This is a genomic window from Streptomyces daliensis, from assembly GCF_054782395.1.
Map to the genome: position 1 here is coordinate 1 of NZ_BAAGSO010000040.1, position 57,671 is coordinate 57,671.

The following is a 57,671-nucleotide window of genomic DNA, read 5'->3' on the forward strand; positions in this document are numbered from 1 at the left end:
TCGCCGCACCATACGACGCGCCTGCCCATCCCCAGCATTGATCCACCCACCCCAGCAAGAGCCATCAGAAACGACCTAGGGGGTGTCTTCGACGTAGCGTCGTCCGGCCGTTAGGCCGGGGGCCGCCGGGGGTACCTCCCAGCGGTAGCTGGGGGAGTCTGGTGCGTGCGATCGCAAGGCGGAGGGAGGAGAGCGCCGGGGGTACCTCCCAGCCCGGAGGGCCTGGGGGAGGGTACCTCCCGCCCGGAGGGCCTGGGGGAGGGTACCTCCCGCCCGGAGGGCCTGGGGGAGGGCTGCGCTGACGACCGACAACGTCGCGAGCGTGCGTGCCAGGCGTCGCGGCCCAGACGGGACGTTGAAGACACCCCCTAGGTCTCAGGGCCTGGGTCGTCGCGTCTGCGACCATGGAGGAGTGATGGAGATTCCGCGCGGCAGCTTGCAGACGCAGACCTTTTACGAGCAGGTCGGCGGCGAGGAGACCTTCCGACGGCTCGTGCACCGGTTCTACCAGGGCGTGGCGGAAGATCCGCTGCTGCGTCCCATGTACCCGGAGGAGGACCTCGGCCCGGCCGAGGAGCGCCTGGCGCTCTTCCTGATGCAGTACTGGGGCGGCCCCCGCACGTACAGCGACAACCGCGGCCACCCGCGGCTGCGCATGCGGCACGCACCGTTCAAGGTCGATCAGGCGGCCCACGACGCCTGGCTCCGGCACATGCGCGACGCCGTCGAGAGCCTGGAACTGGCCCCCGAGCACGAGCGTCAGCTCTGGGACTACCTCGTGTACGCGGCCAGGTCCATGGTCAACTCCGCCGACTGACCCCCCTCCCGTGCCCCGGCCGGGGCACGGGGACACGGAGCGGGGGCAGGGGAAAACGGGCGGGGAAACGGGGAGGGCGGGCGCTCACACAGGGGTGGCGCTCACACAGGGCTGACGCCCACACAAGGGTGGCACTCACACAGGGGTGACGCTCAGCCCCGAGCCGCGTTCGCCGAGGCGGCGTACCACCACGGAGCCGTAGGGCGTACGCAGCCGCAGCCACGTGCCAGCGCGCAGCAGCGACACGGGCTCCTTGCCGCGCAGGAACCCCAGCGCGTGTGCCGCGTGCGCCGCGCGCAGCGGAAGTTCCGTCCTGCCCAGGGGCCGCGACCAGATCTCCTCCGCGAGCGCGTCCAGCTCCTCGCGGGTGGGATTGCGCTGCCCCACCCCCAGCTTCTCGGCGCGCTCGCGGAACTCGCCGACCGCCGCGGCGGCGACAGCGCGCACCGCGTCCGGCGGGACGTCGGCGAACGCCTGCCAGCCGCCCTTCGGCGGCAGCACCCCGGCCCAGGGCGGGCCCGTGACGGCGCTGGGAACGGTCACCGTCTCGGTCTTCTCCTCGACGCCTTCCAGGAGTTCACCCGCGGAGACCGTGACGTCCAGCTCCACCGGCTCCAGCAGGCGCCCGGTCAGGACGGCCAGCACCTCGAACCGCGCGGGCTTGGCGAAGACCGCCGCGACGCCGCCGCCCGCCTGGATACGGACGGCCGCGTTCTTCTCCCAGCGCAGCAGCCGCCCCAGGAACGCGACGAGCCCCGCCGCCTCTCCAGGGTCAGCGAATACCAGCCGCCGCTGCCGCACTGTCATCGAAATAGCCCTCCAGGAACCCCTTCTCGGCGGCCGTGAGCCGCCGGGGGCGTTCCTTCTCCAGGTTGTACGGCACGACGATCGTCTGCGCCCGTACGTACACCGTGTCCGCGTCCTTGACCTCGTACGCCACCGTCGTGGACGCCGCACTGATCTTGGTCACCCATGTCTCGATGGTGACCGGCGTGTGCCGGTGCACCAGCGGACGCAGGTAGTCGATCTCGTGCCGCGCCACGACGGTGCCGCCCGTGAACGGTGCGACCTCACCGGCCTGGTCCCCCTCGCCCTCGCCCGCGTCCGTTTCCGCCGACGACGCCGCCTCCCGCGCCAGCCGGAACATGAAGTCGATGCGGGCCTCCTCCAGATAGCGGAGGAAGACCACGTTGTTGACGTGCCCGAAGGCATCCATGTCCGACCAGCGCAGGGGGCACTGGTATGTGTGTCGCACGCTCAGCTCGCCTGCCCCGTCCTCAGCCGCGCGTGAGCTTCTTGTAGGTCGCGCGGTGCGGACGGGCCGCGTCCGGGCCCAGCCGCTCGATCTTGTTCTTCTCGTACGACTCGAAGTTGCCCTCGAACCAGAACCACTTGGACTCCCCCTCGTAGGCGAGAATGTGGGTGGCCACGCGGTCCAGGAACCAGCGGTCGTGGGAGACGACCACGGCGCAGCCGGGGAAGTCCAGCAGCGCGTTCTCCAGGGAGGAGAGCGTCTCCACGTCGAGGTCGTTCGTCGGCTCGTCGAGGAGGAGCAGGTTGCCGCCCTGCTTGAGCGTCAGCGCCAGGTTCAGGCGGTTGCGCTCACCGCCGGAGAGGACGCCCGCGGGCTTCTGCTGGTCCGGGCCCTTGAAACCGAACGCCGACACGTACGCGCGCGAGGGCATCTCGACCTGGCCGACGTTGATGTAGTCCAGCTCGTCCGAGACGACCGCCCACAGCGTCTTCTTGGGGTCGATGTTCTCGCGGCTCTGGTCGACGTAGGAGATCTTGACCGTGTCACCGACCTTGATGGCGCCCGCGTCCGGCTCCTCCAGGCCCTGGATCATCTTGAACAGCGTCGTCTTGCCCGCGCCGTTCGGGCCGATGACGCCGACGATGCCGTTGCGCGGGAGGGTGAAGGAGAGGTCGTCGATGAGGACCTTGTCGCCGAACGCCTTGTGGAGGTGCTCGACCTCGACGACGACGTTGCCCAGTCGCGGGCCCGGCGGGATCTGGATCTCCTCGAAGTCCAGCTTCCTGGTCTTCTCGGCCTCGGCGGCCATCTCCTCGTAACGGGTCAGACGGGCCCTCGACTTGGCCTGCCGCCCCTTGGCGTTGGAGCGCACCCAGTCCAGCTCGTCCTTGAGACGCTTCTGGCGCTTGGCGTCCTTCTGGCCCTCGACCTTGAGACGGGCCTGCTTCTTCTCCAGGTAGGTGGAGTAGTTGCCCTCGTAGCCCACGGCACGGCCGCGGTCCAGCTCCATGATCCACTCGGCGACGTTGTCCAGGAAGTACCTGTCGTGCGTGATCGCGATGACGGTGCCGGGGTACTTCGCGAGGTGCTGCTCCAGCCACTGGACGGACTCGGCGTCCAGGTGGTTGGTGGGCTCGTCGAGGAGGAGCAGGTCGGGCTGCTCCAGCAGGAGCTTGCAGAGCGCGACGCGGCGCTTCTCACCACCGGAGAGGTTGACCACGGGCCAGTCGCCAGGCGGGCAGCCCAGGGCGTCCATGGCCTGCTCGAGCTGGGCGTCGAGGTCCCAGGCGTTGGCGTGGTCGAGCTTCTCCTGGAGCTGGCCCATCTCCTCCATCAGCGCGTCGGAGTAGTCGGTGGCCATCTCTTCGGCGATCTCGTTGAAGCGGTCGAGCTTCGCCTTGATCTCCGCGACGCCGTCCTGCACGTTCTCCAGCACGGTCTTCGTCTCGTCCAGCGGCGGCTCCTGGAGCAGGATGCCGACGCTGTAACCGGGAGAGAGGAACGCGTCACCGTTGGACGGCTGCTCCAGCCCGGCCATGATCTTCAGCACCGTGGACTTACCGGCGCCGTTCGGGCCCACGACACCGATCTTCGCGCCGGGCAGAAAGCTCAGGGTGACGTCGTCGAGGATCACCTTGTCGCCGTGCGCCTTGCGCGCCTTGCGCATGGTGTAGATGTACTCAGCCAAGAGGAACCGTCCGGCAATCTGTAGGTGTCGAAGCGGCGGGAGCCGCCGCGCAGGTCATCACGCGACGGGGTGCCGCGTGGTCGGGCGCGACATCGCCGCGTAGGCATATAGAACCCATCTTGCCGCACACCCCCGCCAGGCCCGAAACGGGGCGGTCACCGCCCCGGCCCGGCACCGGCCCCCGGACCGCCCTTCCGGGACGGCTCCAGGGCCCGGCCACGTCACGCGCCGGCCCGTCTCCGCGCGCGGTACGTGTAGGTGTGCGTAGGTGTGCGTAGCCGTGCGGCTACTCCTTGCCGTCGGCCTTCTCGGCGCTCCCGGTGCTCGCGTCGCCCTCGGTGCTCGGGGTGCCCTCGGCCGTCTCGGGGCCACGCCTGCGTACGGCGAGGACCGCCACACCGCCGACGACCACCAGGCCGATGGCGATGCCGATGATCCACGGGGTGCTGCTGCTGGCACCGGTCTCGGCGAGGTCGGCGGAGCCGTCCGCGGTGGCGCCCTCCCCGCCGCCGACCGTGGCCGGCTGGGTCTGCGGCGCCATGTCCGCCTCGTCCTGTGTGCTCACGGCGCTCGCCGTGGCGCAGTCCAGCACTCCGGAGAAGGTCTTCTCGAAACCGTGGGGCCCGGAGATCGCTATCCGGTAGGGCTGGTCCTCCTCGACGGGCACCGTGATCGTGTCCTTGCCGCCCACGGGTATCTCGTGCTTCTCGCCGGAGAGGCGGAAGGCGAAGGGCTCGTCACCGCCGTTGGTCACGGTGACGTCCACACCGCCCTTGGCGCAGTTCTTCTGGGCGGTGGCGGCGGGTATCGCTCCGCCGTCGGCCCAGTTCGCCGTCGCGGTCGCGGAGACCGTGGAGGAGCTGGACCCGGCGAGTATCTGCGTCTGGCTCTTGGCGTGCTCGCCGACGCCCGCGAAGGTGCGGCCCACGGGGACCTTGGCCGAGGTCTGCACGGTGAGTGAGGTACTGCCGGGATCCGTGTCCTCCGGCACGTCGAAATACAGCTCGGTGCCGTTACGGGCCGTGTCCACGGGCTTGCCGTCCTTGCCGACGAGGTGGACGCCGCTGGTCGCGGCGTCGGCAGCGGGTGCCACGGCCACGCTCGGCTCGCTCGTGCGCACCGTGACGGGACCGATCCTGCCGCCCGCCTTGCCCGAGACCTCGGCGGGTTCGAGGCTCAGCGAGGCACGGGGCTCGGAGACGTTCCGGGCGGCCTTCTCCAGGTGGTCGGCGAGCTTCTCGGCGTCCGGATCGAGGGCCTCCACCTCGGCGTCGTCGGAATACCGCCATATCGCGACCTGTGTACCCGCCGCCGCCGTGTCCGGCGTGAGCCTCTTGGCACCGGACGACTTCGCGAGCGACTGGAGGTCATTGACCTGCGGATACGAGTGCCGCAGGATCCAGCGGATCTTCCCCGCGTCCTTGTTCGCGTGCAGCGAGGAAGCGCTGGAGGGCACCTCCTGATAACGCGCCTGCTCCTGGGTGGGGTTGTCGACGTCCACGCAGTAGGACTGGAGGGTGCCTCCGCCCTGGACCCCCATCTCGAAGAGCCCGGCCCCGGTCTTTCTGCTCTCGCCGTCCTTGCGGACCACCGCCTGGTCGTAGATCTCCAGGCCGTGCAGTGTCGCCGTCGCACCGCCGTGCGGCGACGGCGCGCCCGCGGCGGCGGCCGGACCCGCGCCGACCAGTGCCCCGGCAGCGAGCAGCCCTGCTGAGGCCACTGCCGCGACAGCCCGGCGAACGATGGCCCGCCTGCGTACAAACGTCATGGTCTTCCCCTCTGGGCGAGACGGGCGGCGATGGCAGTCGCCCCCGTGGTGGTGTCTCGCCCATGAACGCTCAACCCCCGTCAGCTACGCGACGGATCGTAGAGAGCAGGCGTAACACGTTCCCCATCAATCCCGGCGCACAAGCGTTCTGACTCGCAATCGTTATCAGCGAATCCGAACGGACCGGGACGTTCACGACCCGGCCCGCTGACCTGGAACAACCGCGCCGGGAACCGCAGTTGCCCACATCACACTCCCGTCCGGCTCGTTTTCCGGCTTCCCTCCGGACCCCTTATCCGGCCCCTCTTCCAGTGCCAGGGGCACGCGTTCCTCCCCGCCCGAAGGGGGCGCCTCCAGCGCCGCCGGTTCCGGCACCGCATCGCCCGGCGGCACGCCGCCGCCTCCCCGCTCACCTTCGTCCGGCACGCCCGGGAAGGGCGCCGAGAAGGAAGGAGAAGGGGAAAGAGAAAGGGAAGGGGAGGGCGTCAGGCCCGGCTTCGCCTGGACCACGCGGACGAAGGCCGAGGTGCCGCGCGAGAGGTCGTGCCCGACCGTCGACGCGGTCAGATCCGCGGCCACGAAGCGCCGCCCCTCCTTCTCGCCCTCCCGGATCCGCAACTGCCCCTGCACGATGACCGGCTCGCCGACGGCCACCGATGACGCGACGTTCGCGGCGAGACCGCGCCAGGCCCATACCGTGAAAAAGCTGGTGTACGCGTCCGACCAGCAGCCCCGTTGCTGGTCGAAGCGCCGGACCGTGCTCGCGAGCCGGAACCGGGCGACGGGGGCCCCGGACGCCGACGTCTTGAACTCGACCCGCGTCGCCGCGTTCCCCACCACCGTCACATGTGCCTCATGCACAGCAAACCGCCTCCCCCTGGGCGACCGCCGCTCTCACGACGGCCGCCGCGTCTCGTGCTCTCCGGGCCGTCCCTTGCTCCGGCCCCGCGGAGATTCCAGGATGCACGTCTCCGGCGATGCCGGGCGGATCCATCCCAAAGCTGGGTATGACGCGCCAGTTGTGGATAACTCCCTCACCCGACCGAGTGAGACGGAGAGGTGAGGGTGCCAGTCAGGTCGTCCCGGGACCCGGCGGGCCCTAGATCCCGACGCGGTCCCCCGCGGCGATCACGTACTGCTCCCGCACCTCCCTGTACCGCAGCAGTTCCGCGGCCACCGGCTCCAGCACCCGCGTACGGCCGCACCCCGCCGCCAGGCGCCGCAGACGGCGCTCCTCCTCCAGCCCGTACGCGCGTGCCGGGCCCCTCGCCGCGGTACGGCACCCCCAGGCCAGCAGCGGTCCGCCGAGCGAGCCGCCCGCCATCAGCAGCACCGGAAGCCATCCCGCGCCGTCGCTCAGCCCGGCCATCGCGGCGAGCAGCCACAGCACGCCCAGCAACTGGAGCGCCGTCAGCAGCCCCTGGGCCGTGGTCGCCGCCGTCCACCACGGCGGGCGCGGCCTCGGGCCCCCGGCGGCCGGCGCGAAGTCCGCGCCGGAGCAACCGGAGTCCTCCGCCCCCACCCGCTCCGGCGCTTCCTCCCGTACGGCCTCGTCCAGCGCCTCCGGCAGCGCCTCGGCGCCGCGCCAGGCCGCGTCGCGCACCGTCAGCGCCCATGCCTCGGGCAGCCCGGCCGAGGCGCGCTCCGACAGCTCCCGTACGGCCTGTGCCACCACAGGGCGCGCGACGCTCGGTCCCGGACGCGGGGGGTCCGCTTCCCCATCCGCTTCCTCGTCCGCGCCGTGCACGACGCCGCCGTCCGTCGAGCCCGACGGGACCGACGGGACCGCCACGTCACCGTTCCGCCGGGCCCCCGCCTCGGCACCCGCCCTGTACCGGCGCAGCAGCCGCGACCACGACGTACCGCACGAGCGCTCCGCGTGCCGCAGCCACGCACGCTCCGCCGCCTGGCCCGCCGCCGTGGCGCCCACGGCCGAGGCCAGGCGGTCCTCGAAGTCCTCCCGTACGCGCTCCGTCAGGCCCACGGGTTCCTGGGCGCACTCCACGCCTGCCGCCCCGGTGACGGGAGCGAGGCCAGAGCCCGGACCCGGGGCCGGGTCCGCGTAGACCGGACGCAGGCGTTCCACGGCGCCGTCCACGTCGGCACTCAGGCGCAGTACGGGCGCGTTCCTGGTGGCGACGAAATCGGCGAGTTCGGCGCGGAGTTCCGCGACGCCGTCACCGGTGAGCGCCGAGGTCGCCAGCACGCGCGCTCCGGGCTCGCCGTGCTCGCCCAGCGCCATGCCGTCCTCGTCCAGCAGCCGCCGCAGGTCGTCGAGGACCGTGCCCGTGGCCTCGCCCGGCAGCCGGTCGGTCTGGTTCAGTACGACGAAGGTGACCTCCGCGTATCCGGCGAGCGGGCGCAGATAGCGCTCGTGCAGCACCGCGTCGGCGTACTTCTCGGGGTCCACCACCCAGACCACCGCGTCGACCAGCCGCAGCAGCTTGTCGACCTGCTCCCTGTGGCCCTCGGCGACCGAGTCGTGGTCGGGCAGGTCGATCAGCACGAGCCCGTCCAGCGGGGTGGCCGGTGCGGTGTCCGTGCGCGCGGCGCCTCTGTTCGCGGCGTCCGTGCTCGCGGGATCCGTGCTCGCGAGGTCCGTGCTCGTGGAATCCGTCTCCCGTTCCGCCTGGGGGCCAGGGGCCGGGCGGCCGTGTTCCGGAACCGTCCGGTCCGTGGCGCGGTGACGCACGTCCGGCGCGATGCCGAGGCGGTCGAGGAGGCCGTCGGCGCCGCCCGCTTCCTCAGCCTCCCAGGTGCAGGCCACCGGCAGGGCCGTGGTGGGCCGACGCATTCCGGTCTCGGAGAAGCGTCCTTCGGCGAGCGCGTTGAAGAGCGACGACTTCCCGCTGCCGGTCGCCCCGGCGATCGCGACGGTCGTGTAAGCGCGGGGCAGCCGCCCCCGGGCGCCCGCCTCGTCGAGTACGCGCCCCGCCTCGGCCAGTTCCCGCCCCTCCACGCGCGCCCGCGACAGCCCGATCAGCTCGCGCAGCGCCCCGAGCCGCTGCCGCAGCGCGTCGTCGCCGGGATGGGAGCCGGGGCGAGGGCCGGAGCCGGGGCCGGGCCGCTGCGGCCCGCGCACGTACGCGTCGCGGCCGTACGCATCACGGTCGTACGGGTCGCGGCGCGAGTCAGCGGTTCGCCCTGTGACGGCCATGGGCGCCTCCCGCGACACCGGGTCCCCCGGGCCTCGCGCTTCCTGTTCTCGCTGACGGTTCCGTTCGCGCTCCAGCTCGCGCTCCCTCTCCCGTTCGTGGCGGGCCTCGGCCCTGCGCGCCGCCGTGGCCGGGCCGAGGGTCGCGCGGCGCGCGATCAGCCCGTCGTTCCAGGAGCGCCCGTGCACGCTCGCGTCCGCGCTCGCCTCGTCCGGCACGGTTACGGCGCCGCCCCCTGCTGACGGCTCCGAATCCGGCTCCGGCTCCCCGGCCGCCGACGTCCCCTGGACCCCTGCCTCGACGTCTCGCTCTTCGTCCCCCTCCCCGGGGAAACCACCCGTACGGGCGTTCTCGGACGACATCCCCGTCACCTCTCCCTCTGCCACTGCGCCACCTCCCGCTCCCGCACCCGCGCTCCGGGCCGTTCCGCCTGAGCGGCGTGCAGCACGGAGAACGCGGCGATCAGTTCCACCTGCGGATCCGCGGTGGCCTCCAGTTCCTCCAGTGGCGCCAGCCGACGGGCGCGTTCCCCATACAGCACCCGCTCCACATAGGTGGACAGGAGCCGCCGTCCGCTCCGACGGAGGCGCTTCGCGCCCTCGGCGCCCAGGAGTCCGTGGAGCGTCCGGTAGGCGTCCCGGGCCCGTTCGCCGCCCAGCAGCGCCGTCGCGAGGAGCCCCGCGGCCTCGTCCGCCTCGGCGACGGACGTCCGCTCGGCGGCCCTCGCCTCCTCCTCGGCCAGCTCTACGAGGCAGCGGCGCCAGCGCCGTACGAGCACGCCCATCCGCCCGCGCGCCTCCTCCCCGGCCTCCCCGGCTCCACCTGCCGTGTCGGGGACACCCACCGCGCTCCCCGCGCTCCCCGTGTCGACGGCACCCACGGCACCCCCCATGGCGACCGCCGGGGCACCCGGCTCGCCGCGCCAGGCGCCGTTCGCGCGCTCGTCCGCCGACGCGACGGCACCGGCGAGGAGCGCGGTGAGTCCGTCCTCGAAGGCGTCCAGGAGTTCGTCGCCGCCGCTGTCCACGGGGAAGCCGCGCCAGTGCGCGGCGGCGTCACCGGCCAGCAGTTCGCCGTCGTCGATCCGCTGCCGTACGCGCGCCGCGGCCTCCTCGTACGCCTCCTCGATGTGCCCCATCAGGCGCTGGGCGGCGGCGTGCTGCGCGGCGGCGGCGTTCGCGAGGGCGCCGACGCGGGGGCGCAGGGACGCGAGCGCGCCCGTCGCCGTACGTTCGGCCGCGACCGCGCGCGCGGCGGGATCCCGCGCCCGCTGGGTCAGCCACTCGCGCAGCCCCGCCACGGCGGTGACCGGCAGCAGTCCTGAGCCGCCGGCGGACTCGGGCAGTTCGGGGATGGTGAAGCGGGGTACGTCGGCGAGCCCGTCCCGGTCGAGGAGCAGCCCGTACTGCCGGGCCACGTCGGGCGCGATCTGGTGCGGCACCCGGTCCAGGACGGTGGCGAGCGTGACGTCGTACTCCTTCGCGGTGCGCAGCAGATGCCACGGCACCGCGTCCCCGTAGCGCGCTGCGGTCGTCACCAGGACCCAGATGTCGGCGGCGCAGAGCAGTTCGGCGGCGAGGTCGCGATTGCGGGCGACGAGAGAGTCGATGTCGGGGGCGTCGAGCAGGGCGAGGCCAGGGGGGAGCGCGGGGTCGGTCTCGATACGGAGCGCGCGGGCCTGGCCCGCGCCGTCGGAGCCGCGCTCGGCCTCCTCCTCAGCGGCGAGCAGTTCGTCGTCGGTGACGTCCACGACGCCACCCGCGCCGCCCGAGCCGCGCCCGCCACCCCCACAGCTCCCGTCATCGGTGCCCCCCGTGCCCCCGGAGCCCCCCGAGTCGCCGGAGCCCGACACGCCCGGCGGACGGCCGTCCTGCCGGGGCATCCAGACGCGCCCGAGACGGGGCAGCACCCGCTGCCCCGCGAACCAGTGGTGGTCGTCCGGATGGCACACCAGCACCGGAGTGCGCGTGGTGGGGCGCAGCACGCCCGCCTCGCTGACCCTGCGCCCGACGAGGGAGTTGACGAGTGTCGACTTGCCCGCACCCGTCGAACCGCCGATGACGGCGAGCAGGGGAGCCTCGGGCGCGCGCAGCCGTGGGAGCAGGTAGTCGTCGAGCTGGTCGAGCAGCTCGTCCCGCGAACGGCGCGCACGCTCGGCGCCCGCCAACGGCAGCGGAAAGCGTGCGGCGGCGACGCGGTCGCGCAGCGCGGTCAACGCGTCGAGAACTTCGGGCCGTACGTCCAAGATCGCCACACGGGCAGAATGCCCAATTTTGGCGGGTTTTTGAAGCGTATCCACGGCCCTGCGCATGGAAAACAACGGCATTCGCTCGGCAATTGCCCCATTCGCCCCATGTGGCCCAAAGAACGGCCCCGCCGCAGCGGGCGCAGCCATAACGACTGAGCAACACCCTCACGGCGCGCCGCAAAAACCGCTGCACAAATCGCACCCGCCTGCGATTATCGGGACCGCTTCACTGAACCTCCACATGGTGTCGCGGACGTGAAGCAAGCGGTGCGAGCTACCCGGACCCCTATCCTTGACCCCGCCATGGTCACCCGGAGGCGCGCACGCCCATCCGCGACCAGGACTGGCCCCCGTAGCTCAGTGGATAGAGCAGGCGCCTTCTAAGCGCTTGGCCGCAGGTTCGAGTCCTGCCGGGGGCGCCTCATCGGCACGGCGGACAGCCCTCCCTCCGGGAGGGCTTTTTCACTGATCTTTGCTGGTCAGAGGCACTCTAGTGCTGACCGCGTAGCGGCGGCGTAAATTCCCGTCGACTCGGCTCCACTCGCACGGCGGCGGCTGACCGGAACCCGTGCGCGACCGTGCGGCGAGAAGACCGCCTTGCGCGCCTTGCCCCAGACACGCCGGAAGACTGATCCGGTGCCCCGGCCCCTCGTCGTCACCGGGGCCGACAGCACTCCTGCGCCACGGAGACGAAGGCCGACTTCGCCCTCTTGAGTTCATCCGGCCTCTCATGGCGCCGCAGGCAGTCGACAAGGTGCTGCGCGGCGGCAGCAGCCTCGGGCGGGCCCTCCAGGGTCACCCCGCCCAAGGCGCGTTGCAGCAGAACGTCATCGTCGGCCTGGCCCCGCCCGCTCCGCTCGGTGAGAATCCTCGCCTCAGCGGCTCCGAGGAATTCCATGTAGGTCTGGCGGCGAAGCGCGAACTCGCGCTGCACGGACTCGGCGCGAAGCGTCGTGTGAACCGATTCGAGCAACGCGTCCGCCTGGCGGTCTCCCGCGTGACGTGCCGCGGCGGCCTGCCGGATACCGGCGCTGCGGGTGTACCAGCCGGTTACCGCACTGCCCGCGACCGCCGAGCCAGCGGCGATCACGGCGACAACCCAGTCACTCATGCCATCATCCTCCCGATCGGCCCCTGCTCGCCGCATCATCTCCGCCGAACGTGCGGCACGGATCACGCTCCGCCCCCTTCAAAGAGCGGCCGATAGGATGGGATCATGTCGCCCGACGACGCGAATGAACCTACCGTGACCTGCGGAAACAGTGGAACCCTTCCGCCGAGCCCCGGTAGAATGAAGGATTACGGGCGACGGGCGACGGGCGACGGGCGACGGGCGACGGGCGACGGGCGACGGGCGACGGGCGACGGGTCTTGTTCGCGGCCCGCTCGGCAGTTGCCCTGTACCGCCTGCTCGACGTTCTTCCCGTCTTCTCCGGAGACGTCAGGATCACCCGCCTGTTCACACTCATCCCCGGCTCCGACTTCGGAACCGACGCCTTCTCGGCGATCGACGCTCTCGGCGGTCGCACAGTGCCGTGGAGCGAGGCGTGCGACGACTCGTACGACCTGATCGTCGCCGCGAGCCCGAAGGGCGACCTCAGGCTGCTGCGCGGCCCACGCGTCCTCGTGCCGCACGGCGCGGGTTTCAACAAAACAATCCGCAGCGAAGGTTCGGCCCATGCGGCGTCCGGACTGGACCCGGCGTATCTGCGACGCGCCCACGACCACGCTCCGGCAGCCCTGCATGCCCTGGCCCACCCGGAGCAGGTCACCAGGCTGGCCACCGCGGACCCGCGGGCCGCCCGGCGTGCGAAGGTGATCGGCGATCTCACTCTGGAACGCGTACTCGCCTCGGCCCCCTTGCGTGAGCGTTACCGGGCGGCACTGGGGACCGGCGCCCGCGAGCTGCTGGTCCTGGCCTCCACCTGGGGGCCCGAATCCCTGATCCGGCGGCATCCCGGACTGCCCGCCCAGCTCGCGGCACACCTGCCGTACGACGAGTACCAGCTGGCGCTCGTGATCCATCCGAACGAGCGCAGTTCGCTGGGGAAGTACGAGCTGGCCGAACGTCTCGCGCCGGCCCTCGACGCGGGAATGGTCCTGCCTGACCCGCACGAGGAGTGGGCCTCCACTCTGATCGCCGGGGACGCCCTGGTAACCGACCACGGATCGGCCGCCCTGTACTACTGCGCCGCGCGGGACCGGCCCGTCGTGAGCGTCCACCCAGGCGGCGGCGAACTGATACCCGGCAGCCCGATGGGCGTACTCCTCGACCGGATACCGCGGCTGGAAAGCACCGGGAACATCGCCGAGAACATCGCCGACGCACTGCGCGCGTACCGGCCGGGCCCCGGGCACGCCGCCGCTCAGGCCGCGTTCGCGCCCGTCAGTGACGCGATGGACCGGCTGCGACGCGAGGTCTACGCCCTGCTCGGCCTCGCGCCACCCGGCCACGACGTCACGCCCCGGCTGCTGCCCTCGCCCGTGCCCGCGCCACGTGTTCCGGCGGCGTTCGACGTCCACGTGGTGACCGGCGCGGCCGGCGTCCGGATCACCAGACATCCGGCCGGCACAGGGCCCCCCGGCCACCACCTGGCCGTGGAACACGGCGCCGCCAGTGAACGGCTGGCCCGTTCCGCCGGTCTGTTGTTCCGTCGTCCTCTCCCGCCGTCCGCCGCCCCCGTGGACCTGGCCTGGACCGCCGACGGGTGGACCCGGTACGCCCTGTCCGCCTACCCGGGCTGCCGTTCGGCGGCGGCTGTACTGCCGGACGGCGCATGCCTGCTCCGGATGCGCGGTCACGAGCGGGCCTACTCCGTCCGGGCCGAGCCGCGGTCCGCTTCAGGCCGCGTGACACGGATCGACCCGGCCATCGGCCTGTCGGCCGTACACGCGGGGCTGACCTCCCACGAGCCCGCCGCGGACGGCCGCACCACGCTGAACTGCCTCGTGGGCGAGCGGACATTCCACATCACCCTCCGCCCCGCCACGAACGCCGAAGCCGAGCAAGTGATCTAGCCCAGAGTTGCCCCAGAGCTGCCCCAAAGCCGTCCCAGGACTGCCCCAGAGCTGCCCCGGAGCTATCCCAGGCCGTTGCGCCGCCGGAAGGTCTGTGCGGCCGCGCGGTGCTCTTCGGCCTCCGCCAGGTGGCCTTCGGCCGTGTCCAGTTCGGCGAGCGCGTCATGGACGCGTGCCAGATCGAAGCCCGAGCGACGTTCGTCGGCCTGTCCGAGCGACCGCTGGTACAGCTCACGGGCCTCACCCGTCAGGCCGAGGCGGTACAGCACGCCTGCGAGAGCGAACGCCGAGCGTCCGATCAGCCTCTCGCGCCTCTCCTCCACGAACCCGGCATGCGCGTCGGACAGCAGCCGGCGGGCCGTCTCGAGGTCACCCGTCTTCGCGCTCGCCTCTCCCATCCGATAGGTCTGGAGCAGGGCACCGTAGGCGTTGGGAATCGCCCGGTGCATGTCGCGGGCGGCCGTGAAGTCGGCCAGCGCGGCATCCCACTCGCCTCGCGCGGCCTTGAGCATGCCGCGATGCTCGACGGCCGAGGCGGCGAGCTTCCGGTCCCGTACGGAGTCCCCCAGCAGTTCAGCCGCGGACATCGCACCGTCGATCTGCTCCTGGGCCTCGCGCAGCCGCTCCGACTCCCACAGCGGCCTGGCGAGCTGACAGCGCGTGCGCACCAGCCATCCAGCGTCGCCCCCGTGCCGGACCGCCGCGTCCACGGCGCGCCGGAAGACATCGACGACCTCGGACTGGTGCGGGTGGTCGAGGGCGTGCGTCCACACGGGCTCGGACAGGGCCACGGTCTCCGTGTCCATCCCCCGGGCGTGCGCCAGGCGCGAGCACGCGAACAGCACATGCCGTTCCTCGTCCAGCCAGCGAGCCGCGCTTACGGCGTATCCGGCCCGGGTCTCGCCGTCAGCGGCCGTATCCGGGTCCTCCAGTGGAACGTCCGGCGCGCCGGGGACCGGATCGAGACGGTCCACGACGGTCAGCCGACGGCCGGCCGCGAACCGGTCGGCGAGCTGGGCCTGGCGGGCGAACCAGCGCAGCAGCCTGGCCTGTGAGGCGGCCGTCTCCTCCTCCGCCGTCTCCTGGCGGGACCGTCGCAGGGCGTGCGCGCGCAGCAGCCCCAGCAGCCTCATCTGGCCGGTCTCCGTCAGCGACAGCGGGCGCAGATCCAGTAATCCGGCTCCCCCGAGCTCCTCCAAGGCGTCCCGGCAGTCCTCCAGCCTCAGCCCCGACAGGGCGGTGGCGGAGTGCAGGGTGAACGTCTCGCCGGGATGGTGCGCCAGCGAGCGGTAGAGGGAAGCCGCCGGGCGGGAGAGATCGGCGTAGAACGCGTCCCAGAGCTGCTCCACGCCGGACAGGCCCTTCTCGTTCAGCTCGGCCGTGAGGTCGGCGAGGAGACGGGAGAGCGGACGCAGCCGGTGCGTACGTACCCACTGGCCGGCTACGTGCAGCGCCGCTGGAAGGCCGCCGCACAACCGGACGATCTTCCGCGTCGCCTCCGGGTCCGAGGCCAGCCGGTGGTCAGGGACGATCCGCTCCAGCAGCTCTGCCGCCGCCTGGTCGTCCAGTGGCGGCAGGGCCAGATCCACCGCGGCGCCCGCTTCGAAATCGTGGAGCGGACCGTGGCTCGTGACGATCACCACGCTGTCGCCCGACGACGGGAGCAGGGGGACGACCTCCGAGGCGTAGCGGGCATTGTCCAGCAGGAGGACCATTTTTGCTTCAGAGGTCCTGTTCCAGAACTGCCTGCACCGGGCCGCGTACTGCGCCTGCACCAGGTCCGGCGCCACGCCGAGGGAGTCCAGCAACCGGGACAGCACATCACCGGGGTCCAGCACGCCGTCCACCCGGAAGTCGTCCAGATCGACGGACAGCACGCCGTCCGTGAACGGGTAGCGGTCCCCGAGAGCGCGGGCGATCAGGACTGCCAGCTCCGTCTTGCCCAGGCCGCCGGGGCCGCTGAGCGCCAGCACCAGCGGCCGGGAACGGCTCCGCCAGTCCGTCACGGCGCGCAGGGCGCGTTCCCGCTCGTCGTCACGGTTGACAAAGTGCACCGGTTCCGGTGGAAGTTCGACCCTCACGACAGCCCCCTTGACTCTCTGTAGTGCCCTGCACACACTGCCCCGTGATCACGCACTCTAGACACTTCGACCGGCCGGCGTCTGGTGCCGCCGAAGGTCCGGGTCCGGCAGGTCGGAGTTCCGGGCGCTGTGCGCGCTCGGCCGGTCCTGGAGCGGCACGGCAGCGCGTCACTCGTGCCTTCTACCGGAATTGCGCGACATCCCCCGGGATTGCGTCGGTTCGGCTCCCGCTTCGCCCCACCCGCCTCGCACGCCCCCAGGAAGGGCACCTAGCCTGGGGCGTCCATGTGAGGCCGGTCGGGGTGGGGAGCGCGCGCGTATGCAGAGCCTGGGGGCCGACGATCCACGCGTCATCGGTGGGCATCGGCTGCTGGGCAGACTCGGCGAAGGCGGCATGGGACGCGTCTATCTGGCGCGGAGCGAGCGCGGACGAACCGTCGCCATCAAGGTCGTCCGCTCCGAGCTGGCGCGGCAGACCGACTTCCGGCGCCGCTTCCGGCGGGAGATCGAGGCCGCGGCGCGCGTGGGCGGCGAGTGGACGGCGCCCGTTCTGGACGCCGACACCGAGTCCGCCACCCCCTGGGTCGCCACCGGCTACATCGCCGGGCCCTCCCTCGCCGAGGTCGTCGGCGACACGTACGGGCCGCTGCCCGAACGGACCCTGACCGCGCTCGCCTCCGGCCTCGTCCAGTCGCTGCGGGCCATCCACAGCGCCGGGCTCGTCCACCGCGACCTCAAGCCCGCCAACATCCTCGTCACGCTCGACGGCCCCCGCGTCATCGACTTCGGCATCGCCCGCGCCCTGGACGCCGCCGACCGCTCGGAGGGCCCGCTCACCAGGACGGGAGCGCTGCTGGGGTCGCCCGGTTTCATGTCGCCCGAGCAGGTGCGCGGGCTGCCTGTGCACGCCGCGAGCGACGTGTTCTGCCTCGGCACCGTGCTGGCCTACGCCGCCTCCGGGCGGATGCCGTTCGGCACCGAGAGCAGCGGCATGCACGCGCTCCTCTTCCGGATCGCGGAGGAGCAGCCGGATCTGACGGGCGTGCCCGGGCGGCTCTACGGGCTTGTCGACTCCTGCCTCGCCAAGGACCCGGACCGGCGGCCCGGACTGGACGCGCTCGCTGAGCAGCTCGACGAGCGGATCGACGCGGCCTGGCTGCCGGGGGAGGTACTGGCGCAGCTCGGGCGGCACGCGGCGGAACTGCTGGACCACGAGGAGCCGCTGCCCGGACCGGGGCAGGGGCAGGGGCAGGGGCAGGAGCAGGAGCAGGGCCAGGGGCCGAGCGGCGACGGGCAGGTGCCGGACGCGCGGGGCGCGGCGGGCGCGGCGGCGGACGCGATGGCTCCAGGGTCCGCGCCCTACGGAGAGGTGTACGGCGGTGTCCACGCCCAGGACCCGGCCCCGGCGTCCGCCCCCGCACCCGTCGGCGCCTTCGGCCCCCCGCTGGACGAACCGCCGCGCGGGACCCCGTCGGCCACGAACGCCGTAGAGGCGGAAGCCGGGGACGCGGGAGACGCCGGAGACACCGGACAAGGGGCCGGTGCCGTCGGCAACGCACCCACCGCCGGGGCGAAGTCGCCGCGCGACCTGGCGCGGCGGACCTACTGGCTGCTGATCGCGTACGCCGTGTATGCCGCCCTCAGCCTCCCCTTCCACATGGCGGGGACGCGCGGCGTCTCGAACGAGCCGGGAGGCCGGATAGGCCCCCTCGACTTCAATATGCTGAACGGCAGAGCCGGGCCGAGCGGCGCCGGGCTGCTCCTCGAAGTCCTCGGGGCGCTGACGGGTGTGGCACTCGTCGTCGCGTGGTCGATGTGGTTCTGGCAGGTACGGCTCAACGCCGAGGTGTTCGCGCCGGGCTGGAACCGGCACGGGAAGCGCATGGCGGTCGTCGGCTGGTTCCTGCCCGTCGGCAATCTCTTCCTGCCCAAGCGCGTCATCGAGGACATCTGGGCCGCCAGCCGCCCCGAAGGCCCCATCGCCGTCCCTGGCCCCGGCTCCCTCCCCGGGAACGGCGCGGGCTCCGCGCTCGGACACACCCCGCCGGGCGGCGCGTTCGGACCCGTCGCGACGGGCGGCGGCACCCTGCCGCTCATCGGCGTGAAGAGCCCCCTGGTCGGCCTCTGGTGGGCGATGTGGCTGCTCTTCCTCCTCTTCTCCACCGTCGCCTCGTTCATCGGCTGGGCCGGTGACGGCGGCTACGCCACCACCTCCGTCTCGGCCGCCTTCGCCGTCGTGGAGAACCTCTGCTGCGTGCCGGCCGCCGTGCTCGGCGCCCTCGTCGTCAAGCGGATCACCGGCTTCCACGAGACCAGGCTCGCCGCGGCGCGCTGACCCCGCGCGGCCCTCGAACGGGCCCGCACACGCCGCCCCGTGAGGGCGGCCCACGAGGAGTCCGCGCGGACAGGTGCGCAGGTCACACGGGTCGTGGGCGCGCGGCCACGCTCCGCTCCGTACCGGTGTGACGCTTCTCTCCGGCTTCGCCACCCGAGGACCCATTGTCCGCTTCGCCCCCATAGGGATTGACCTGCGGCGATGACGGTTTCCGCGCCGCACTGGGGGCAATTTGATCTCGCCTGACGGTTTTTGGCGCATCAGGACGGGTGTGCTTACGGTCGCCACCGCTCGACCCGTTCGCCGCCCCCTGACGGCGGACAGCCGCGACCGTAAGGAAAGAAACACCATGCTGTTCTCCGGCAAGGGCCGTCACCGCCGCCCCACCAAGGCCGCCCGTATCGCAGCCGTGACCGGCGTCGCGGGTGCCGCCGTCGCCGTTCCGCTCATGAGCGCGACCGGTGCCCAGGCCGCCTCCGTCGACACCTGGGACAAGGTCGCCCAGTGCGAGTCCGGTGGCAACTGGAGCATCAACACGGGCAACGGTTACTACGGTGGCCTCCAGTTCTCGAATTCGAGCTGGGCCGCCGCGGGCGGCACGCAGTACGCGCCCCGTGCGGACCTCGCCACCAAGGGCCAGCAGATAGCCGCGGCCGAGAAGCTGCTGGCCATCCAGGGCCCGGGTGCCTGGAGCTGCGCCGGTGCGGGCAACCTGAGCGCGGGCGGCCCCTCGCCCGACGTCAGCACGGGCGGCGGCAGCGGCAGCGGTTCCGGCAGCGGTTCCGGCAGCTCGCAGCAGAGCCAGCAGCAGAGCCAGAGCGAGAACCAGGGTCAGAGCCAGCAGAGCCAGCAGCAGGCGAAGCCGCAGCAGGAGTCCGCTCCGGTCCAGCCGCAGCGGCAGTCCTCCGGCGGCGACTACACCGTGAAGTCCGGCGACACCCTGGGCACCATCGCCGCCGCGCACGGCACCGACTGGAAGCAGCTCTACCAGGAGAACAAGTCCGTCGTCGGTGGCGACCCGGACCTCATCCTCCCCGGCCAGCAGCTCCGGATCGGCTGACGCCGCCCCTCTCCATGACCGCCGTGGTCCGCGCCCCTTCCCCCCGAGGGCGCGGGCCACGGCTCTTTTCACCCCCGCTCACTACGCACCCCAACCCCCGGTAACCCGCGCCCCGTTGCCCCCTCCGCGCTTCACCCGACACGCGGTACGGGCCCGCCGACCATATGATCTGCGTGAACGGAGAAGGAGCGGAGGAGCGGAGAGCCGCGGCGAGGCGAGGGGACGCACAGGGTGGCCAGCAGAACCGGTACCGGTACGGCCCAGCCGCTGAGGGCTGCGGGCTGGGTGCTGCTCGGACTCGCGGGTGCGACGGTGCTCGTGGCGGGGTTCGTCGTCGCATGGCGGCATGTGCGCTTCTCGCCCGGACTGGTCGACGAGTGGCCGGGCGGCGCCGTCGGCTTCGGGCTGACCTGTGCGGTGGCCGCGCTGGTCGGCTGGTCGGGCTCGTTCCGCCTCGCCGCACGCGGCCTCACCTCGGACGTTCCGACGGACGGTTCGACGGGCGGTTCGACGGGCGGCGCCGACGAAGCGAGAGCCGACGCCCGCCCCGTCGACGGCAAGGCGGCGCACCGCCGCGACCTCGCCGGAGCCGTCGGCTGTGCCGCACTCGGCGTGACGGGGCTCCTCTACGGCCTCGCAGTCGTCCCTCCCCGCTGGTGCTACCAGTCGCTGAGCCCGCGCTGCGCCTCCCTGCCGGGCGCGGCCGAGGCGGGGATCGCCTTCCTCGGCACGCTGATCGTGGTCTTCTTCGCCAACGGCGCCGTCGCCGCGCTCCTGGAGCGGCTGCGGGAGCTGTGGAGCCGTCGACGGGCCGGGACCGCGGCACAGCGGCACGACGCGGACCGGCGGAGCGCGCGCCGCGTCAACGGGAGTTGATCATCGCGTAGTCGGCGCCGAGGACCCTGGGAGCGCCCGAGGGCGGCAGGTGGGCGACGGCCTGCCCGAGGTGGTCGTCGGTGATGGTGCGGCGCGCCGAGCCGTCGTAGACGGCCTCCGCCGAGGAGGGCGTCACGCTGGCCTTCCCGCCCTTCCCACGCTCGCCGCTCCGGGCGGTGAGTTCGACGGTGTGGGCCACGGGCACGACCGCGAGCACGCCGCCGTCGGCGGTCCGCAGCGCGTAGGCCCGCCGGTCCTCCGGTTCGTCGGCGACGAACCGCTTCCTGACCCCCATCTCCGCCAGCACCTCGTCCCGCTCACGGTGGATCTTCAGCGCGCGCCGTACCGGCTTCGTACGGGCGAGCTTCGCGCCCGCCTTCTCGCCGCCCGTGACGTACAGGTCCGTCACGGCCGAGGGCAGCCGGTCCGGGGCGAGGGGTGCTTCGCCGGGGGCCTCTCCGGTGTCCGCGACGGCGGCGGCGCCGTCGGCGCCCTCGACGACGCGCGGAAGCTTCTCCTCCAGGAACGCGACCGCCGTCAGCTTCCACCCGCCGCGCTTCCCCTCAGCCGTCTCGGGCCCCGTCCTGTCGAAGACGAGCAGCCGCCGCTGCTTCGAGTGGTCGACGCGCGCCGTCGCGGCGAACCAGTCGCCCTTGGCGGGGATGTGGAAGGAGACGTCCTCGTAGGTGAAGGGGACGAGATAACCCTCCTTCTCCTTCTTGGACAGCGTGTCGAACTGCTTGTATCCGGCCTCACTGCGCGCGAACAGCGCCCCGCCCTCGACCGTGGAGAGCAGCTTGGCGTCCTGCCGCGCGTTGGCCTTGTTGTTGACCTCCACGTAGTGGTCGACGACCTCGCGCGCCGCCTTCCGCGAGAGCAGCGGGCGGCCCGTGGCCCCGGCGGTCGCGCTCGCCCTCGCGCGGGCCTCGGCCTCTCCGCCGTCGCCGTCCCCGTCGCCGCTGCCCGGACCTCCGGTGCAGGAGACGAGCGCGCACGCCAGCGCCGGGGCGCAGAGCAGCGCGGCGACGCCTCGGCGACGGCTCAGCACGGTCAACAGGCCCATCGTCTCTCCCCGTTCACGCCGTTCACGTCTCTCCGTCCGCTTCGGACGGACCGGCCTCCGTATGATCGCGTGCCGCTCCAGCGAACGCGAGGCCGCACGGGCGTGCCGCACGGGCGTGGGGACCGCGTACGCGCGGTGAGTAGCGGTACTCAGCACCGATACGAGTAGCGGCGCGGGTGCTGCCGGAGCCCTCCCGGGACCACTGTCGGGGCATGGAAACGGGGACACGTCCGCGTACCGGCCTACGGCCGGGCACGGGCGAGCGAACAAGTACGGAGACGGGCTCGGGGGCTGGCGCGGGGACCGGGGCGGGGGCGGGGCGACTTGGGCTGTACGCGCTCAAGCCCTGGTACGCGCGACGGCTGACCGGCGTACGGATGCGGCTCGTCGCCCTGCGGGTGCCGCCCGACGCGGTGACCTGGACCGGCGTGGCGGCGGGCGCCGCCGCTGGCGCCACGCTCGCGCTCGCCGGGCACGGCGTCGTCGCCGGGCTGCTGGCGAGCGCCCTGCTCGCCCTGCGGCTGGCCTGCGCGAACCTCGACGGCGCCCTCGCCCGCGACACGGGCCGCACCAGCGCGCGGGGCGCCTTCGTCAACGAACTCGGCGACCGGCTCGCGGAGTTCGCCGTGCTCGCCGGATGTGCCGCCGTCGCCCCGTGGTGGCTGGTGGCGCTGGCCGCGCTCGCGGCGACGCTGCCCTCATGGGTGTCGCTCGCCTCGGCCGCTGCCGGAGGGCCGCGCCTCCAGGGCGGCCCCGTCGGCAAGACGGAGCGCTGTGCGCTGCTGGCGGCCGTCGCCCTCACCGGCTGGAGCGTCCCGCTGCTGACGGTGCTGGCCGCGGGCTCCGTACTCACCGCGGCACTCCGCTGCGTACGGGTCTGGCGGGCCCTGTGAGCGGGGGCGTGGGCGTGGACATGAGCATCGGCGGAATCAGCGGAATCGGGGGCGCCTTCGCGGTGAGCGGGTTCGCCGTGTGGCGCTCGGGGCGGCGCGAACTCGTCGAACGGTGGCTCAGTTGGCTCGTGATCGTGCCGGTCGTGTGGGGTGCGCTCGCTGCCGGGCCCGGGGGCGCCGCGCTGCTGGCGGCCGGGCTCGGCGTGGTCGCGGCCGTCGAGTACGGGCGGCTGTGCGGGCTGCGGCACGCCGAGTCGGCCGTCGTCGTGAGCGCGGTCGCCGTGCTGGCCGTGGTGGCCTGGCTGGCACCCGGCTCCCTCGTACGGCTCTGGCTCGCGGCCCTTCTCGCCGTCGCCCTGGTGCCCGTGCTCGCGGGGGACGCCGAGGGCGGGGGCGAACGTGCCAAGGGCGCGGTGTTCGGGGTGGTGTGGCTGCTGCCGCTGACCGGGCTCGTGCTGCTGGGGGAGCGCGCGCTGCCGCTGTGCGCGGCCATCGCGGTGAGCGACATCGCCGCGTGGTGCGCGGGTCGCGCCCTTCCGGGGTCCCCCGCGCTCTCGCCGCTCAGCCCCGCGAAACGCTGGGGCGGCGTGGCGGGCGGCGCGCTGGGCGGGGTCGCGGTGCTGTGGGCCGCGGGCGCGCTGACGTGGCCGCTCGCGCTGGCCGTCGCGGTCGGGGCGCCCCTGGGCGACCTGCTGGAATCCATGCTGAAGCGGGGCGCCGGCGTCAAGGACACCGGCGCGTGGCTGCCCGGCTTCGGCGGCCTCCTCGACCGCGTCGACTCCCTGCTGGTGGCCCTGGCCGTGGCGGTGGTCCTCTCATGAACCGGAGCCAGGACCGAGACCGGGCCCCTCGCCAGCCCCGCTGGCGACACCTCCTACGCACCGCACGGACGCGACGGACACACGGCGACGCCCCTCTCATGAACCGCGACCGCGACACGGACCGCGCCCAGACACCACTGGCACACGACGGCGCCCCTGCCGTGAACCGGGGCCAGGACCACGACCGCGACACGGGACGCGACCGGGCCTCCCACCAGCCCCGCTGGCGACGCCTCCTACGCACCGCACAGACACCACGGGCACACGACGGCGCCCCTGCCGTGAACCGGGGCCAGGGCCAGGGCCAGGACCGCGACACGGACCGAGACCGGGCCCCTCGCCAGCCCCGCCGACGACGCCTCCTACGCACCGTACGAACCCCACGGGCGCGCGGAACCACGCGCCTTCCGCCCCCGCCCGTCGACGTACCGCACGGCCAGGACGCACCCCGCACGCCCCGCGCACCGGACGAGCGGCCCGAGCCGTACGGACACGGGCGACCCCGCACCCGCGCCGAACACGCGCCCCCACCCGCTGACGTACCGCAGCCCACCGGCGGCACCCGGCTCGGTGCCCATGCGCGGCGCCTGTTGTGGCGCGGCGTGTTGCGGCTCACCGGCGGGCTCCGCGTCGAGGGGCGGCGGAACGTGCCGCGTGGCGGCTGTGTCGTCGTGGCTCCTCACGCGTCGCACGCCGACACGGCCGCGCTGCTCGCGGCCCTGCCCGCGCGGCGGCGCCCGCTCGTCGCCGCCGCGGCCGACTACTGGTTCGCCGGGCGGGCGCGCGCCACGCTCTGCCGTCGCCTGGTCGCGGGGTTCCCTGTCCGCCGTGGCGGGCGGGGCTTCGACGACCTGGCGGCCTCGGCGGTACCGGCGCTGGCGCGCGGACAGGCCGTCGTGGTCTTCCCGGAGGGCACCCGTTCGCGCGACGGCTCCGTCGGCCGCTTCCGCAGCGGCGCCACCCGGCTGGCCGAACTGGCCGACGTACCGCTGCTGCCCGTCGGCCTCGTAGGGACGCGCACGCTCCTGCCCGCGCACGGCCGCCTGCGCCGTACGCGCGTGACGGTGCGCTTCGGGCCTCCGACCCGTGATCCGGAAACCGCCTGGCGCACCGTATGTGTGCTCGGGCGCCTCGCCGCACAGACAGCGGACGGGACGACGAACGAGAAGGGGGAGAGCCCTCATGCCAGGCCCGACCAGCCCGACCAGCTCAGCCAGCCCGACCAGCCCAGCCGACCCGACCAGTTCCACCACCTCCGCCGGTCCCCCTGACACCCGTGACACCCGCCCCTCCCCCCTCGCCCGCCTCAAGTGGGCAGCGGCCCGCGCGCTGCTCCGCACGGTCGGCCGCGCCAGCAGGGGCATCCGCGTCGGCTGCCGGTACGGCTTCGACAGCGGCACGATGCTCGACTACGTCTACGTCGACCGCGCGGGCGGCCTCCTCGGCATCGGCAGGCTCATCGACCGCGTCCACCTCGACGCCGTCGGCTGGCGCGCCGTACGCGCACGGCGCGAGCTGCTCACGCGGATGCTGCGCGAGGAGATCGCGGGGCGCGGCGGCGAGGTCGTCGTCCTGGACGTCGCGGCGGGCCCGGGGCGCTATCTCCTGGACCTGCTGGCCGAGGACCAGCCCGGCGGCCAGCTCCGCGTCGTCTGCCGCGATCTGGCCACGGCCGGCCTGGCGCGCGGACGCCGTCTGGCGCGCGAACGTGGCCTCCCGGAGGGCTCGGTCACCTACGAGCGGGGCGACGCCTTCGACCCCGCGCCGCTGCCGGGCGGCAGGGCTCCGGACATCATCGTGGTCTCCGGCCTGTACGAGCTGGTCCTCGACGACGACACGGTCCGCGAGTCGCTGGAGCGACTGCGCGGGATGCTGGCTCCGGACGGCACGCTGCTCTTCACCACCCAGACCCGGCACCCGCAACTGGAGTTCATCGCGAACGTCCTCACCACACGCGAGGGCCTGCCCTGGCGGATGAGGTGCCGCTCCGTGGAGGACGCGGAGGCGTGGGCGGTGAAGGCGGGCTTCCCCGCGCACTCCGTCGCCAGCCGCCGCGAGGATGTCGGCCTGTTCACGGTGACCCGCTGCGGCGGCGCCTGAGAAATCCACGGAGGGGATCCACGGAGAAGATCTGCGGAGGAGATCCACGGAAGAGGTCCGTCGGAAGCCCGAATACCCTCGTCCCCCGCCCGTACTTGCCCGGAACGGGAAGACAGGGCGAACGGGCCCGAAGGGCCCGTTCTCGTGAACCCGGCAACCGGAAGCGCTCCGGCGGCCCCAAGGCCCCGCCTCGCGCCCGTCGCTCCCCGGCCGGGGAGGGGACGGAGCGCACGCGCGCCGCGCGCCCCGGCGAACCGCGGGAACGGTTCGCGACGCGCCGAGGCCGATGCCCCCACCCCCGTCGGGGGCATCGGCCTCCGCGCCGCCCACCAGCGATGACGCCGGTGAACTCGCGCACGGACGGGGACGTGACCGTAAGGAGCGGACCGGCTGGCCCGGGTGCGAGCACCCGGAGGCCGGCCGCCTCGGCACGTCCCCCGTGCTGCGGTGTGCCGTCATCGTGCCATTACGGAGTGCGGCAGCACATTGCCAGACCCCGGCAATTTTTACGCCGCACTTACGTCCCGGTCACGGCGGAACCGCGCACGGTTGCGCCCGTGTGCCACAGGTTCGGTGCCGCCCTGTCACAACTCGCCACTCGCGATGCGACGATCACGGCCCGACAGACACGGCTCGACGGGCACGGCTCGACGTCACAGCTCACCCGGCACGGCCCGGCACACGCACCCCGCCACAGGCCACACGCCGCTCACAGCTCGTTCTCGGGCCACCCCAGCAGCCGGGCGCCCATGGCCGCCGTCTCCAGCGTGAAGCGGTGCAGCGCGTCGCCCGGGTTGTAGCCGGTCAGGCCGCGGATGCGCTCCAGCCGGTAGGAGAACGTCCGCACGCTCACGCCCAGCCGCCGCGCCGCCTCCGCGTTGACGTAGCCCGCAGCCGCGTAGGCGGCCAGGGTGTCCAGCAGGGGCCCGGCTCCGCCCCGCGCGCCCGTCAGCGGGCCGAGCACCGTGCGCACGAGGTCGGCCATCGCGGCCCTGTCCCGCAGCAGCACGGGGAAGACCAGCAGCTCGGACGCGTTCAGCCTGCCTTCCGGCAGGCGCAGTTGGTCCGCGAGATCGAGGGCGCCGAGCGCCTCCTCGTAGCTGCGCACCACGCCGCCGGCGCCGGGGTGCTCGCGGCCGACGGCGACGCGGCGCGCGCCCGCGTAGTGGGGTCCGGGGTCCTCGGCGAGGGCGACGAAGCAGTCCAGCACGTCGCGGTCGCCGCTCGCCGCGATGCACACGAGCCGCCCCTCCTTGGTGGACAGCAGCACGTCGCGCGGTCCGAAGCGGCCCAGCAGCTCGCGTTCGATGCGGCACACCGTCGGGTGCACGTCGTCGTACTTCTCCACGCCCGCCGCGACGGCCACCGTGTGCGCGTGCGCCAGCCGCAGCCCGAAGCGCTGGGCGCGTTCCGCGAGGCGGCCCAGGTCGCTGCGCCCGTAGAGGAGGTCGTCGATGAACTCGCGACGCTCGCCCTCCTCCTGGCGCACCGCCAGCCGCTGGGCGCGCTCGTGGCCCTCGCCGAGCGCGGCGATCGCCGCCTCGACCGCGGCCAGCACCGCGTCCCCCGTACGCCCGCGCTCCGCCGCGCCCGCCGCCCTGGCGACGCCGGGCAGGGTGCTCCACAGCGTGCGCGTCCTGCCGAGGTAGAGACCGATCAGCTCGCGCAGGCCGTGCCCGGCCTCGGCCGCGCGCTCACCCAGTTCCCTGAACGCGTCCAGCTCGTCCCTGCGCGGCAGCCGCCCGGTCTCCGAGACCTCGGCGAGCAGCCGTGGGTAGTCCCCCAGAAAGGTGCTGGGTATGGCGTCGCTGCGCTTCACGGTGGTGTTCCCTCGTCCCCCGGTGTCCGGCGTCGGCGCGGCACGGGTGGCCGCGGCCTCAGCGTAGGCCAGGGGGCGGCGACGGGAACCCTGCGCGGGAGGTCACACGGCCCGCTGGCCGGTGCCGGGCCATCGCGAGGGGCCGTTGTCGTGAACCGTACGGTTCGGGTTACGGTGTAAGGAATACGTCAAGATCAATGATGTCAAGGTGTGCCGGGAAGTCTGGTCGGCGGCGCTTCGTCGCGTCCGCAACCGCCCACGAGCCCGGAGCACACCGATGAACCCCTCCCCCGCCCCCAGCGCGCCCGGCGAGCGGCACACGTCCCTGTTCGGTCGCCCCTCGGCCAAGGAACGCCGCCACCTGGCCGACGCGCTGCGCACCGAGACCGTGGGCGGCATGGTGCTGCTGGGCGCCGCGGTCGTCGCGCTCGTCCTGGCGAACACCCCGCTCAGCGACCTGTACGCGTCGGTCCGCTCGTTCCACTTCGGCATCCACTCGCTCGGCCTCGACCTCTCCGTCGAGCACTGGGCCTCGGACGGGCTGCTCACCGTCTTCTTCTTCGTCGCCGGGATCGAGCTGAAGCGCGAGCTGGTCGCGGGCGAGCTGCGCAGACCCGCCGCCGCCGCGCTGCCGGTCGTCGCCGCCGTGTGCGGCATGGCCGTCCCCGCGCTCTTCTACGTCGCCACCAACCTGGCGGGCGGCGGGACGATGAACGGCTGGGCCGTGCCCATGGCCACCGACATCGCCTTCGCGCTCGGCGTCCTCGCGGTGATCGGCACCAACCTGCCCTCGGGCATCCGGGCCTTCCTGCTGACCCTGGCCATCGTCGACGACCTCGGCGCCATCCTCGTCATCGCCGTCTTCTTCACCTCCACGCTCAACTGGGCGGCGCTCGCCGGGGCCGTCGCCGGGCTCGTGCTCTTCCGGGTCCTGCACATCAATCTGCGGGTGCGCGGCTGGTACGTGTACGTGCCACTCGCGCTGGTCATCTGGGCGCTGATGTACAACAGCGGCATCCACGCCACCGTCGCCGGTGTGGCCATGGGCATGCTGCTGCGCGTGCTCCCGCGCAAGGGCGCCGACGGCGAGCCCGTCGAGGAGACCTCGACGGCCGAGCGCGTCGAGCACCGGGTGCGGCCCCTGTCCGCCGGGGTCGCCGTGCCCTTCTTCGCGCTGTTCGCGGCCGGGGTCGCCGTCTCGGGGCCCGCGCTGGCCGAGACCTTCACCCAGCCGGAGCCGCTGGGCGTCGTCCTCGGTCTCTTCGTGGGGAAGTTCCTGGGCGTCTTCGGCGGCACGTACCTCACCGCCCGCTTCACCCGGGCCCGGCTCAGCGACGACCTCGCCTGGTCCGACGTGGCAGGGGTCGCCGTGCTCGCGGGCATCGGCTTCACGGTCTCGCTGCTCATCACGGAACTGGCCTTCACCGATCCGGAGACGACGGAGCATGTGAAGGCCGCCGTACTGATCGGGTCGCTGCTCTCGGCGCTCGTCGCGTGCGTGCTGCTGAAGGTGCGGGACGCGAAGTACCGGGCGCTGTGGGAGGCGGAGACCCGCGACGAGGACCGGGACACCATCGCCGACATCGACCAGGAGGAAGACCCGGTACGGCGCCCCGCGGAGGCGGCACGCCGCGCTGCGGAACGGGCCCGCGAGGCGGCGGCCGGGGCTGAGGCTCAGGAGCCGTCGTCCTCCGACGGTGCCGAGGAGGGGCCCAGCTCCAGCCGCAGGAAGCGCGGCCGGTAGAGGGCGACATCGCGGTGGATCGCCTCCGTGCCCGACAGCACGTTGACGTCGTAGCTCATCAGCAGCCCCGTCCCCTCCCCCGCGCCGCTGTTGGCGCCCGAGGCGAACTCGGCGTGCCCCTGCGGGTTGTACGGCACAGCGCCCGCGAGCGCGCCGCCCTCCGGCAGCGGGGGCTCGGCCACGGCTGAGGGGCCGTGCCAGGGGCCCGTCGGCGAGCACGACCAGTAGGACGTCACGTCCGACATGCCCTTGCCGTCGGGGCCGCCCGCGTCCATGGTCAGCAGCAGCCAGCTCTCGCCGTGCCGCACCACGGAGTACGTGCCCGTGGCGCCGCGCTGCTCCGTCTTGCCGACGAGTATCGGCTCGGAGTCCTCCGGGTCCGCCTGCCAGCCGCCGTCCTTGCCCGCCCAGTACCGCCAGGCGTCGGCTTCGGCCAGCCGCCCCTCCGGCACCCGCGCCACGTGCGCCCGTGACGCCTTGCCGCTGACGCTGCCCTCGTCGGCGCCGAAGACGTACGTCCAGCCGCCCTCGGTGACGGCCGACGTCCCGTACAGCACGCGCCGCGCCAGGCCGTCGTCCGTGGGCCGGTAGACGGTGCTGACGTCCTCGACGCGCAGGTCGGGCAGGGAGAGCGTCGCCACCTGCGTCGCCCTCGGTACGCCGAAGATCCAGGGCGGCGAGCCCGCCTCGCGCTGCCACAGCAGCACCCTCACCACGCGTTCGTCGTCCCCGGCCGACCTGGGCTCCACGACCGCCTGGACCGGCCAGCGCCACACCTCGCGCCCGTCGGACGTGGCCGTACCGGGGAACAGGGCCGTGTGGCGTCCGCCGTTGCTGCCCAGCAGGGTGCGCTCGATCCGGCCCTCTGCCGACATCACCAGGCCCGCGTTGCGCACCCACACCGGGCTGGTGCTGCGGCTGCGTCCGCCGCCGAGCTGTTCGTCGACCTGGTCCAGGAAGGTGTCGGCCGACATCCACAGCGTCCGCCCGTCCGGGAGCCGCACGGAGCGGGTCCCGTCGCCGCCGGTCCAGTCGTCCAGGCGGGTGTTGTCGTTGCCGTAGCGCTCGAACTCGGCGGTCATGTCCGGCTCGTCCTGCCAGCCGACGGCCTTCACGCCCGCGCATCCGGGGCCGCCGTCCTCGTCCCCTGGCACGCTGATGAGGAGCACGAGCACCACGAGCGCGGCGAGCAGCCCGAACCCGACAGCCGGTTTCCTCCGCGGCTGCCGTGTCGGCCGGGGCGGGCGGGGTCCCTCCATCACGGGCCAGGCTAGGCGCATACCGCGCCGCGCGGTCCGGCTTTGCGTCAGGTCGCGGGGCCGGATGCGCCCGCGCCGGGGCGGGAGGGACGCCGTAGGGGGTTCCGCAGGGGGCGGAACGGGGCGTTCTGGCGAACTCCCGCCACCACGCGGGCAGGAGGCGGCACGACGATAGAGTCCCAGGCCATGGGGATGTGGAACGGGGGCCCCGGTCCGGGAGCGCCGGTACCGGACGGATACATACCGCAGGCGACGCCTACGGCGGGAGGGCCCGGCTACGGACAGCCGGGATACGGGCAACCGGGACGCGGACAGCCCGTTCCGGGACCCGCCCCAAGTCCCTCCCCGGGGCCGCCGGGAGGGGGCGGGCCCGGGTTCGACCCGTACGGCCAGGACCCCCACGGCACCGCGGGCGAGCAGCGCGAGAAGCGGATCAGGCGGCGGATCCTGATCATCGCCGGGTCCGTCCTCGGCGTCGGCCTCCTGGCGCAGGCAGCGCTCGCCTTCTTCGTCGGCAACCCGGACGACGAGAGCCTGAGCGGCCCCGCGTACCGCATCACCGTGCCCCGGACGATCGACGGCGGACGGTACACGCTCGCCGAGGACTTCAGCGACGCGCCGCGCACCACGCTCGACATGGGCACCTCGCGGCGATCCCGCGCGACGGTGAACGGGCTGACGCCCGTCGCGGGCCGCTACGAGGCGGAGTCCGGCTCCGGTGAACTGGTCCTGCACGGCTACAACGGCTCCATGCGGGAGCCGCGCGCCTACCGCAACGCGCTGGTGTCCGCGCTCTACGGGATGGACGTCCCGCCCGAGGACGGCACCGAGTACACGCCCAAGGGCACGAAGGAGCCGGTGCGGTGCCTGCGGCTGCTGCTCGACGCGGCCGACCGGGGCTACGGCCACGGCGCGGCGGAGGACGGCTCCTTCTCGGCGGCCGTCTGCTCCTGGGCGAACCGGAACTCCGTCGGCGCGCTCGTGGACACCCGGCCCCGCACCGACGAGAACGGCGAGATCGTCGGCCTCGAAGCCTTCGCCGAGCGCACGGGCGCCGTTCGCGCGGAGGTACGCGAGGCCGAGGGGTCCGCGGCGACGGCCGGGTGAGCGACGCGATGCGGAATCCGATGGAGTACCCCGGAGGCCCGATGGAGTACCCCGGAGGTCCGACGGGGCACCCGGGAGGCGGCCCGGCGCCGGGCCCCTACGTCCCCGCCTGGGAGCCGCCAACGGACGTGGAAGCGGCGCTCTACGGGGCGAAGGCGCGGCAGGACTGGGCCGCGTACTACGACACGCTCGGCGACACCTGGCTCTGCTACTCCCTGCCGAGGGGGCCGCTCGACGCACTCGGGCAGCGCGACATGTACCCGTACTGGAGCACGGTCACGGGCACCTGGTGCTTCGCCGTCCTCACCCAGGGGATGCTGCCCGCGCCCGTGGCAGACCCGGTCTTCGTGCGCACCACGCTGGACAACCTGGCCGCCAGCTGGCCCGACGACCGCTGGTGGCTGGCCGTGAACCCCGGTTCGCCGTGCGAGGCGTACTTCCCGGGGACGCTGCCGGTCCGCACGGTGTGGCGGCACCACGCCGACCGCGCGTGGCGTGGCCAACGCGACACCCTCCGCACCCTGCGCGTGGGCGGCCCGCTGCACGGCCCCGTGGCGCACGGGCTCGCGTGCGGGGCGCTGCACTGCGTGCGCGACGGCTCGCTGTGGAACGCCATGGGCTGGCACGGCAGCGGCTACGACGGGGAGCGCGAGCGCATCAGGGGCCCGTGGGACGTCCACGGGCGCGACGACTGGCGCTGCCGCCAGGAGCAGTTGCTGAACGGCGCGATGAGCGACCCCGACTGGGAGTTCGTCCTCGCCGTCCGCAGATCGCTCCACGACGAGACCGACGGGACCGAAGAGGGCGAGGACACCGGCACCGACCGCACAGGACCGGCCGCCGCGCTGCGCTGGCGCGCGGCGACCGAGCGCGCGGCACGCGCCGAGGAGGGCGGAGAAGGCGGCGATCCGGACGGTTCCGGCGCCGAAGCGCGCGTCAAGCGGCTCCAGCAGCTCATCGGGCGGATCATGCGCTACGAGTCCCGCTTCCGCGCCGACGGGCTCCTGCCGCCCGACGGCACCGTGCGCTCCGTCCGCGCCTGGGACTACGGCCTCGCCTCGATGATGGCGCGCTGGGGCCTGGGCGGGCGCTACTGCGACATGGCGGAGGCCGAGCGCGCCGTCGTGCGCGCGGGCGAGGTGAGCAAGGAGGCGTACGAGTCGTGGGAGGAGTTCTCACTCGGCTATGTGCTCGGCCGGTGCCTGCACTTCGACGAGGAGCGCTACGACGACTGGTACACGGACATGGTCACGGCCCACCGGATCCTCACCACGGACCCGGGCAGCCCCTGGCTCAACATTCCGTTCAAGTGACGTGAGGCGAAAGGTCGGTCCGGCATGGGTTGGTGGAGCGGGCACGGCGGACCCGGCGGATCCGGCACGCCCGGCGGACCCGGCGTGCCCGGTGCGGCGGGAGCGCCCGTAGCCGCGTGGCAGGCGCCGACGGACGTCGAGCGGGCGCTGTACGAGGCCAAGGCCCGCGAGGACTGGCCCGGCTACTTCGACGTGCTCGGCAGCACCTGGCTCTACTGGTCCACGCCCCGGCACCCGCTGGACGCGGTCGGCCAGACGTCGTTCGGCTCGTACTGGAACCCGGGCACGCGCACCCGCTGCGTCGCCCTGTTCACCGCGGGCATGCTGCCGCCGCCCGTGCCCGACCCCGTCTTCGTCAGCAGGCACCTGGGCTCGCTCGCGCGGATCTGGCCCGACGACGAGTGGTGGCTGGCCGTCAACCCGGGCACGCCGTGCGAGGCGTACTTCCCCGCGGGCATGGCGCACCGGGCCGTGTGGCGGCAGCACTGGGAGCGGGCCTGGCGGCCACGGCACTCCACGCTGCGCACCCTGTGGACCGGCGGCCCCCTGCACGGCCCGGTGGCGCACGGGCTGGCCTGCGGGGCGCTGATGAGCGTGAAGAACGGCTCGTACTGGAACTCCGTCGCCTGGCACGGCACCGGCTACGACGACGAGGTGTACCTGCTCAAGCGGTGGTGGGGCGTCACCACGCGGGAGAAGTGGCTGACGTATCTGGAGGAGCTGCTGCGCGGCGACATGGTCAGCGGCGCGTGGGAGTTCGTGCTGAAGGTGCGCGACACGCTGGCCCGCGCGTCCAGGACGGACACGGTCTCCGTCGCCAAGTGGCGGGACGTGACCGAGCACCTGGCCCGCGAGCGGCTCGCCGAGACGCTCGCCTCGCGGGACGGGCCCCCGGACACGAGCGTCATGGACGAGATCAAGCGGCTCCAGGGCCTGATCGGCAAGATCATGCGCTACGAGGCACGCTTCCGCGCCGACGGACTGCTGCCCGAGGACGGCTATGTGCGCTCCGTCCTCGCCTGGGACCACGGCCGCGCCTCCGGCATGGCCCGCTGGGGCCTGGGCGCCAGGTTCGGCGAACTGTGGGAGACCGAGCAGGCACTGCTGCGGGCGGGGCGGGTCAGCCAGGCGTCGTACGACTCGTGGGAGGAGTTCTCCCGCGGCTATGTGCTGGGCCGGTGCCTGCACTTCGACGACGAGGAGTTCGGCGACTGGTACACGGAGATGCTGGACGCCCACCGCATCCTCACCACGGACCCGGCCAGCCCCTGGCTGAACCTCCCCTTCAAGTAGCCCCGTTCACGTAACCCCGTTCACGTGGACGCGTCCGCGCAGGCCAGGTCCAGGAGCGCCTCCGCCGCAGCGCGTGCGTGACGGCCGTAGTCCGCCTCGCCCAGCGCCATGGCCCGGCAGGCGGCCCCGTCCGCGAGGGTGGCCAGCTGTTCGGCGAGTACGGCGGGTTCGGGGCAGCCCAGCTCCGTCAGCAGCGCCGCGATCAGCTCCGCCATCCGCAGTTTCTGCTCGCGGGCGTAGGAGTGGACCGCGCTGCGCGGGTCGGGGAACTCGGCTGCGGCGTCGATGAACGGGCAGCCGCGCACCGGCACCGACTCCTCCGGCTCCGTCACGGGCGGGTCGAACAGCTTGAGCAGCCGTTCCCTCGGGGGGATGTCCTCGCGGGTCAGCACGCCTTCCAGGGTGGCGCCCGACGAGGCGAGGGCCTGGAGGTGGGCGAGGACGAGGTCGTTCTTGGTCCGGAAGTGCGAGTAGAGCGTCCGCTTGGACACCGGCGCTTCCTCCGCGACCTGTTCCATGCCCGTCGCGTTGATCCCCTGCGTCGCGAACAGCCGCGCCGCGGCGGCCAGCGCCCGCTCCCTGCCACCGCGCCCGCGCCGTGAGGTTGTCGTAGCCGTCGCTGCACTCATAACGGCAAGTATACGTTCCCGTTTACTTCAGCCCCGTCACCCTGTTAAGGTCACCTCGGAAGTAAACGCGACCGTTTACATAAGCCGTATGAACCATCACCGAGGAGTCCCCATGAACAGGCCGTCGTTCCCCGCCGCCGAGACCGAGCTGAGCGGGCACGCGGAGAAGCTGATACGCGGCCGTCACGCGACCCGCGCGTTCCGCCCGGAGCCGGTGCCCGAGGACACGATGCGGGCGGTCTTCGCGCTGGCCGGGGCCGCGCCGTCCAACTCCAACGCGCAGCCCTGGCGGGCCGAGGTGGTCAGCGGCGCGGCACGGGAGCGGCTGGCGGACGCGCTGGTGGCGGCCCACACCGAGCAGCGCGCCTCGGTGGACTTCCCGTACTCCGAGGACATGTACACGCCGGTGCACCAGGCCCGTCGTGCCGCGTTCGGCGCCGGGCTCTACGGGGCGCTGGGCATCGGCCCCGACGACCACGCGGCGCGCGCGGCCTACGACGCCGAGAGCCTGCGCTTCTACGGCGCGCCGCACGCCGCGTTCCTGTTCGTCACCGGGGACGGCGGGCCGCGGCTGGCCGCCGACGTCGGCGCCTATATGCAGACGCTGCTCCTGGCGATGACCGCGTACGGCGTGGAGAGCTGCCCGCAGGGGCTGCTGAGCTTCTACGCGGACACCGTCCGCGCCGAACTCGGCGTCACCGAGGGAAAGCTGCTGGTCGGCGTCTCCTTCGGCTACGCCGACGAGTCCGCGCCGGTCAACCACGTCACGGCCGAGCGCGCCGGGCTCGCGTCGACCACGGCCTTCCACGCGTAGGCGCGGGACGCCCCATGGCCGGTCAGCGCGGATTCACCGCGTCCGCGAGGTCGTCCAGCGCGTCCGTGAGGAGGTCGGCGGTGCGCAGGTCGACGGGCGGGGGCTCGTCGGCGCGGGCCCACCAGCGCGACAGCGCCTCGTGGACCGGTGCCCAGTCGACGGCCCTGTTCTCGCGCACCGCTTCGGCGGCCGCCGTCACGGCGGGGCCCAGCGCGGCGGCGTAGTCGGCGGCGCCCTCGCTGGGCTTGGCGTCCCGCTCGGGCAGATGCGGTTCCAGCAGCATCGTCACGCGGCCCATCGTCACCAGCGCCGACTGCGCGTCATTGGCGGAGCGGCGCGAGAGACGGCCGCGGTGACGCACGGGCTCGGCCCCCGCCCTGGCCGCGGTCTGCTCCCATTCGAGGCGCGCGGCGCGCGCGTCGAGAAGCGCCTCGCGGACCTGGCGGGGCGCGCGTTCGGCGGGGCGCGCGAAGCAGTCGAGCACGGCGATGGCGTAACGGCCGTTGGCGTCCAGCCAGTCGGCGAGCCTGTCGCGCAGCAGCGGCGTCTCCCAGGCGGGGAAGACGGCGTAGCTGAGCATGGCCAGGAGCCCGCCCACCGCCGTGAGCCAGATGCGCTCCAGCACCGTCTGGGACCACAGCGAGCCCGCGATGCCGAGCAGGAAGACGACGTAGGCGCCCGTGCAGGCGGAGGTGATGGCGTAACCAGTGCCCATCAGCAGGTACATCGCGCCGATGGACGCCACCGCCAGCGCCGCGCTCACATAGGCGCCCGGATGCGCCAGCCCCATCACCGCGCCCGCGAGGGCGACCCCGACCAGGGTCCCGGCGAAGCGGGCGACGCCGCGCTCGTACGTACGGGAGAAGTCGGGGCGCAGCACCATCACGGCGGTCAGCGCCACCCAGTAGCCGTGCTCGGGCGGGAGTGCCTGGCCCAGGAGGTAACCGGCGGCGGTGACGACGGCCAGGCGCAGCGCGTGGCGGCAGATCGGCGAGGACCAGCGGAACTCGCGGCGGAAGGTGCGCAGCGCGACGGGCACCAGCGCGGCGAGGGTGGGCCGGTGCAGATGGCGCGGGCGGCGTACCCGGCGCCGCGTCCGCTCCTCCTGCGCCGCCTCAGCGGCCTCGGCCGCCTCGATGGCCTCCTGGAACGGTGTCTCGTCCGTCACGTCGCCCGGCCATCCCGGCGGCCCGTGCACCTCCTTGCGGACGGTGTGGAAGGTGGCGCGCGGGAGGATGGGGATGGAGCGGGTGATCTCGACGGGTTCCTGCGCGGCGTCCACGGCGTCGTCCGTGAGCGCGATCAGCCGCATGGCCGCCTTGCGCGCGGGGCCCGTCAGCACGGGCCCGGTCTCCGGCACCTGGAGCACTTCCAGCGCCTCTTCCGGGATGCGGACGCGTTCGCCCCGCCTGATGGCCCGTGCCGTCGCGTCGAGCACCGTCGCGGCGGCGCCGAGCAGGGCGCGCACGCGGTCGCGCTCCGGGCCGACCAACTGCGCGCCGCCGACGATCGGGTCGGCGAGCGAGGCAAGGACGGGCCGGAAGCGTTCGGCGAGCGCGCGGTAGCCGCCGAGCTGGCGCGGCCTGCGGCGGGCCTGCCGGGGGGTGACGGCGGCGGCGCTGCGGGCCTCCATCAGCGGCTCGGGGTCGAAGGAGGCCATGGGGTCGTGCCGCAGCCGCCGCGCGTAGTCGGCGACCCCGGCCAGCGCGTCGGCGAGCGTGTCGCGCCGCTCGCCCCACGGCCGCACGGGGAACAGCACGATCAGCGTCGCCTGCACCACCCCGCCGACCGCGATGAGCCCCGCGTGCGCGAGGGCGCCCAGCACGGTGGTGGGCAGCGTGACGGTGACGAGCATGACGGCGATGGTCAGCGCGGCGACCACCCCGGACGTCGGCCCGACCCCCCACGCCATGCCGGCGGCGAACGCCCAGACCGCGAGCAGCACCACGAAGGCGGGCGGCCACGGCGCGAGCAGGTAGCCGAGGAAGGTGGACGCCGCGAGCCCGGCCGCAGCCGCGAGCGCGAGCACGGGGCGGGGCCGCCAGCTTCGCTGGAACGTCGCGACACCGGACGCGAAGGCGCCGAAAGCGGAGGACACCGCGAGCTGTGCGGAGCCCAGCGCGAGCGCGAGCCCGATCACGACGGCGACCCCGACCGCACCCCGCAGCGCGATGAGCGGGGTGAGCGAGGCGCGCTCGATGGTCAGTCCGGATCGGGCTGTCTCCTTGATCGCCCGGAGCCAGGGCATGGCCGTCATGCGTCCGAGAATACGGGCAGGGGCGGAAGACCCCTCGGCCCAGGGCCGGGGGTCCTCCGGTGTCGCGTGCCAACGCCCCGCAGGTCAGGGCGGTGATGCGAGACGAAGGTCACGACGGGGACGGCCTTCGGCCCGTCAGGAGGACGTCGGGAAGCCGAGGTTGATGCCGCCGCTGTCCGCGGGGTCGGGCCAGCGGGTCGTGATGACCTTGCCGCGCGTGTAGAAGTGGATGCCGTCGTTCCCGTAGATGTGCAGATCCCCGAAGAGGGAGTCCTTCCAGCCGCCGAAGGAGTGGTGCCCGACGGGAACCGGAATGGGGACGTTGACGCCGACCATGCCCGCCTCGACCTCCAGCTGGAAGCGGCGGGCCGCGCCGCCGTCGCGGGTGAAGATGGCCGTGCCGTTGCCCCACTTGCTGCCGTTGATGAGCCGGATCGCCTCGTCGTACGTCTCCGCGCGCACCACGCACAGCACCGGGCCGAAGATCTCGTCGCGGTAGGCGTCCATCTCGGGCGAGACCCGATCCAGCAGCGAGACCCCCAGGAAGAAGCCCTCCTCGTGCCCTGCGACGGTGTACCCGGTGCCGTCCACCACCACCTCGGCGCCCTGGGCGCGTGCTCCGTCCACGTACGAGGCCACCTTGTCGCGGTGCTCGCGCGTGATGAGGGGGCCCATCTCGGAGGCGGGGTCGTCGCCGGGGCCGACGCGCAGCGCGCGGGCGCGCTCCGCGATCCTCGCGACCAGTTCGTCCCCGCTGCCGCCGACCGCGACGACCACGGAGACGGCCATGCAGCGCTCACCGGCCGAGCCGTACGCCGCGTTGATCGCGTTGTCCGCTGCGAAGTCGAGGTCGGCGTCGGGCAGGACGAGCATGTGGTTCTTGGCGCCGCCCAGCGCCTGGACCCGCTTGCCCGAGGCCACCGCGCCCTGCTGGATGTACCGGGCGATGGGCGTGGACCCCACGAAGGAGACCGCCGCCACGTCCGGGTGCTCCAGCAGCCGGTCGACGGCCACCTTGTCGCCGTTGACGACGTTGAGGACGCCGTCGGGCAGACCGGCCTCGGCGGCGAGTTCCGCGAGCCGGTAAGCGGCCGAGGGGTCCTTCTCGCTGGGCTTCAGCACGAAGGTGTTGCCGCAGGCGATGGCCAGCGGGAACATCCACATCGGCACCATCGCCGGGAAGTTGAACGGGGTGATGCCCGCGACGACGCCGACCGGCTGCCGGATGGAGGCGACGTCCACCCGCGTGGAGACCTGCGTGGACAGCTCGCCCTTGAGCTTCTCGGGGATGCCGCAGGCCAGCTCCACGATCTCCATGCCGCGCGCCACCTCACCGAGCGCGTCGGAGTGGACCTTGCCGTGCTCGGCCGTGATGAGCGCTGCGATCTCGTCGCGGTGCGCGTCCAGCAGCTCGCGGTACCGGAAGAGGAAGGCGGTGCGCCTGGCCAGCGACGACTGAGCCCAGTCCGGGTACGCCTCCCTGGCCGCCGCGACGGCCGCGTCGGCCTCCTCCGCCGAGGCGAGCGAGACCCGCGTGGGCTGCGCGCCCGTCGCCGGGTCGTAGACGGGCCCGAAGCTGCCGGAAACGGACTCGACGGGCTTCCCGCCGATCCAGTGGCCGAGGGTCTTCATCAGGGGGAGCCTTCCTACGGGGTGTCGCGGGGTGTGGGGGCGTGCGGCGTTCACGTGGGGGTGCGGGCGCGCGGCCCGTCACAGGTGGTGGCGGCGTTGCGCTGCGTGGCGTTCGTACTCCTCGCGGGCCCTGACCGCGGCGGGGCGGCCCGAGGTCTCGGCCACGACCACGTCCCACCACGCCTGCGCCTCGGGCGCGGTGGCGGCGGAATCGGTGTCGGTGTCCGTCTCGACGTACACGCACGTCGGGCGCGCCGAGGCCCGTGCCGCGGCCAGCGCAGCGCGCAACTCCCCGACCGTCCCTGCGCGGTGCACCTCCATGCCCAGCGACGCCGCGTTCGCCGCGAGGTCGACGGGCAGCGGGTCGCCCGTGTAGGTGCCGTCGGCCGCGCGGTAGCGGTAGGCGGTGCCGAAGCGTTCGGCGCCCGTCTGCTCGGAGAGGCCGCCGATGGACGCGTAGCCGTGGTTCTGGAGGAGTACCACGTTGATGTCGACGCGCTCCTGGACCGCGGTGACGATCTCCGTCGGGAGCATCAGATATGTGCCGTCCCCCACCAGCGCCCACACCGGCCGCTCCGGGGCCGCGAGGCGCACGCCGATGGCGGCGGGGATCTCGTAGCCCATGCAGGAGTAGCCGTATTCGAGGTGGTACTGGCGCGGTGAGCGGGCCCGCCACAGCTTGTGCAGATCGCCGGGGAGCGAGCCCGCCGCGTTGATGATCACGTCGTCGTCGCCGACGGCCGCGTCCAGCGCGCCCAGCACCTGGGTCTGCGTCGGCCGCGCGTCCTCGTCGGGCGCCGCGTACGCGGAGTCGACGACCTCCTCCCAGCGGGCCTTGCCCGTCGCGGTCCCGGCCGCGTACTCCCCGGCCACCCGGTGCCCCGCCAGCGCCTCCGTCAGCGCTTCGAGCGCGGCCCGCGCGTCCGCGACCACCGCGAGCCCCGCCATCTTGTGGGAGTCGAAGGCGGCGACGTTGACGTTGACGAAGCGGACGGACGGGTCGGCGAAGAGCGTGTGGGACGCGGTGGTGAAGTCGGTCCAGCGGGTGCCGACGCCGAGGACGAGGTCGGCCGTGCGCGCCAGGTCGTCCGCGACGGCGGTGCCCGTGTGCCCGATGCCGCCCACGTCGCAGGGGTGGTCGTGGCGCAGCGAGCCCTTGCCCGCCTGCGTGGACGCGACGGGGATGCCCGTCGCGTCGGCCAGCGCGCGCAACGCGTCCTCCGCCTCGCTGTGGTGCACGCCGCCGCCCGCGACGATCAGCGGCCGGTGCGCGGCGCGCACGGCCGCCGCCGCCTCCGCGAGCGTGTCAGCGTCCGGCGCCGGGCGGCGCACGTGCCAGACGCGCTCGGCGAAGAACTCCTCGGGCCAGTCGTACGCCTCGGCCTGCACGTCCTGCGGCAGCGCGAGCGTGACGGCGCCGGTTTCGACGGGGTCGGTGAGCACGCGCATCGCCTGCAGCACGGCGGGGATCAGGGCCTCGGACCTGTGGACGCGGTCGAAGTAGCGGGAGACGGGCCGCAGCGCGTCGTTGACGGAGACGTCCCCCGCGTAGGGCACCTCCAGTTGCTGGAGCACGGGGTCCGCGACACGGGTGGCGAAGGTGTCGCCCGGCAGCAGCAGGACGGGCAGCCGGTTGACGGTGGCGAGCGCGGCGCCCGTGACGAGGTTGGTGGCGCCGGGCCCGATGGAGGTGGTCACGGCATGCGCCGAGAGGCGGTCGCGCTGACGGGCGTAGCCGACGGCCGCGTGCACCATGGCCTGCTCGTTCCTGCCCTGGAGATAGGGCAGCGGAGCCGGCGCAGGAGCGCCCTGGCTGTCGTGCCCACCCTGCCCGCTCTCCAGGAGGGCCTGGCCCATTCCGGCGACGTTGCCGTGGCCGAGGATGCCCCAGCAGGCGGCGATGAGGCGGTGGCGACGCCCGTCGCGCTCGGTGTACTGGGCGGCGAGGAAGCGCACGAGGGCCTGCGCGACGGTCAGCCGCCGCGTGGCGACCGGGGGCGTCGTCGCCGGTTCGGTGCCGGGCAGGGGGTCGGCGCCGGGCGGCGGGGCGGTGCCCGGCGGTGTGTCCGTGCCCGTCGTCGATGGTCCTGTGCCGGTCGGCCGTTCGGTGTCAGCGGTGTTCACTGTCCCGCCTCCCCTTCCACTGCCGGAGCGGTGTAGAGCGGCAGCCTTGGATCGACAGGCTGCTGCTCCCAACTGCCTCGGATCCAGGCATGATCAGGATGGTCGCAGATGAGCCAGGCCCGATCCAGCCCCGGACCGGCCATGACGTTGAGGTAGTACATGTCGTGTCCCGGTACGGCCATGGACGGGCCGTGCCAGCCGTCGGGGATCAGCACGGCGTCACCGCCGCGCACCTCGGCGAGGACGTCGGTGCCGCGCCCGTGCCCCGAGGGCGAGACGCGCTGGTAGCCGATGCCGGGGACGCCCTCGGGCGCGTCGGGCGCGTGGGCGATCTCGAAGTAGTAGATCTCCTCCAGTTCGCTCTCCTCCCCCGGCCGCTCCTCGTCGTGCTTGTGCGGCGGGAAGGAGGACCAGTTGCCGCCCGGGGTCAGTACCTCGACCGCGATGAGCCTGTCCGCCTCGAAGACGCCCGCCGCGCCGAAGTTGTTGACCTGGCGCGAGCAGTTGCCGGTGCCGCGCAGCTCCACGGGTACGCCGGAGGCGGGCCCGTAGCGCGCGGGCAGCCGCCGCGCACAGCGCGCCCCGGTGAGCGCGAAGCGTCCGCCGTCCGCGCTGTCGATCCGTACGGTCGCGTCGCGCGGCACATAGGCGAAGTCGGTCACGCCGCTGAAGACGCTCGCGCGCCCCGCGAGCGGGAAGACGGCGTCCTCGACGGCGTCCTCCGCTGTCACCGTGCAGCCGCCGTTGAGGGGCAGCACGATCCACTCGCTGTCGCCGGTGCCGAAGGTGTGCGTGCCGCCGGGTTCCAGTTCCAGCACGCGGAGGGAGGAGTGGGCCCAGCCCGCGCGTGCGGGGTCGATGTCCAGGGCGTACGGACCGGCAGCGGCGCTGCCCGCCGTCACATGGAACGCGCTCCCGGCGCGCCCTGCCCGCTCGTCGGTGCCCGCCTTGTGCGCCGTCTCCGGCATCCTCGCGCCCTCCGCCTCCGCCGTCGCTGCCGCTGCCGTCTTCCCGTCGGCCATGCCCGTCCTCACCCTCGCTTCTCGTACGTACCCCTCACAGCAGCCCGACCGCCGTGTCCACGGCTGCCGTGACATCGCCGTCCGCCGGATAGAGCAGTGTGCGGCCCACGACCAGCCCCCGCACGGTGGGCAGCCGCAGGGCCTTGCGCCACTTCTCGTACGTGACCTCCTGGTCCCCGTTCACCTCGCCGCCGAGCAGCACCGTCGGCAGCGTGGAGGTCTCGCAGACCCACGCCATGTCGTCCGGGTCCTCGGTCACCGGCAGCTTCAGCCAGGTGTAGGCGGACGTGCCCGCGAGGCCCGAGGCGATGGCGATGGACCTGGCGACGGCCTCCGCGCCCAGGTCGTTCGTCACCTTCCCGTCCACGCGGCGGCAGATGAACGGCTCGACGAAGACGGGGAGCCCGCGCTCGGCCATGGCGTCGATGGCGCGGGCCGTGGAGACCATGGTGCTGAGGGAGCCCTGGTCCTCGTAGTCGATACGGAGCAGGAGCTTGCCCGCGTCGAACCGCAGCCGCTCGATGTCCTGGGCGCGGTGGCCCGTGAAGCGGTCGTCGAGTTCGAAGGCCGCGCCCGCGAGACCGCCCCGGTTCATCGAGCCGACGACGACCTTGTCGTCCAGCGCGCCGAGGAGGAGCAGGTCCTCCAGGATGTCGGCGGTGGCGAGCACCCCGTCCACGCCGGGGCGGGAGAGCGCCAGCGTCAGCCGCTCCAGCAGGTCGGCGCGGTTGGCCATCGCGAACTTGCGCTCGCCGACGCCCAGGGCGCCGCGCGCGGGGTGGTCGGCGGCGATGATCATCAGCCGGTCGCGCCCCGTCCCGGACGCGGCGGGGGCGCCGGGGGCGCCGAGCAGCGGACGGCGGCGGCGCAGTGCCGCCGCCTCCGCGATGGCCTCGGGGTGCCTGCTGCGCACCGCGACGAGGTCGGGGATGCTGATGCTGCTCAAGAGAGGCTCACTTTCCTGGCGGCGGGGTGGGCGACGGGGGGGGCGAGGGCCGGGCGGCCGGGTCAGTGCCCGAGGAGCGCGTCGACCTCGTCGGCCGTCGGCATCGCGGACGAACAGGCGAGCCGCGAGGCGACGAGTGCCCCGGCCGCGTTGGCGTACCGCATCACGTACTCCAGGTCCCAGCCCGCGAGCAGCCCGTGGCACAACGAGCCGCCGAAGGAGTCCCCGGCGCCGAGCCCGTTGACGACCTCGACGGGGTGCGGCGGCACCTCGGCCTCACTGCCGTCCCTGTGCAGGGCGAGCACGCCCTTGGGCCCCTGCTTGACGACGGCGAGTTCGGCCCCGGCCGCCAGCAGCGCCTCGGCGCAGGCGCGGGGTTCGCGGATGCCGGTGGCCACCTCGCACTCGTCGACGTTGCCGACGGCGACGGTCGCGTGCGCGAGCGCCCGGCGGTACACGGCGCGGGCCTCGTCGGGGTGTCCCCAGAACATCGGGCGCCAGTCCAGGTCGAAGACGGTGGTGCCGCTGGTGGTGCCGCTCTTCGCGCGGGCCTCCAGCGCGGCCAGGGTGGCGCTCCGGCTGGGCTCCTCGCACAGGCCGGTGCCTGACATCCAGAAGACGCGGGCCGCGCGGACCGCGTCGAGGTCCAGTTCGTGGGCGTGGATCTCCAGGTCGGGCGCCTTGGGCTGACGGTAGAAGTAGAGCGGGAAGTCGTCCGGCGGGAAGATCTCGCAGAAGGTGACGGGCGTCGGGTACCGCTCGACGGGCGTCACCCAGCGGTCGTCCACGCCGAAGCCGGTGAGGGCCTGGTGGACGTACTCGCCGAAGGGGTCGCGGCCCGTGCGGCTGATGACGGCCGTGGTGCGGCCGAGCCTGGCCGCCGCGACGGCGACGTTGGTGGGCGAGCCGCCGAGGAACTTGCCGAAGGTCTCCACCTGGGGAAGGGGCACCCCGGTCTGGAGCGGGTAGATGTCCACTCCGATGCGGCCCATCGTGATGACGTCGAACGGCTCGTGAACGGCTGCCATGGGTGCCCTTCCGGGGAGCGGGAAGAAACGGTGACGGGGTACGCGTCCAGTAGGTCTCCCTCATCGTCGGACCGTCCGTCGACACCTGTCAATGATTTGTCCTTACATACGGACGTCTCGGGAAGTGGCGATCCCGGTGTCCTCGTTACGTAAAGATGAAGTGTTGTCCTGACAAAGCCTTGACAGCGGCATCGCTCCCGGAGTTGGCTCACCCCGGCACACCCGCGACGCCGCACGCACGCATGCCGCACGTACAACGAGGAGCCCTCACCATGACCGCTTCCCTCGACCGCCTCCGGGTCGGCTCAGCGCCCGACTCCTGGGGCGTCTGGTTCCCCGACGACCCCCACCAGGTGCCCTGGTCCCGCTTCCTCGACGAGGTGTCGGGCGCGGGCTACGAGTGGATCGAGCTGGGCCCGTACGGCTATCTGCCCACCGACCCCGCGCGCCTCACCGACGAGGTGACCGCGCGCGGACTCCAGGTCTCCGCAGGCACCGTCTTCACCTCGCTGCACCGGGGCCCGGAGGTGTGGGACGCCACCTGGGAACACGTCAGCCAGGTCGCGGAACTCACCCGGGCCATGGGCGCGGACCACCTCGTCGTCATCCCCTCCTTCTGGCGCGACGACAAGACCGCCGCGCCCATCGAGCCCAGCGAGCTGACCGCCGAGCAGTGGAGGCATCTGACGGGCGGCATGGAGCGGCTGGCGCGCGAGGTGCGCGAGCGGTACGGGCTCGGCATCGTCGTCCACCCGCACGCGGACACCCACATCGACACCGAGGAGCACGTCGCCCGCTTCCTCGACGCGACGGACCCGGACCTCGTCGGCCTGTGCCTGGACACGGGGCACTACGCGTACTGCGGCGGGGACAGCGTCAAGCTGATCGAGACCTACGGGGAGCGCATCGGCTATCTGCACCTCAAGCAGGTGGACCCGGACATCCTGGCCGAGGTCGTACGGGACGGCATCCCGTTCGGGCCCGCCGTGAAGAAGGGCGTCATGTGCGAGCCGCCGCTCGGGGTGCCCGCGATGGAGCCGGTGCTCAGCGCGGCGCAGGGGCTGGGCGTCGACCTCTTCGCCATCGTCGAGCAGGACATGTACCCCTGCCCGCCGGACCGGCCCCGCCCCATCGCCGAGCGCACCCGCCGCTTCCTGCGCACCTGCGGCGCATAGCCCCTCCCGGCCCCACCTCCCCTCCCCCGCCCGCACCTCTCCGAGCCGAGGGACGACATGAGTCACCACGCACCACTGGGCATAGCCGTGATCGGCACCGGCAAGATGGGCGCCGACCATGTGCGCCGCGTCCGCGACCTCATCAGCGGCGCCCGGATCGCCGCCGTCGTGGACATCGACGAGGCCCGCGCCGCGCATCTGGCCGACGGCATCGACGGCTGCACCGCCTACACAGAACCGGCCGCCGCCATGGACGACCCGGCCGTCGACGCGCTGATCATCGCCTCGCCGGGCCCCGCGCACGAGGCCACCCTGCTCGACGCGCTCGCACGTGACCTGCCCGTCCTGTGCGAGAAGCCGCTGACCCCCGACGCCGAGAGCGCGCTGCGCGTGCTGGAGGCCGAGCAGCGGCTCGGGCACCGGCGCATCCAGGTGGGCTTCATGCGCCGGTTCGACCCCGAGCACGCGCGGCTCAAGAGGGTGCTGGCGGGCGGCGAACTGGGCCGGACGCTGCTGCTGCACTGCCGCCACCGCAACGTCTCCGTGCACGACTACTTCACCGACGAGATGCTCATCACCGACTCCGTCGTGCACGAGATGGACAGCGCGCGCTGGCTGCTGGAGCAGGAGATCACCGCCGTCACGGTGCTGAAGCCGGCCCGCTCCTCGCTCTCGCCGCGCGTCCTGAGCGACCCGCAACTGGTGCTGTTCGAGACGGCGGGCGGCGCGCTCGTCGACGTCGAGATCTTCGCTGCCAGCGGCTTCGGCTACCAGGTGCAGGCGGAGGCCGTGTGCGAGCGCGGCACGGCCCGGATCGGCGAGGGCGGCGGGGTCGGCGGGGTGCTCACCAGCGCGGCGGGCCGCTGGGGCGGCGAGATCGACCAGGACTACGTCACACGCTTCGAGGAGGCGTACGACCGCGAGGTGCGGCACTGGGCCGACGCCACCCGTCGCGGCGAGACCACCGGGCCCACCGCCTGGGACGGTTACGCGGCTGCCGCCGTGTGCGAGGCGGGCGTACGGGCGCAGGCCACCGGGCAGCGCACCGAGGTCACGATGATCGAGCGCCCGGCCTTCTACGCCTGACGCCTGACGCCTCCGGCCCGCTCCGGGGTGCGCCCCCGGAGTGGGCGCGCCGGTGTCCGCGTACGGGAACGGGCGTCGGGGTCCCGTCACGAGCGTCACCGTTACACCGGTTCCGCGTCACAGACGCTCTACAGGCACGGCCCTGATGTCACGCAGCGTCGTTCACCGGGCACAGGGTGAGTGATCAACAGCCACCCCTGTGGGAGGTGCCGAGTAGATGGCCGACCGACGGCTCTGGTCGTACAAGGAAATCGCCGCGCACATCAGCGTCCAGCCGGACACCGTGCGCTCTTACCGGAAGCACGGCCTGCTGCCACAACCCGACCTGGTGGAGGGCGGTAAGCCGTACTGGTTCGCGGACACCATCCGCGAATGGGTCACGAGACGCCCCGGACACCGCGGAGGACGCTGACACACACCGCACCGCACACCCCCGACCCCCTTAGGCCCCCTTACGGAACGGCCCCGGCCGCCTCTCCCTGTGAGAGGCGGCCGGGGCCGTCCGCGGTTCCGCCTCGCCCGTGCACGCTCGTACCTGCCCGCACCCGCCCGCACTTCATACCTAGGGGGGGTATACTCTGGCAGTAGCGGTACAGAAGCGAAGCACGAGCGTCAGGAGAACCCCATGAGCAACGTCACCACCGTCTACAAGGTCTCCGGCATGACCTGCGGCCACTGCGAGGGCGCGGTCTCCGAGGAGGTCTCCGAGATCGAGGGCGTCTCCTCGGTCAAGGCCGTGGCCTCCACGGGCGAGGTCACCGTCGTCTCCACGGCGGAGCTGGACGACGAGGCCGTGCGCGCCGCCGTCGACGAGGCGGGCTACGAGCTGACGGGGCGCGCGTAACCACCATGCGCGGCACCACCGACACCCCCTCCTCCCCCGAGGCCGGGACGGGGACCGGGACCGGGGCCAGCTCCGGGACCGGCCCTGACCCCTCCCGCGTCGAGCTGGCCATCGGCGGGATGACGTGCGCGTCCTGCGCCGCGCGCGTCGAGAAGAAGCTGAACCGGATGGAGGGCGTCACCGCCACCGTCAACTACGCGACGGAGAAGGCGAGGGTGACGTACGGCGAGGGGGTCTCCGTCGACGACCTGATCGCCACGGTGCGGCGCACCGGGTACAGCGCCGAGCCGCCTCCTCCCCCGCCCCCGACGCCCGCTCCGGCGGCGGAGACCACGGCGGAGGCCACGGAACCCGCGCGGACGGACGCGAGGGCGGAAGCGCGGGACGACGCCGGAAGCGAGGGCGGGGACGGAGGCGCGGACGCGGGCGCGCGGGAGCTGGCCGGGCTGCGGCAGCGCCTGCTCGTCACACTCGTCCTGTCCGTGCCCGTCGTGCTGATGGCGATGGTCCCGGCCCTCCAGTTCGACAACTGGCAGTGGCTCTCGCTCACCCTCGCCGCGCCCGTGGTCGTGTGGGGCGGACTGCCCTTCCACCGCGCCACCTGGACGAACCTGCGGCACGGCGCCGCGACGATGGACACCCTGATCTCGGTCGGCACGCTGGCCGCCTTCGGCTGGTCCCTGTGGGCGCTGTTCTTCGGGGAGGCCGGGATGCCGGGGATGCGGCACCCCTTCTCGCTGACCGCCGGACCCGGCGAGGGCGCGTCGGCGATCTATCTCGAAGTCGCGGCGGGCGTCACCGTCTTCATCCTGCTGGGCCGCTATCTGGAGACCCGCTCCAAGCGCAGCGCGGGCGCCGCACTGCGCGCCCTGATGCGGCTCGGCGCGAAGGACGTGGCCGTGCTGCGCGGGGGCGCGGAGACCCGGATCCCGGTGGAGCGGCTGGCCGTGGGCGACCACTTCGTCGTACGGCCCGGCGAGACCGTCGCCACCGACGGCACCGTCGTGGAGGGCTCCTCGGCGCTGGACACGTCGATGCTGACCGGCGAGTCGGTGCCGGTGGACGTCGGCGCGGGCAACCCGGTGACGGGCGCGACGGTGAACACGGCGGGGCGGCTGGTGGTGGAGGCCACCCGCGTCGGCTCCGACACGCAGCTCGCCCGGATGGCGCGGCTGGTGGAGGACGCGCAGAGCGGCAAGGCGGAGGTGCAGCGGCTCGCCGACCGCGTCTCGGCCGTCTTCGTGCCCGTGGTCCTGCTGCTGGCGCTGGGCACGCTGGTGTGCTGGCTGCTGGCGACGAGCGACATCACGGCCGCGTTCACAGCCGCCGTGGCCGTACTGATCATCGCCTGCCCGTGCGCGCTGGGCCTGGCCACGCCCACGGCCCTGATGGTGGGCACGGGGCGCGGGGCGCAGCTCGGCATCCTCATCAAGGGCCCGGAGGTGCTGGAGTCGACGCGGCGCGTGGACACCGTCGTCCTGGACAAGACGGGCACGGTGACCACCGGGCACATGACGCTCCGGGACGTCTTCGCCGGGGACGGCGTGGACGAGGCGGAGCTGCTGCGGCTCGCGGGCGCGCTGGAGGCCGCCTCCGAGCATCCGGTCGCGCGCGCCGTCGCCGAGGGCGCCCGCGCACGGACGGACGCGGGTTCGGGTCCGGGTACTGGCACGGGCTCGCTGCCCGTGCCCGAGCGGTTCGAGAACCTCGCCGGGGTCGGCGTGCGCGGCGTGGTGGACGGTCGGAGCGTACGGGTCGGGCGCCCGGAGGGGGAGCTTCCGCCAGGGCTGGCCGCCTCGGCGCGGGCGGCCGAGGCCGAGGGGCGCACGGCCGTGGCGGTGAGCTGGGACGGGGAGGTGCGCGGCGTGCTGACCGTGGCCGACTCCGTGAAGGAGACGAGCGCCGAGGCCGTGCGCGCACTGCGGTCGCTGGGCCTGGCCCCCGTGCTGCTGACCGGCGACAACCGCACGGTGGCCGAGGCGGTCGCCCGCGAGGTCGGCATCGTCGAGGACGGCCGGGGCGGCCAGGACTCCCCGGGCGGCCCGGAGGGCTCCGGCGCCACGGAGGGCCTGGTCATCGCGGGAGTGCTGCCCGAGGAGAAGGTCGAGCGGGTGCGCGGGCTCCAGCGCGAGGGCCGCACCGTCGCCATGGTCGGCGACGGCGTCAACGACGCGGCGGCGCTGGCCACGGCCGATCTGGGCCTCGCCATGGGCACGGGCACGGACGCCGCGATCGAGGCGGGCGACCTCACGCTCGTACGGGGCGATCTGCGGGTCGCCGCCGACGCCATCCGCCTCTCCAGGAGGACGCTGGCCACCATCAAGGGCAACCTCGTCTGGGCCTTCGGCTACAACGTCGCCGCGCTGCCGCTGGCCGCCGCCGGACTGCTGAACCCGATGATCGCGGGGGCCGCGATGGCCTTCTCCTCGGTCTTCGTGGTGACGAACAGCCTCCGCCTGCGCCGCTTCCACTGAGGCGGCGGGACGGCGGGACGACCCAAGGCGCGCCGGAGACCTTCCGGTGAAGTGTCTTCACACAAAGGTCACGACGTCACGCCATATGACGAAAACGCCCCGTCGAGCAGGTCCCCCCACGGGCCTGTCGACGGGGCGTTCCGTTTCCCGGTCACGGATTCCCCCCACGGGATCCTGGCCGGGCGCTTGCTGGCTGCACGTACGGGTCGGGAGGGCCGCTCAAAGCTCCCCGTGCTGCACGCTTCACCCCTGTTGCATCACCGGGCCCGTCCCCCAAAGACGTGCTCGGTGCGGTGGCAGAAGGCTCCGCCGGGAGGCCATCGCCACCCTGTTAGACCTTCGACCCTCCGCAATGGTTACCCCCCAATCTCTGTGATCTAAATCTCTTCACAGATCTCCACAAAAGAAGAGCCCCGGTCCGCTTGGACCGGGGCCTTCCGGGGGTCCCGGGGATGCGTGCGGGCACCCCGGGGAAGCGTCAGCGCGACTCGACCGGGACGTACTCACGCTCGACGACGCCCGTGTAGATCTGGCGCGGGCGACCGATACGGGAGCCCGGCTCCTTGATCATCTCGTGCCACTGGGCGATCCAGCCGGGGAGGCGGCCCAGCGCGAACAGCACGGTGAACATGCTGGTCGGGAAGCCCATGGCCCGGTAGATCAGACCGGTGTAGAAGTCGACGTTCGGGTAGAGCTTGCGCTCCACGAAGTAGTCGTCACTCAGGGCGTGCTCCTCCAGCCGGAGGGCGATGTCGAGCAGCTCGTCGCTCTTGCCCAGGGCGGAGAGGACATCGTGCGCCGCGGCCTTGATGATCTTCGCCCGGGGGTCGAAGTTCTTGTAGACGCGGTGACCGAAGCCCATCAGCTTCACGCCGTCTTCCTTGTTCTTCACCTTGCGGATGAAGGTGTCGACATCGCCGCCCGCGGCCTGGATGCCCTGGAGCATCTCCAGAACGCTCTGGTTGGCGCCGCCGTGCAGGGGGCCCCACAGCGCGTTGATGCCCGCCGAGATGGAGGCGAACATGTTGGCCTGCGAGGAGCCGACGAGGCGGACCGTCGACGTCGAACAGTTCTGCTCGTGGTCCGCATGGAGGATCAGGAGCTTGTCGAGCGCGTTCACCACGACCGGGTCGAGGTCGTACTCGGCGGCCGGGACGGAGAACGTCATCCGCAGGAAGTTCTCGACGTAACCGAGGTCGTTGCGCGGGTAGACGACCGGGTGGCCCATGGCCTTCTTGTAGGCGTAGGCCGCGATCGTCGGGAGCTTGGCCAGCAGCCGGATCGTCGAGAGGTGGCGCTGCTCCTCGTCGAACGGGTTGTGGCTGTCCTGGTAGAAGGTCGACAGTGCACTGACGACCGAGGAGAGCATCGCCATCGGGTGGGCGTCACGCGGGAAGCCGTCGTAGAACCGCTTGACGTCCTCGTGCAGCAGGGTGTGCTGCGTGATCTCGTTCTTGAAGCCCGCGAGCTGGTCGACGGTGGGCAGCTCACCGTTGATCAGCAGATAGCCGGTCTCCAGGAAGGTGCCGCGCTCGGCCAGCTGCTCGATCGGGTAGCCGCGGTAGCGCAGGATGCCATTCTCACCGTCGAGATAAGTGACGGCGGATTTGTACGCGGCGGTGTTGCCATAGCCCGAATCCAGGGTCACCAGACCGGTCTCGGCCCTCAGCTTCCCGATGTCGAAACCACGGTCTCCGACCGTGCTGTCCACGACCGGGTAGCTGTACTCGCCGTCCCCGTACCGAAGTACTACAGAGTTGTCGCTCACGTCATCCCTCACCGACGTAGTGCCTCTTCTTCGAGGTGCCCTGACTCTCTCCACTTTCCCCCATTCAGTGCTGTGCGGTGCACTCGGGGTCGGCCAAAGGGCTCCTATGTGGCACGCAGTGCCTTTCTTTGAACATCCTGCACCCTGGAACCAGCGGCGGTCACCCCCCGAAACCGCTCTCGCCCCCGCCGGAGGGCACCGGCGGTCTCAGCGCCCCGCTGAGCCGGTGAGCCAGCGCGGTGCAGCGCCGACCCGCCGAGACGGTGCGCACCGCCTGCCCGATCGCCCTCCGCGAGCCCACCAGGACCACCAGGCGCTTTGCCCTGGTCACGGCCGTATAGAGCAGATTGCGCTGGAGCATCATCCAGGCGCCCGTGGTGACGGGAATCACCACCGCCGGATACTCGCTGCCCTGCGACCTGTGGATGGTGACGGCATAGGCGTGGGACAGCTCGTCCAGTTCGTCGAAGTCGTACTCCACCTCTTCGTCCTCGTCCGTGCGGACGGTGAGCCGCTGATCGTCCAGGTGCATGGCGGTGACGACGCCGACGGTGCCGTTGAAGACTCCGTTGGCCCCCTTGTCGTAGTTGTTGCGGATCTGCGTGACCTTGTCTCCGACGCGGAAGACACGGCCGCCGAAGCGCTTCTCCGGCAGATCGGGGCGGGCCGGGGTCACCGCCTGCTGGAGCAGCCCGTTGAGCGTGCCGGCGCCCGCCGGGCCGCGGTGCATGGGGGCCAGCACCTGGACGTCCCGGCGCGGATCGAGGCCGAAGCGGGCGGGGATGCGGCGCGCGACGATGTCCACCGTCAGCTTTCCGGCCTCCTCCGTGTCGTCCTCGACGAAGAGGAAGAAGTCACTCATTCCCTGGGTGACGGGCGGGGTGCCGGAATTGATGCGGTGCGCGTTCGTCACCACGCCCGACTGCTGCGCCTGCCGGAAGATGCGCTTCAGCCGGACGGAGGGCACCGGACCCTCCTCGGCGAGCAGATCCCGCAGCACCTCCCCGGCGCCGACCGACGGCAACTGGTCCACATCGCCCACCAGGAGCAGATGCGCGCCGGGCGGCACGGCCTTGACCAGCTTGTTCGCCAGGAGGAGATCGAGCATGGACGCCTCGTCCACGACAACCAGATCCGCTTCGAGGGGCCGCTCCCTGTCGTACGCGGCGTCCCCGCCGGGCTTCAGCTCCAGCAGCCGGTGGACGGTGGACGCCTCCACGCCCGTCAGCTCCGAGAGCCGCTTGGCGGCCCGTCCGGTGGGGGCCGCCAGCACCACCTTCGCCTTCTTGGCCCGCGCCAGCTCCACCACCGAGCGGACGGTGAAGGACTTGCCGCAGCCGGGGCCGCCCGTGAGGACGGCGACCTTCTCCGTCAGCGCCAGGCGCACGGCCTCCCGCTGCTCGGGCGCCAGCTCGGCACCGGTGCGCGTGGCCAGCCAGCCCAGCGCCGCCTCCCAGTCCACGTCCCCGAAGGCGGGCAACCGCTCCTCGTCGGTGCGCAGCAGCCTCAGCAACTGGCCCGACAGGGACAGCTCGGCCCGGTGGAAGGGCACCAGATAGACGGCGGTGCGCGGCTGACCGTCCTCCCCGGGGACCGTCTCGCGCACGACCCCCTCCTCCTCGGCTGCCAGTTCGGCCAGGCAGTCGATGACCAGGCCCGTGTCCACCTGGAGCAGCTTCACCGAGTCCGAGATCAGCTCCTCCTCGGGGAGATAGCAGTGGCCCTGGTCCGTGGACTGGGACAGCGCGTACTGCATGCCCGCCTTGACGCGCTCCGGGCTGTCGTGGGGGATGCCGACGGCCTGGGCGATGCGGTCGGCGGTGAGGAAGCCGATGCCCCACACGTCGGCCGCGAGGCGGTAGGGCTGGTTCTTGACGACGGAGATGGAGGCATCGCCGTACTTCTTGTAGATCCGCACGGCGATGGAGGTGGAGACGCCGACTCCCTGGAGGAAGACCATCACCTCCTTGATGGCCTTCTGCTCCTCCCAGGCCGCCGCAATCTTCTTGGTCCGCTTGGGACCCAGCCCGGGGACCTGGATGAGCTGCTGTGCGTCGGCCTCGATGACATCGAGGGTGTCCGTCCCGAAGTGATCGACGATGCGCTCGGCGGTCTTCGGCCCGATGCCCTTGATCAGGCCCGAGCCGAGATAGCGGCGGATGCCCTGGACGGTGGCGGGGAGCACCGTCGTGTAGTTCTCCACGGTGAACTGGCGCCCGTACTGCGGGTGGGAGCCCCAGCGGCCCTCCATCCGCAGCGACTCGCCCACCTGCGCGCCGAGCAACGCGCCGACAACCGTGAGCAGTTCGCCACCGCGACCGGTGTCGACACGGGCCACGGTGTAGCCATTGTCCTCGTTGGCATACGTGATGCGTTCGAGGACGGCTTCAAGGACGGCGGGCTGGAACGACGACATGTCACTGACCGTAACTCCGCCCACCGACATCGCGGCAGCCCTGTGGATAACTCACCGCCGCACGATCCATGCCATTGGCATGGTCACGATCTGGTGTAGACCCCTTGCGCCCGCTCGTCGCATCCCTTGTGATGGCCCCGATGTAAACGTTTCCATCCGGGCGCCCCAAGGCTCCCGGCAAGCGGCGAGCGACGAGACCGGGCGGGGCGGGACACGGCGATGGCGGGCATCAAGGACGTGGCGTCACACGCGGGCGTCTCCGTCGCGACGGTCTCCCGCGTGCTCAACGGGCACCCGACCGTGCGCCCCGCGACCCGCGCCCTCGTGCTCTCGGCCGTCGCCGAACTCGGCTACCGCCCCAACGCGGTCGCCCGCTCCTTACGCACCCACCAGACCCGCACCCTCGGGCTCGTCATCAGCGACGTGCTCAATCCGTTCTTCACCGAGCTGGCCCGCGCGGTCGAGGACGCGGCGCGCTCCCGCGGCTACAGCGTCGTCATCGGCAACGCCGACGAGCGCCCCGACCTCCAGGACCACTACGTCCGCACCCTGCTGGAACACCGCATCGACGGCCTGCTCGTCTCGCCCACCGACGGCGGCTCGGCCCCCATGCTGGAGTCGGCCCGAGCCAGCGTCCCCATGGTCTTCGTCGACCGCTGGATCGCGGGCATCGACGTGCCCGTGGTGCACGCGGACGGGCACGGCGCCGTCCGCGATCTCGTCGCGCACCTGCACGCGCTCGGCCACCGCCGCCTCGCGGTCATCGCCGGGCCCGAGACGACCACCACAGGCAACGAGCGCGTCGCCGCCTTCCGCGCCGCGCTGGCCGCGCACGGGCTGCCGCTGCCCGACGCGTACATCGGCAAGGGCGACTTCCAGACGGAGAGCGGACGCCGTGCCACCGCCGCCTTCCTGGAACTGCCGGAGCCGCCGGAGGCGGTCTTCGCCACCGACAACCTGATGGCACTGGGCGCCATGGACGAACTGCGCGCCCGGGGACTGCGGGTGCCCGACGACATGGCGCTGGCCGCCTTCGACGACATCCCGTGGTTCCTGCACACCGACCCGCCCATCACCGCCATCGCGCAGCCCACCACCGAGCTCGGCCACCGGGCCGTGCACGCACTCACCGATCTCGTGGAGGGCAGGGACGCCGGGTCCGTCACGCTCTCCGCGCGTCTCATAGCGCGCCGTTCCTGCGGCGAGGACGAAAGGAACGAAGGGAACAGACGTTGACTTCCCACGACCGGCCCCCGCCGGGCGGCGACCGTCATCCGGAGCTGCTGCGCACCGAGGGCATACGCAAGACCTTTCCCGGCGTCGTCGCCCTGGACGGGGTGGACTTCGACCTGCGGGCCGGAGAGGTGCACGTCCTGCTCGGCGAGAACGGCGCGGGCAAGAGCACCCTCATCAAGATCCTCTCGGGGATGTACCAGCCCGACGCGGGCCGGGTGCTGCGCGAGGGCGCACCCGTGCGCGTGCACGGCGCCGAGGACGCCGAGCGGCTCGGCATCGCCACCATCCACCAGGAGTTCAACCTCGTACCGCATCTGACGGTCGCGGAGAACATCTACCTGGGACGGCAGCCGCGCCGCTTCGGCCTCATCGACCGCAAGCGCATGGAGGCCGACGCGGCCGAACTGCTGCGCCGCGTCGGCGTGAACGTCCCGCCGGGCACACCCGTGCGCGAACTGGGCATCGCCAGGCGCCAGATGGTGGAGATCGCCAAGGCGCTCAGCCTGCGGGCACGCGTCCTGATCATGGACGAGCCCACAGCGGCGCTGACCGCCGACGAGGTGGAACGGCTCTTCGAGATCGTGCGCGGGCTGCGCGCCGACGGCGTCGGCGTCGTCTTCATCACCCACCACCTGGAGGAGATCGCGGCCCTCGGCGACCGCGTCACCGTGCTGCGCGACGGCCGCAGCGTCGGCCAGGTCGCGGCGGACACCCCGCGCGACGACCTGGTGCGGCTGATGGTGGGCCGCAGCATCGAGCAGCAGTACCCGCGTGTCACCGGGACCGTGACGAGCGCGGCCACCGGCGCCCAGGGCGCGCCGCTGCTGCGCGTCTCGGGGCTCTCGCGTGCCGGGACGTTCGACGGCGTGGGCTTCGAGGTCCGCGCGGGCGAGGTCGTGGGGCTCGCGGGCCTGGTGGGCTCGGGGCGTACGGAGGTGGCGCGGGCCGTCTTCGGCGCCGACGGCTACGACTCCGGCACCGTTGAGGTGCTGGGGCGGAAGCTGCCGCGCGGCGACGTGAGCGCGGCCATGGCGGCGGGCATCGGACTCGTCCCCGAGGACCGCAAGGGCCAGGGCCTGCTCCTGGACGCCTCCGTACAGGAGAACCTGGGCCTGGTCACCCTGCGCGGCGCCACCCGGGGCGGCCTCGTGGACGTCTCCGGGCAGCGGCGCGCGGCCACCGGCATCGCGGAGCGGCTCGGCGTACGGATGGCCTCCATCGACCAGCACGTGCGCACCCTCTCGGGCGGCAACCAGCAGAAGGTCGTCATCGGCAAGTGGCTGCTGGGCAGGAGCAAGCTGCTGATCCTGGACGAGCCGACGCGCGGCATCGACGTCGGCGCGAAGGTCGAGATCTACGAACTCGTCAACGAACTCACCGCCTCGGGCCACGCGGTGCTGATGATCTCCAGCGACCTCCCCGAGGTGCTGGGCATGAGCGACCGCGTCCTCGTGATGTCCCAGGGCCGCATCGCGGGCGAACTCACGGCGGACCGGGCCACGCAGGACGACGTGATGCGGCTGGCCGTCGGCACCGCCACCCCCGGAGCGCCGCCGGGACAGCGGCACGGGCCCCGCCGAGGGGCCTCCGCACCAGGCAACCCCCACGCACCAGGCAAGACCGAGAGGAAGGGCTCCCGTGGCCACTGAAACCCAGAGCAGCGGCGGCCCCGGGCAGGGACACCAGGGACGCCAGGGGCACCGCCTCGGCAAGCAGCGCCCCGGAGGGCCCGGACAGGGGCTGCCGCCCGTGCTGCGCAGGGTGCTGCTCGACAACGGGGCGCTCAGCGCCCTGGTCGTGATGATCGTCGTGATGACGCTGCTGTCGGGCGACTTCCTCAGCACCCAGAACCTGCTGAACGTCGGCGTCCAGGCCGCCGTCACCGCGATCCTCGCGTTCGGCGTCACCTACGTCATCGTCTCCGGGGGCATCGACCTGTCGGTCGGCTCCGTGGCCGCGTTCTCCGCGATCATGCTGGCCTGGACGGCGACGGACCAGTCGATGCCCGTCTGGCTCGCGGTGGTGATCTCGCTCGCCACGGGCGTCGCCTGCGGGCTGCTCAACGGTGTGCTGATCGCATACGGGAAGCTCCCCCCGTTCATCGCCACGCTGGCGATGCTCTCGGCCGCGCGCGGCCTGGCACTCGTCACCTCGCAGGGCACCCCGCTCGCGTTCCCGGACGCGATGGCCTCGGTCGGCGAGACCCTGGGCGGCTGGCTGCCCGTGCCCGTCCTGGTGATGCTCGTGATGGGCGGCATCGCGGCGCTCGTGCTGGCCCGCACCTACAGCGGACGCGCGATGTACGCGATCGGCGGCAACGAGGAGGCGGCACGGCTCTCGGGCATCCGGGTGCGCCGCCAGAAACTGGTCATCTACGGGCTGTCGGGCGCCTTCGCCGCCGTCGCAGGCATCGTCCTCGCCTCCCGGCTGGTCTCAGCGCAGCCGCAGGCCGCCATGGGCTACGAACTCGACGCCATCGCTGCCGTGGTGATCGGCGGAGCGAGCCTC

Annotated in this window: 42 protein-coding genes, 1 tRNA gene and 1 pseudogene (1 of these 44 running past the window's edge); 23 read left to right on the forward strand and 21 right to left on the reverse strand. The window is 72.9% G+C overall.

Annotated features, from left to right (window positions below; all coding sequences use genetic code 11):
- Window positions 1–412: 412 nt before the first annotated feature.
- A complete protein-coding gene (locus tag ACYVOO_RS08760) occupies window positions 413–817 on the forward strand; it encodes a globin (RefSeq protein ID WP_453345554.1) in 405 nt (134 codons plus the stop codon).
- A gap of 135 nt (window positions 818–952) precedes the next feature.
- On the opposite strand, the gene ACYVOO_RS08765 is transcribed toward ACYVOO_RS08760, so the two are convergent.
- The 7 genes from ACYVOO_RS08765 to ACYVOO_RS08795 form a co-directional block, all read right to left on the reverse strand.
- The gene (locus tag ACYVOO_RS08765) at window positions 953–1,624 is read right to left on the reverse strand and encodes a hypothetical protein (protein WP_461015060.1); all 672 of its coding nucleotides are present in this window, start codon (window positions 1,622–1,624) and stop codon (window positions 953–955) included.
- Window positions 1,590–2,072, reverse strand: coding sequence for an acyl-CoA thioesterase (locus ACYVOO_RS08770; RefSeq protein ID WP_461015061.1), 483 nt, complete (start codon window positions 2,070–2,072; stop codon window positions 1,590–1,592). Before ACYVOO_RS08770 ends, ACYVOO_RS08765 begins: the two co-directional genes overlap by 35 nt.
- Before the next feature lie 22 nt (window positions 2,073–2,094).
- Window positions 2,095–3,759 carry an energy-dependent translational throttle protein EttA gene (gene ettA / locus ACYVOO_RS08775; RefSeq protein WP_453345557.1) on the reverse strand — a complete coding sequence of 555 codons (1,665 nt, stop codon included), beginning with the start codon at window positions 3,757–3,759 and terminating at the stop codon, window positions 2,095–2,097.
- 286 nt (window positions 3,760–4,045) lie between these two features.
- Entirely contained in the window at window positions 4,046–5,527 is a 1,482-nt protein-coding gene (locus ACYVOO_RS08780; RefSeq protein ID WP_461015062.1) for a thioester domain-containing protein, read from the reverse strand.
- A 192-nt stretch (window positions 5,528–5,719) separates the two neighbouring features.
- A complete protein-coding gene (locus tag ACYVOO_RS08785; RefSeq protein ID WP_461015063.1) occupies window positions 5,720–6,388 on the reverse strand; it encodes a single-stranded DNA-binding protein in 669 nt (222 codons plus the stop codon).
- A 238-nt stretch (window positions 6,389–6,626) separates the two neighbouring features.
- On the reverse strand, window positions 6,627–9,044 hold the full coding sequence (locus ACYVOO_RS08790; protein WP_461015064.1) for a dynamin family protein: 2,418 nt from the start codon (window positions 9,042–9,044) through the stop codon (window positions 6,627–6,629).
- A gap of 5 nt (window positions 9,045–9,049) precedes the next feature.
- A complete protein-coding gene (locus tag ACYVOO_RS08795) occupies window positions 9,050–10,993 on the reverse strand; it encodes a GTPase domain-containing protein (protein WP_461015065.1) in 1,944 nt (647 codons plus the stop codon).
- Window positions 10,994–11,276: 283 nt separating this feature from the next.
- Between ACYVOO_RS08795 and ACYVOO_RS08800 the strand changes: the two genes are divergently transcribed.
- Window positions 11,277–11,349 (forward strand) — tRNA-Arg (locus tag ACYVOO_RS08800).
- A gap of 236 nt (window positions 11,350–11,585) precedes the next feature.
- Here ACYVOO_RS08800 and ACYVOO_RS08805 read toward each other — a convergent pair.
- The gene (locus ACYVOO_RS08805; RefSeq protein ID WP_461015066.1) at window positions 11,586–12,041 is read right to left on the reverse strand and encodes a hypothetical protein; all 456 of its coding nucleotides are present in this window, start codon (window positions 12,039–12,041) and stop codon (window positions 11,586–11,588) included.
- 260 nt (window positions 12,042–12,301) lie between these two features.
- On the opposite strand from ACYVOO_RS08805, the gene ACYVOO_RS08810 reads away from it, so the two are divergent.
- Window positions 12,302–13,948, forward strand: coding sequence for a translation initiation factor 2 (locus ACYVOO_RS08810; protein WP_461015067.1), 1,647 nt, complete (start codon window positions 12,302–12,304; stop codon window positions 13,946–13,948).
- 62 nt (window positions 13,949–14,010) lie between these two features.
- On the opposite strand, the gene ACYVOO_RS08815 is transcribed toward ACYVOO_RS08810, so the two are convergent.
- Window positions 14,011–16,029, reverse strand: coding sequence for an NB-ARC domain-containing protein (locus ACYVOO_RS08815; RefSeq protein ID WP_461015068.1), 2,019 nt, complete (start codon window positions 16,027–16,029; stop codon window positions 14,011–14,013).
- A 319-nt stretch (window positions 16,030–16,348) separates the two neighbouring features.
- Between ACYVOO_RS08815 and ACYVOO_RS08820 the strand changes: the two genes are divergently transcribed.
- The 3 genes from ACYVOO_RS08820 (at window position 16,349) to ACYVOO_RS08830 (ending at window position 20,300) form a co-directional block, all read left to right on the forward strand.
- Window positions 16,349–18,364 (forward strand): protein kinase domain-containing protein, encoded by a 2,016-nt coding sequence (locus ACYVOO_RS08820; protein ID WP_461015069.1) that lies wholly within the window; start codon window positions 16,349–16,351, stop codon window positions 18,362–18,364.
- A 349-nt stretch (window positions 18,365–18,713) separates the two neighbouring features.
- The gene (locus ACYVOO_RS08825) at window positions 18,714–19,424 is read left to right on the forward strand and encodes a transglycosylase family protein (RefSeq protein ID WP_461015070.1); all 711 of its coding nucleotides are present in this window, start codon (window positions 18,714–18,716) and stop codon (window positions 19,422–19,424) included.
- Window positions 19,425–19,655: 231 nt separating this feature from the next.
- Window positions 19,656–20,300, forward strand: a complete 645-nt coding sequence (locus ACYVOO_RS08830; protein WP_461015071.1) for a hypothetical protein — start codon at window positions 19,656–19,658, stop codon at window positions 20,298–20,300.
- On the opposite strand, the gene ACYVOO_RS08835 is transcribed toward ACYVOO_RS08830, so the two are convergent.
- Window positions 20,287–21,363: a hypothetical protein gene (locus ACYVOO_RS08835; protein ID WP_461015072.1), complete on the reverse strand. Its 1,077-nt coding sequence runs from the start codon at window positions 21,361–21,363 to the stop codon at window positions 20,287–20,289. The genes ACYVOO_RS08830 and ACYVOO_RS08835 overlap by 14 nt on opposite strands.
- Before the next feature lie 212 nt (window positions 21,364–21,575).
- Here ACYVOO_RS08835 and ACYVOO_RS08840 point away from each other — a divergent pair, with 212 nt between their 5' ends.
- The 4 genes from ACYVOO_RS08840 to ACYVOO_RS08855 all read left to right on the forward strand — a co-directional run bounded on the left by ACYVOO_RS08840 (window position 21,576) and on the right by ACYVOO_RS08855 (window position 25,177).
- Window positions 21,576–22,256 (forward strand): CDP-alcohol phosphatidyltransferase family protein, encoded by a 681-nt coding sequence (locus tag ACYVOO_RS08840; protein ID WP_461015073.1) that lies wholly within the window; start codon window positions 21,576–21,578, stop codon window positions 22,254–22,256.
- A gap of 20 nt (window positions 22,257–22,276) precedes the next feature.
- Window positions 22,277–23,077, forward strand: coding sequence for a phosphatidate cytidylyltransferase (locus ACYVOO_RS08845; RefSeq protein ID WP_461015074.1), 801 nt, complete (start codon window positions 22,277–22,279; stop codon window positions 23,075–23,077).
- A gap of 98 nt (window positions 23,078–23,175) precedes the next feature.
- A complete protein-coding gene (locus ACYVOO_RS08850) occupies window positions 23,176–24,348 on the forward strand; it encodes a lysophospholipid acyltransferase family protein (RefSeq protein ID WP_461015075.1) in 1,173 nt (390 codons plus the stop codon).
- Window positions 24,260–25,177 (forward strand): class I SAM-dependent methyltransferase family protein, encoded by a 918-nt coding sequence (locus ACYVOO_RS08855; protein WP_461015076.1) that lies wholly within the window; start codon window positions 24,260–24,262, stop codon window positions 25,175–25,177. The genes ACYVOO_RS08850 and ACYVOO_RS08855 overlap by 89 nt, the downstream gene beginning before the upstream one ends.
- Before the next feature lie 709 nt (window positions 25,178–25,886).
- On the opposite strand, the gene ACYVOO_RS08860 is transcribed toward ACYVOO_RS08855, so the two are convergent.
- On the reverse strand, window positions 25,887–26,996 hold the full coding sequence (locus ACYVOO_RS08860) for a PucR family transcriptional regulator (protein WP_461015077.1): 1,110 nt from the start codon (window positions 26,994–26,996) through the stop codon (window positions 25,887–25,889).
- A gap of 277 nt (window positions 26,997–27,273) precedes the next feature.
- On the opposite strand from ACYVOO_RS08860, the gene nhaA reads away from it, so the two are divergent.
- Complete coding sequence (nhaA, locus tag ACYVOO_RS08865; protein WP_461015078.1) at window positions 27,274–28,740, forward strand: Na+/H+ antiporter NhaA; 1,467 nt, start codon at window positions 27,274–27,276, stop codon at window positions 28,738–28,740.
- On the opposite strand, the gene ACYVOO_RS08870 is transcribed toward nhaA, so the two are convergent.
- Entirely contained in the window at window positions 28,671–29,999 is a 1,329-nt protein-coding gene (locus tag ACYVOO_RS08870) for a DUF4185 domain-containing protein (RefSeq protein ID WP_461015079.1), read from the reverse strand. The two genes, nhaA and ACYVOO_RS08870, sit on opposite strands and share 70 nt — an antisense overlap.
- Window positions 30,000–30,185: 186 nt before the next feature.
- Between ACYVOO_RS08870 and ACYVOO_RS08875 the strand changes: the two genes are divergently transcribed.
- From ACYVOO_RS08875 to ACYVOO_RS08885, 3 genes are read left to right on the forward strand one after another with little or no spacing between them, the layout of a single operon-like run.
- Window positions 30,186–31,106 (forward strand): hypothetical protein, encoded by a 921-nt coding sequence (locus ACYVOO_RS08875; protein ID WP_461015080.1) that lies wholly within the window; start codon window positions 30,186–30,188, stop codon window positions 31,104–31,106.
- Window positions 31,107–31,147: 41 nt separating this feature from the next.
- Complete coding sequence (locus ACYVOO_RS08880) at window positions 31,148–32,419, forward strand: DUF1266 domain-containing protein (protein ID WP_461015081.1); 1,272 nt, start codon at window positions 31,148–31,150, stop codon at window positions 32,417–32,419.
- 24 nt (window positions 32,420–32,443) lie between these two features.
- The gene (locus tag ACYVOO_RS08885) at window positions 32,444–33,712 is read left to right on the forward strand and encodes a DUF1266 domain-containing protein (RefSeq protein ID WP_461015082.1); all 1,269 of its coding nucleotides are present in this window, start codon (window positions 32,444–32,446) and stop codon (window positions 33,710–33,712) included.
- Window positions 33,713–33,732: 20 nt separating this feature from the next.
- Here the strand turns inward: ACYVOO_RS08885 and ACYVOO_RS08890 are convergent, their stop codons facing one another.
- Entirely contained in the window at window positions 33,733–34,341 is a 609-nt protein-coding gene (locus ACYVOO_RS08890) for a TetR/AcrR family transcriptional regulator (RefSeq protein WP_461015083.1), read from the reverse strand.
- Between the two features lie 112 nt (window positions 34,342–34,453).
- Here ACYVOO_RS08890 and ACYVOO_RS08895 point away from each other — a divergent pair, with 112 nt between their 5' ends.
- A complete protein-coding gene (locus tag ACYVOO_RS08895; protein WP_461015084.1) occupies window positions 34,454–35,155 on the forward strand; it encodes a nitroreductase in 702 nt (233 codons plus the stop codon).
- A 22-nt stretch (window positions 35,156–35,177) separates the two neighbouring features.
- Here the strand turns inward: ACYVOO_RS08895 and ACYVOO_RS08900 are convergent, their stop codons facing one another.
- The 6 genes from ACYVOO_RS08900 to iolC form a co-directional block, all read right to left on the reverse strand.
- Window positions 35,178–37,403 carry an FUSC family protein gene (locus ACYVOO_RS08900; protein ID WP_461015097.1) on the reverse strand — a complete coding sequence of 742 codons (2,226 nt, stop codon included), beginning with the start codon at window positions 37,401–37,403 and terminating at the stop codon, window positions 35,178–35,180.
- 144 nt (window positions 37,404–37,547) lie between these two features.
- Window positions 37,548–39,044, reverse strand: a complete 1,497-nt coding sequence (locus ACYVOO_RS08905) for a CoA-acylating methylmalonate-semialdehyde dehydrogenase (protein WP_461015085.1) — start codon at window positions 39,042–39,044, stop codon at window positions 37,548–37,550.
- Window positions 39,045–39,122: 78 nt separating this feature from the next.
- Window positions 39,123–41,069 carry a 3D-(3,5/4)-trihydroxycyclohexane-1,2-dione acylhydrolase (decyclizing) gene (iolD, locus tag ACYVOO_RS08910; protein WP_461015098.1) on the reverse strand — a complete coding sequence of 649 codons (1,947 nt, stop codon included), beginning with the start codon at window positions 41,067–41,069 and terminating at the stop codon, window positions 39,123–39,125.
- Between the two features lie 95 nt (window positions 41,070–41,164).
- Entirely contained in the window at window positions 41,165–42,136 is a 972-nt protein-coding gene (iolB, locus tag ACYVOO_RS08915) for a 5-deoxy-glucuronate isomerase (RefSeq protein WP_461015099.1), read from the reverse strand.
- 88 nt (window positions 42,137–42,224) lie between these two features.
- The gene (locus ACYVOO_RS08920; protein ID WP_461015086.1) at window positions 42,225–43,136 is read right to left on the reverse strand and encodes a Cgl0159 family (beta/alpha)8-fold protein; all 912 of its coding nucleotides are present in this window, start codon (window positions 43,134–43,136) and stop codon (window positions 42,225–42,227) included.
- A gap of 62 nt (window positions 43,137–43,198) precedes the next feature.
- A complete protein-coding gene (gene iolC, locus ACYVOO_RS08925; protein WP_461015087.1) occupies window positions 43,199–44,164 on the reverse strand; it encodes a 5-dehydro-2-deoxygluconokinase in 966 nt (321 codons plus the stop codon).
- Between the two features lie 272 nt (window positions 44,165–44,436).
- Between iolC and ACYVOO_RS08930 the strand changes: the two genes are divergently transcribed.
- From ACYVOO_RS08930 to ACYVOO_RS08950, 5 genes are all read left to right on the forward strand, one after another.
- Window positions 44,437–45,339, forward strand: a complete 903-nt coding sequence (locus ACYVOO_RS08930) for a sugar phosphate isomerase/epimerase family protein (RefSeq protein ID WP_461015088.1) — start codon at window positions 44,437–44,439, stop codon at window positions 45,337–45,339.
- Window positions 45,340–45,396: 57 nt separating this feature from the next.
- Entirely contained in the window at window positions 45,397–46,425 is a 1,029-nt protein-coding gene (locus ACYVOO_RS08935) for a Gfo/Idh/MocA family protein (protein WP_461015089.1), read from the forward strand.
- Window positions 46,426–46,642: 217 nt separating this feature from the next.
- Window positions 46,643–46,837: a helix-turn-helix transcriptional regulator gene (locus tag ACYVOO_RS08940; RefSeq protein WP_453345585.1), complete on the forward strand. Its 195-nt coding sequence runs from the start codon at window positions 46,643–46,645 to the stop codon at window positions 46,835–46,837.
- A gap of 213 nt (window positions 46,838–47,050) precedes the next feature.
- Window positions 47,051–47,269 carry a heavy-metal-associated domain-containing protein gene (locus ACYVOO_RS08945; protein WP_461015090.1) on the forward strand — a complete coding sequence of 73 codons (219 nt, stop codon included), beginning with the start codon at window positions 47,051–47,053 and terminating at the stop codon, window positions 47,267–47,269.
- A gap of 5 nt (window positions 47,270–47,274) precedes the next feature.
- Window positions 47,275–49,743 carry a heavy metal translocating P-type ATPase gene (locus ACYVOO_RS08950; protein WP_461015091.1) on the forward strand — a complete coding sequence of 823 codons (2,469 nt, stop codon included), beginning with the start codon at window positions 47,275–47,277 and terminating at the stop codon, window positions 49,741–49,743.
- 478 nt (window positions 49,744–50,221) lie between these two features.
- On the opposite strand, the gene ACYVOO_RS08955 is transcribed toward ACYVOO_RS08950, so the two are convergent.
- Together ACYVOO_RS08955 and recD2 are read right to left on the reverse strand one after the other, a co-directional pair.
- Window positions 50,222–51,511, reverse strand: a complete 1,290-nt coding sequence (locus ACYVOO_RS08955; RefSeq protein ID WP_461015092.1) for a citrate synthase — start codon at window positions 51,509–51,511, stop codon at window positions 50,222–50,224.
- A gap of 160 nt (window positions 51,512–51,671) precedes the next feature.
- Window positions 51,672–53,927: an SF1B family DNA helicase RecD2 gene (gene recD2, locus ACYVOO_RS08960; protein ID WP_461015093.1), complete on the reverse strand. Its 2,256-nt coding sequence runs from the start codon at window positions 53,925–53,927 to the stop codon at window positions 51,672–51,674.
- A 219-nt stretch (window positions 53,928–54,146) separates the two neighbouring features.
- Between recD2 and ACYVOO_RS08965 the strand changes: the two genes are divergently transcribed.
- From ACYVOO_RS08965 to ACYVOO_RS08975, 3 genes and pseudogenes are all read left to right on the forward strand, one after another.
- A complete protein-coding gene (locus ACYVOO_RS08965; protein WP_453345590.1) occupies window positions 54,147–55,163 on the forward strand; it encodes a LacI family DNA-binding transcriptional regulator in 1,017 nt (338 codons plus the stop codon).
- Window positions 55,160–56,812 (forward strand): sugar ABC transporter ATP-binding protein, encoded by a 1,653-nt coding sequence (locus ACYVOO_RS08970; RefSeq protein WP_461015094.1) that lies wholly within the window; start codon window positions 55,160–55,162, stop codon window positions 56,810–56,812. Before ACYVOO_RS08965 ends, ACYVOO_RS08970 begins: the two co-directional genes overlap by 4 nt.
- A gap of 151 nt (window positions 56,813–56,963) precedes the next feature.
- Window positions 56,964–57,671 (forward strand): annotated as a pseudogene (locus ACYVOO_RS08975) (ABC transporter permease/substrate-binding protein) (it continues 1,187 nt past the right edge of the window).

Excerpts from the sequence above, each read along its gene's own strand:
- ACYVOO_RS08890 (WP_461015083.1), bottom strand. The coding sequence starts at position 34,341 with ATGAGTGCAGCGACGGCTACGACAACCTCACGGCGCGGGCGCGGTGGC.
- ACYVOO_RS08880 (WP_461015081.1), top strand. The coding sequence starts at position 31,148 with ATGGAGTACCCCGGAGGTCCGACGGGGCACCCGGGAGGCGGCCCGGCG.
- ACYVOO_RS08835 (WP_461015072.1), bottom strand. The coding sequence starts at position 21,363 with ATGGGCCTGTTGACCGTGCTGAGCCGTCGCCGAGGCGTCGCCGCGCTG.
- ACYVOO_RS08940 (WP_453345585.1), top strand. The coding sequence starts at position 46,643 with ATGGCCGACCGACGGCTCTGGTCGTACAAGGAAATCGCCGCGCACATC.
- ACYVOO_RS08780 (WP_461015062.1), bottom strand. The coding sequence starts at position 5,527 with ATGACGTTTGTACGCAGGCGGGCCATCGTTCGCCGGGCTGTCGCGGCA.
- nhaA (WP_461015078.1), top strand. The coding sequence starts at position 27,274 with ATGAACCCCTCCCCCGCCCCCAGCGCGCCCGGCGAGCGGCACACGTCC.
- ACYVOO_RS08825 (WP_461015070.1), top strand. The coding sequence starts at position 18,714 with ATGCTGTTCTCCGGCAAGGGCCGTCACCGCCGCCCCACCAAGGCCGCC.
- ACYVOO_RS08885 (WP_461015082.1), top strand. The coding sequence starts at position 32,444 with ATGGGTTGGTGGAGCGGGCACGGCGGACCCGGCGGATCCGGCACGCCC.
- iolC (WP_461015087.1), bottom strand. The coding sequence starts at position 44,164 with ATGGCAGCCGTTCACGAGCCGTTCGACGTCATCACGATGGGCCGCATC.
- iolB (WP_461015099.1), bottom strand. The coding sequence starts at position 42,136 with ATGCCGGAGACGGCGCACAAGGCGGGCACCGACGAGCGGGCAGGGCGC.
- ACYVOO_RS08840 (WP_461015073.1), top strand. The coding sequence starts at position 21,576 with ATGGAAACGGGGACACGTCCGCGTACCGGCCTACGGCCGGGCACGGGC.
- ACYVOO_RS08900 (WP_461015097.1), bottom strand. The coding sequence starts at position 37,403 with ATGCCCTGGCTCCGGGCGATCAAGGAGACAGCCCGATCCGGACTGACC.
- ACYVOO_RS08845 (WP_461015074.1), top strand. The coding sequence starts at position 22,277 with ATGAGCATCGGCGGAATCAGCGGAATCGGGGGCGCCTTCGCGGTGAGC.
- ACYVOO_RS08805 (WP_461015066.1), bottom strand. The coding sequence starts at position 12,041 with ATGAGTGACTGGGTTGTCGCCGTGATCGCCGCTGGCTCGGCGGTCGCG.
- ACYVOO_RS08820 (WP_461015069.1), top strand. The coding sequence starts at position 16,349 with ATGCAGAGCCTGGGGGCCGACGATCCACGCGTCATCGGTGGGCATCGG.
- ACYVOO_RS08765 (WP_461015060.1), bottom strand. The coding sequence starts at position 1,624 with ATGACAGTGCGGCAGCGGCGGCTGGTATTCGCTGACCCTGGAGAGGCG.
- ACYVOO_RS08870 (WP_461015079.1), bottom strand. The coding sequence starts at position 29,999 with ATGGAGGGACCCCGCCCGCCCCGGCCGACACGGCAGCCGCGGAGGAAA.
- ACYVOO_RS08850 (WP_461015075.1), top strand. The coding sequence starts at position 23,176 with ATGAACCGCGACCGCGACACGGACCGCGCCCAGACACCACTGGCACAC.
- ACYVOO_RS08935 (WP_461015089.1), top strand. The coding sequence starts at position 45,397 with ATGAGTCACCACGCACCACTGGGCATAGCCGTGATCGGCACCGGCAAG.
- ACYVOO_RS08965 (WP_453345590.1), top strand. The coding sequence starts at position 54,147 with ATGGCGGGCATCAAGGACGTGGCGTCACACGCGGGCGTCTCCGTCGCG.
- ACYVOO_RS08795 (WP_461015065.1), bottom strand. The coding sequence starts at position 10,993 with ATGCGCAGGGCCGTGGATACGCTTCAAAAACCCGCCAAAATTGGGCAT.
- ACYVOO_RS08875 (WP_461015080.1), top strand. The coding sequence starts at position 30,186 with ATGGGGATGTGGAACGGGGGCCCCGGTCCGGGAGCGCCGGTACCGGAC.
- ACYVOO_RS08945 (WP_461015090.1), top strand. The coding sequence starts at position 47,051 with ATGAGCAACGTCACCACCGTCTACAAGGTCTCCGGCATGACCTGCGGC.
- ACYVOO_RS08855 (WP_461015076.1), top strand. The coding sequence starts at position 24,260 with ATGCCAGGCCCGACCAGCCCGACCAGCTCAGCCAGCCCGACCAGCCCA.
- recD2 (WP_461015093.1), bottom strand. The coding sequence starts at position 53,927 with ATGTCGTCGTTCCAGCCCGCCGTCCTTGAAGCCGTCCTCGAACGCATC.
- ACYVOO_RS08895 (WP_461015084.1), top strand. The coding sequence starts at position 34,454 with ATGAACAGGCCGTCGTTCCCCGCCGCCGAGACCGAGCTGAGCGGGCAC.
- ACYVOO_RS08950 (WP_461015091.1), top strand. The coding sequence starts at position 47,275 with ATGCGCGGCACCACCGACACCCCCTCCTCCCCCGAGGCCGGGACGGGG.
- ACYVOO_RS08905 (WP_461015085.1), bottom strand. The coding sequence starts at position 39,044 with ATGAAGACCCTCGGCCACTGGATCGGCGGGAAGCCCGTCGAGTCCGTT.
- ACYVOO_RS08930 (WP_461015088.1), top strand. The coding sequence starts at position 44,437 with ATGACCGCTTCCCTCGACCGCCTCCGGGTCGGCTCAGCGCCCGACTCC.
- ACYVOO_RS08790 (WP_461015064.1), bottom strand. The coding sequence starts at position 9,044 with ATGTCGTCCGAGAACGCCCGTACGGGTGGTTTCCCCGGGGAGGGGGAC.